The sequence below is a fragment of the Ferrimonas sp. genome (assembly GCF_048263965.1).
Taxonomy (GTDB): Bacteria; Pseudomonadota; Gammaproteobacteria; order Enterobacterales; family Shewanellaceae; genus Ferrimonas.
In genome coordinates this window covers 1-55,481 of record NZ_JBLXDO010000021.1, presented here as the reverse complement: position 1 = coordinate 55,481, position 55,481 = coordinate 1, and the positions used below count along the sequence as shown (strand labels likewise).

At 57.1% G+C, this 55,481-nt stretch carries 56 protein-coding genes (1 of these 56 running past the window's edge); 18 read left to right on the top strand and 38 right to left on the bottom strand.

Translation table 11 applies throughout. The features are described from left to right. Together hisF and hisIE are read left to right on the top strand one after the other, a co-directional pair. On the top strand, positions 1 to 730 hold the 3' portion of the coding sequence (gene hisF, locus ACN0RV_RS15975) for an imidazole glycerol phosphate synthase subunit HisF (protein WP_417349120.1). It extends 44 nt beyond the left edge of the window; 730 of the gene's 774 nt are visible here — the last part of the coding sequence; the start codon falls outside the window, past its left edge; it ends in the stop codon at positions 728 to 730. Next, a complete protein-coding gene (hisIE, locus tag ACN0RV_RS15970) occupies positions 727 to 1,323 on the top strand; it encodes a bifunctional phosphoribosyl-AMP cyclohydrolase/phosphoribosyl-ATP diphosphatase HisIE (protein WP_417349118.1) in 597 nt (198 codons plus the stop codon). Before hisF ends, hisIE begins: the two co-directional genes overlap by 4 nt. Before the next feature lie 78 nt (positions 1,324 to 1,401). Here the strand turns inward: hisIE and ACN0RV_RS15965 are convergent, their stop codons facing one another. The 5 genes from ACN0RV_RS15965 to ACN0RV_RS15945 form a co-directional block, all read right to left on the bottom strand. Then, positions 1,402 to 2,205 carry an SAM-dependent methyltransferase gene (locus ACN0RV_RS15965; protein WP_417349116.1) on the bottom strand — a complete coding sequence of 268 codons (804 nt, stop codon included), beginning with the start codon at positions 2,203 to 2,205 and terminating at the stop codon, positions 1,402 to 1,404. A 71-nt stretch (positions 2,206 to 2,276) separates the two neighbouring features. Continuing rightward, positions 2,277 to 4,076 (bottom strand): diguanylate cyclase, encoded by a 1,800-nt coding sequence (locus tag ACN0RV_RS15960; RefSeq protein WP_417349114.1) that lies wholly within the window; start codon positions 4,074 to 4,076, stop codon positions 2,277 to 2,279. A 42-nt stretch (positions 4,077 to 4,118) separates the two neighbouring features. Continuing rightward, complete coding sequence (locus ACN0RV_RS15955; protein ID WP_417349112.1) at positions 4,119 to 4,334, bottom strand: hypothetical protein; 216 nt, start codon at positions 4,332 to 4,334, stop codon at positions 4,119 to 4,121. A gap of 381 nt (positions 4,335 to 4,715) precedes the next feature. Then, a complete protein-coding gene (locus tag ACN0RV_RS15950; protein WP_417349110.1) occupies positions 4,716 to 5,690 on the bottom strand; it encodes a transposase in 975 nt (324 codons plus the stop codon). Positions 5,691 to 6,026: 336 nt separating this feature from the next. Then, positions 6,027 to 6,293, bottom strand: coding sequence for a hypothetical protein (locus tag ACN0RV_RS15945; RefSeq protein ID WP_028109539.1), 267 nt, complete (start codon positions 6,291 to 6,293; stop codon positions 6,027 to 6,029). A gap of 600 nt (positions 6,294 to 6,893) precedes the next feature. On the opposite strand from ACN0RV_RS15945, the gene ACN0RV_RS15940 reads away from it, so the two are divergent. Beyond that, positions 6,894 to 7,145 carry a hypothetical protein gene (locus ACN0RV_RS15940; RefSeq protein ID WP_417349108.1) on the top strand — a complete coding sequence of 84 codons (252 nt, stop codon included), beginning with the start codon at positions 6,894 to 6,896 and terminating at the stop codon, positions 7,143 to 7,145. Between the two features lie 94 nt (positions 7,146 to 7,239). Here the strand turns inward: ACN0RV_RS15940 and lpxM are convergent, their stop codons facing one another. From lpxM to ACN0RV_RS15925, 3 genes are all read right to left on the bottom strand, one after another. Next, positions 7,240 to 8,190, bottom strand: a complete 951-nt coding sequence (gene lpxM / locus ACN0RV_RS15935) for a lauroyl-Kdo(2)-lipid IV(A) myristoyltransferase (protein WP_417349106.1) — start codon at positions 8,188 to 8,190, stop codon at positions 7,240 to 7,242. Between the two features lie 129 nt (positions 8,191 to 8,319). Further along, positions 8,320 to 9,270, bottom strand: a complete 951-nt coding sequence (locus ACN0RV_RS15930) for a lipid A biosynthesis (KDO)2-(lauroyl)-lipid IVA acyltransferase (protein WP_417349104.1) — start codon at positions 9,268 to 9,270, stop codon at positions 8,320 to 8,322. Between the two features lie 169 nt (positions 9,271 to 9,439). Next, complete coding sequence (locus ACN0RV_RS15925) at positions 9,440 to 9,865, bottom strand: OsmC family protein (RefSeq protein ID WP_417349102.1); 426 nt, start codon at positions 9,863 to 9,865, stop codon at positions 9,440 to 9,442. 130 nt (positions 9,866 to 9,995) lie between these two features. Here ACN0RV_RS15925 and ACN0RV_RS15920 point away from each other — a divergent pair, with 130 nt between their 5' ends. Continuing rightward, positions 9,996 to 10,424 carry a nucleotide triphosphate diphosphatase NUDT15 gene (locus ACN0RV_RS15920; protein WP_417349100.1) on the top strand — a complete coding sequence of 143 codons (429 nt, stop codon included), beginning with the start codon at positions 9,996 to 9,998 and terminating at the stop codon, positions 10,422 to 10,424. Between the two features lie 4 nt (positions 10,425 to 10,428). Here the strand turns inward: ACN0RV_RS15920 and ACN0RV_RS15915 are convergent, their stop codons facing one another. Next, positions 10,429 to 10,905 carry a GNAT family N-acetyltransferase gene (locus tag ACN0RV_RS15915; RefSeq protein ID WP_417349099.1) on the bottom strand — a complete coding sequence of 159 codons (477 nt, stop codon included), beginning with the start codon at positions 10,903 to 10,905 and terminating at the stop codon, positions 10,429 to 10,431. Positions 10,906 to 11,083: 178 nt separating this feature from the next. Here ACN0RV_RS15915 and ACN0RV_RS15910 point away from each other — a divergent pair, with 178 nt between their 5' ends. Beyond that, positions 11,084 to 12,853, top strand: coding sequence for a diguanylate cyclase domain-containing protein (locus ACN0RV_RS15910; protein WP_417349097.1), 1,770 nt, complete (start codon positions 11,084 to 11,086; stop codon positions 12,851 to 12,853). On the opposite strand, the gene ACN0RV_RS15905 is transcribed toward ACN0RV_RS15910, so the two are convergent. From ACN0RV_RS15905 to ACN0RV_RS15875, 7 genes are all read right to left on the bottom strand, one after another. After that, on the bottom strand, positions 12,854 to 13,198 hold the full coding sequence (locus ACN0RV_RS15905) for a hypothetical protein (protein ID WP_417349095.1): 345 nt from the start codon (positions 13,196 to 13,198) through the stop codon (positions 12,854 to 12,856). Positions 13,199 to 13,320: 122 nt separating this feature from the next. Continuing rightward, positions 13,321 to 13,680, bottom strand: coding sequence for a VOC family protein (locus ACN0RV_RS15900; protein WP_417349093.1), 360 nt, complete (start codon positions 13,678 to 13,680; stop codon positions 13,321 to 13,323). Then, positions 13,677 to 14,405 carry an SGNH/GDSL hydrolase family protein gene (locus ACN0RV_RS15895; RefSeq protein WP_417349091.1) on the bottom strand — a complete coding sequence of 243 codons (729 nt, stop codon included), beginning with the start codon at positions 14,403 to 14,405 and terminating at the stop codon, positions 13,677 to 13,679. The genes ACN0RV_RS15900 and ACN0RV_RS15895 overlap by 4 nt, the downstream gene beginning before the upstream one ends. A 252-nt stretch (positions 14,406 to 14,657) precedes the next feature. Next, entirely contained in the window at positions 14,658 to 14,963 is a 306-nt protein-coding gene (gene ihfA, locus ACN0RV_RS15890; protein WP_028109550.1) for an integration host factor subunit alpha, read from the bottom strand. 4 nt (positions 14,964 to 14,967) lie between these two features. Then, complete coding sequence (gene pheT, locus ACN0RV_RS15885; protein WP_417349089.1) at positions 14,968 to 17,355, bottom strand: phenylalanine--tRNA ligase subunit beta; 2,388 nt, start codon at positions 17,353 to 17,355, stop codon at positions 14,968 to 14,970. 10 nt (positions 17,356 to 17,365) lie between these two features. Beyond that, positions 17,366 to 18,349 (bottom strand): phenylalanine--tRNA ligase subunit alpha, encoded by a 984-nt coding sequence (pheS, locus tag ACN0RV_RS15880; protein WP_417349088.1) that lies wholly within the window; start codon positions 18,347 to 18,349, stop codon positions 17,366 to 17,368. 108 nt (positions 18,350 to 18,457) lie between these two features. After that, positions 18,458 to 19,408 (bottom strand): NAD(P)H-quinone oxidoreductase, encoded by a 951-nt coding sequence (locus tag ACN0RV_RS15875; RefSeq protein WP_417349086.1) that lies wholly within the window; start codon positions 19,406 to 19,408, stop codon positions 18,458 to 18,460. 144 nt (positions 19,409 to 19,552) lie between these two features. On the opposite strand from ACN0RV_RS15875, the gene ACN0RV_RS15870 reads away from it, so the two are divergent. Next, entirely contained in the window at positions 19,553 to 21,034 is a 1,482-nt protein-coding gene (locus ACN0RV_RS15870; RefSeq protein WP_417349084.1) for a methyl-accepting chemotaxis protein, read from the top strand. 217 nt (positions 21,035 to 21,251) lie between these two features. Then, complete coding sequence (locus ACN0RV_RS15865) at positions 21,252 to 21,863, top strand: GNAT family N-acetyltransferase (protein ID WP_417349082.1); 612 nt, start codon at positions 21,252 to 21,254, stop codon at positions 21,861 to 21,863. 41 nt (positions 21,864 to 21,904) lie between these two features. Here ACN0RV_RS15865 and ACN0RV_RS15860 read toward each other — a convergent pair whose 3' ends face one another. From ACN0RV_RS15860 to ACN0RV_RS15850, 3 genes are all read right to left on the bottom strand, one after another. After that, positions 21,905 to 22,510 carry an AAA family ATPase gene (locus ACN0RV_RS15860; RefSeq protein ID WP_417349080.1) on the bottom strand — a complete coding sequence of 202 codons (606 nt, stop codon included), beginning with the start codon at positions 22,508 to 22,510 and terminating at the stop codon, positions 21,905 to 21,907. A gap of 162 nt (positions 22,511 to 22,672) precedes the next feature. After that, positions 22,673 to 23,923 carry a peptidoglycan DD-metalloendopeptidase family protein gene (locus ACN0RV_RS15855; protein WP_417349078.1) on the bottom strand — a complete coding sequence of 417 codons (1,251 nt, stop codon included), beginning with the start codon at positions 23,921 to 23,923 and terminating at the stop codon, positions 22,673 to 22,675. Positions 23,924 to 24,016: 93 nt separating this feature from the next. Beyond that, positions 24,017 to 24,790 (bottom strand): methyltransferase, encoded by a 774-nt coding sequence (locus tag ACN0RV_RS15850; protein WP_417349076.1) that lies wholly within the window; start codon positions 24,788 to 24,790, stop codon positions 24,017 to 24,019. Between the two features lie 187 nt (positions 24,791 to 24,977). Here ACN0RV_RS15850 and dmeF point away from each other — a divergent pair, with 187 nt between their 5' ends. The 3 genes from dmeF (at position 24,978) to ACN0RV_RS15835 (ending at position 28,786) form a co-directional block, all read left to right on the top strand. Further along, complete coding sequence (dmeF, locus tag ACN0RV_RS15845) at positions 24,978 to 25,979, top strand: CDF family Co(II)/Ni(II) efflux transporter DmeF (RefSeq protein WP_417349074.1); 1,002 nt, start codon at positions 24,978 to 24,980, stop codon at positions 25,977 to 25,979. A gap of 140 nt (positions 25,980 to 26,119) precedes the next feature. Continuing rightward, positions 26,120 to 27,310: a class I SAM-dependent methyltransferase gene (locus tag ACN0RV_RS15840; RefSeq protein ID WP_417349073.1), complete on the top strand. Its 1,191-nt coding sequence runs from the start codon at positions 26,120 to 26,122 to the stop codon at positions 27,308 to 27,310. A gap of 555 nt (positions 27,311 to 27,865) precedes the next feature. After that, a complete protein-coding gene (locus tag ACN0RV_RS15835; protein WP_417349072.1) occupies positions 27,866 to 28,786 on the top strand; it encodes a hypothetical protein in 921 nt (306 codons plus the stop codon). A gap of 165 nt (positions 28,787 to 28,951) precedes the next feature. Here ACN0RV_RS15835 and ACN0RV_RS15830 read toward each other — a convergent pair whose 3' ends face one another. Continuing rightward, positions 28,952 to 29,344 carry a DUF3224 domain-containing protein gene (locus tag ACN0RV_RS15830; protein WP_417349070.1) on the bottom strand — a complete coding sequence of 131 codons (393 nt, stop codon included), beginning with the start codon at positions 29,342 to 29,344 and terminating at the stop codon, positions 28,952 to 28,954. A 164-nt stretch (positions 29,345 to 29,508) separates the two neighbouring features. Here ACN0RV_RS15830 and ACN0RV_RS15825 point away from each other — a divergent pair, with 164 nt between their 5' ends. After that, on the top strand, positions 29,509 to 29,745 hold the full coding sequence (locus ACN0RV_RS15825; protein WP_417349068.1) for a helix-turn-helix domain-containing protein: 237 nt from the start codon (positions 29,509 to 29,511) through the stop codon (positions 29,743 to 29,745). Here the strand turns inward: ACN0RV_RS15825 and ACN0RV_RS15820 are convergent. The 5 genes from ACN0RV_RS15820 to ACN0RV_RS15800 form a co-directional block, all read right to left on the bottom strand. After that, on the bottom strand, positions 29,742 to 32,066 hold the full coding sequence (locus ACN0RV_RS15820) for a M48 family metallopeptidase (RefSeq protein ID WP_417349066.1): 2,325 nt from the start codon (positions 32,064 to 32,066) through the stop codon (positions 29,742 to 29,744). The genes ACN0RV_RS15825 and ACN0RV_RS15820 overlap by 4 nt on opposite strands. 131 nt (positions 32,067 to 32,197) lie before the next feature. Beyond that, entirely contained in the window at positions 32,198 to 33,076 is an 879-nt protein-coding gene (locus tag ACN0RV_RS15815) for a carboxylate/amino acid/amine transporter (protein ID WP_417349064.1), read from the bottom strand. Between the two features lie 3 nt (positions 33,077 to 33,079). After that, on the bottom strand, positions 33,080 to 33,538 hold the full coding sequence (locus ACN0RV_RS15810; RefSeq protein ID WP_417349063.1) for an ATP-dependent zinc protease: 459 nt from the start codon (positions 33,536 to 33,538) through the stop codon (positions 33,080 to 33,082). A 47-nt stretch (positions 33,539 to 33,585) separates the two neighbouring features. After that, the gene (locus ACN0RV_RS15805) at positions 33,586 to 34,038 is read right to left on the bottom strand and encodes a hypothetical protein (RefSeq protein WP_417349061.1); all 453 of its coding nucleotides are present in this window, start codon (positions 34,036 to 34,038) and stop codon (positions 33,586 to 33,588) included. An 87-nt stretch (positions 34,039 to 34,125) separates the two neighbouring features. Next, positions 34,126 to 34,476, bottom strand: coding sequence for a hypothetical protein (locus ACN0RV_RS15800; protein WP_286339484.1), 351 nt, complete (start codon positions 34,474 to 34,476; stop codon positions 34,126 to 34,128). 173 nt (positions 34,477 to 34,649) lie between these two features. Between ACN0RV_RS15800 and yfcE the strand changes: the two genes are divergently transcribed. After that, positions 34,650 to 35,225: a phosphodiesterase gene (yfcE, locus tag ACN0RV_RS15795; RefSeq protein WP_417349060.1), complete on the top strand. Its 576-nt coding sequence runs from the start codon at positions 34,650 to 34,652 to the stop codon at positions 35,223 to 35,225. Further along, a complete protein-coding gene (locus ACN0RV_RS15790) occupies positions 35,215 to 35,787 on the top strand; it encodes a VOC family protein (protein WP_417349058.1) in 573 nt (190 codons plus the stop codon). Before yfcE ends, ACN0RV_RS15790 begins: the two co-directional genes overlap by 11 nt. On the opposite strand, the gene ACN0RV_RS15785 is transcribed toward ACN0RV_RS15790, so the two are convergent. Then, positions 35,778 to 36,917 (bottom strand): MalY/PatB family protein, encoded by a 1,140-nt coding sequence (locus ACN0RV_RS15785; protein WP_417349056.1) that lies wholly within the window; start codon positions 36,915 to 36,917, stop codon positions 35,778 to 35,780. The genes ACN0RV_RS15790 and ACN0RV_RS15785 overlap by 10 nt on opposite strands. 84 nt (positions 36,918 to 37,001) lie before the next feature. On the opposite strand from ACN0RV_RS15785, the gene ACN0RV_RS15780 reads away from it, so the two are divergent. Then, positions 37,002 to 37,922 (top strand): DUF368 domain-containing protein, encoded by a 921-nt coding sequence (locus tag ACN0RV_RS15780; RefSeq protein ID WP_417349055.1) that lies wholly within the window; start codon positions 37,002 to 37,004, stop codon positions 37,920 to 37,922. 72 nt (positions 37,923 to 37,994) lie between these two features. Here the strand turns inward: ACN0RV_RS15780 and ACN0RV_RS15775 are convergent, their stop codons facing one another. The 4 genes from ACN0RV_RS15775 to ACN0RV_RS15760 all read right to left on the bottom strand — a co-directional run bounded on the left by ACN0RV_RS15775 (position 37,995) and on the right by ACN0RV_RS15760 (position 41,825). After that, positions 37,995 to 38,774: an SAM-dependent methyltransferase gene (locus ACN0RV_RS15775; protein WP_417349053.1), complete on the bottom strand. Its 780-nt coding sequence runs from the start codon at positions 38,772 to 38,774 to the stop codon at positions 37,995 to 37,997. 3 nt (positions 38,775 to 38,777) lie between these two features. Next, a complete protein-coding gene (locus tag ACN0RV_RS15770) occupies positions 38,778 to 40,424 on the bottom strand; it encodes a diguanylate cyclase domain-containing protein (RefSeq protein ID WP_417349052.1) in 1,647 nt (548 codons plus the stop codon). A gap of 166 nt (positions 40,425 to 40,590) precedes the next feature. Next, positions 40,591 to 40,824: a hypothetical protein gene (locus ACN0RV_RS15765; RefSeq protein ID WP_417349050.1), complete on the bottom strand. Its 234-nt coding sequence runs from the start codon at positions 40,822 to 40,824 to the stop codon at positions 40,591 to 40,593. Between the two features lie 185 nt (positions 40,825 to 41,009). Further along, positions 41,010 to 41,825, bottom strand: coding sequence for a M23 family metallopeptidase (locus ACN0RV_RS15760; protein ID WP_417349048.1), 816 nt, complete (start codon positions 41,823 to 41,825; stop codon positions 41,010 to 41,012). A gap of 82 nt (positions 41,826 to 41,907) precedes the next feature. Here ACN0RV_RS15760 and ACN0RV_RS15755 point away from each other — a divergent pair, with 82 nt between their 5' ends. Beyond that, positions 41,908 to 43,254, top strand: a complete 1,347-nt coding sequence (locus ACN0RV_RS15755; RefSeq protein WP_417349046.1) for a dihydroorotase — start codon at positions 41,908 to 41,910, stop codon at positions 43,252 to 43,254. 71 nt (positions 43,255 to 43,325) lie between these two features. Here ACN0RV_RS15755 and ACN0RV_RS15750 read toward each other — a convergent pair whose 3' ends face one another. From ACN0RV_RS15750 to yejK, 4 genes are all read right to left on the bottom strand, one after another. Continuing rightward, a complete protein-coding gene (locus ACN0RV_RS15750; RefSeq protein WP_417349044.1) occupies positions 43,326 to 43,799 on the bottom strand; it encodes a hypothetical protein in 474 nt (157 codons plus the stop codon). 12 nt (positions 43,800 to 43,811) lie between these two features. Next, positions 43,812 to 44,519, bottom strand: a complete 708-nt coding sequence (locus ACN0RV_RS15745) for an SIMPL domain-containing protein (protein ID WP_417349043.1) — start codon at positions 44,517 to 44,519, stop codon at positions 43,812 to 43,814. 225 nt (positions 44,520 to 44,744) lie between these two features. Further along, a complete protein-coding gene (locus tag ACN0RV_RS15740) occupies positions 44,745 to 46,115 on the bottom strand; it encodes a YjiH family protein (protein ID WP_417349042.1) in 1,371 nt (456 codons plus the stop codon). Positions 46,116 to 46,403: 288 nt separating this feature from the next. Then, positions 46,404 to 47,426: a nucleoid-associated protein YejK gene (yejK, locus tag ACN0RV_RS15735; RefSeq protein ID WP_417349040.1), complete on the bottom strand. Its 1,023-nt coding sequence runs from the start codon at positions 47,424 to 47,426 to the stop codon at positions 46,404 to 46,406. A gap of 77 nt (positions 47,427 to 47,503) precedes the next feature. On the opposite strand from yejK, the gene ACN0RV_RS15730 reads away from it, so the two are divergent. Further along, positions 47,504 to 47,731, top strand: a complete 228-nt coding sequence (locus ACN0RV_RS15730) for a DUF1414 domain-containing protein (protein ID WP_028109579.1) — start codon at positions 47,504 to 47,506, stop codon at positions 47,729 to 47,731. Between the two features lie 147 nt (positions 47,732 to 47,878). Further along, positions 47,879 to 49,669, top strand: coding sequence for a DUF3413 domain-containing protein (locus ACN0RV_RS15725; RefSeq protein WP_417349039.1), 1,791 nt, complete (start codon positions 47,879 to 47,881; stop codon positions 49,667 to 49,669). 398 nt (positions 49,670 to 50,067) lie between these two features. Here the strand turns inward: ACN0RV_RS15725 and ACN0RV_RS15720 are convergent, their stop codons facing one another. Genes ACN0RV_RS15720 through ACN0RV_RS15705 form a run of 4 tightly spaced genes read right to left on the bottom strand, consistent with a single transcriptional unit; the run spans position 50,068 to position 54,243 of the window. After that, positions 50,068 to 51,864, bottom strand: coding sequence for a hypothetical protein (locus tag ACN0RV_RS15720; protein ID WP_417349037.1), 1,797 nt, complete (start codon positions 51,862 to 51,864; stop codon positions 50,068 to 50,070). Between the two features lie 14 nt (positions 51,865 to 51,878). After that, the gene (locus ACN0RV_RS15715) at positions 51,879 to 52,772 is read right to left on the bottom strand and encodes a DNA repair protein (protein ID WP_417349036.1); all 894 of its coding nucleotides are present in this window, start codon (positions 52,770 to 52,772) and stop codon (positions 51,879 to 51,881) included. Positions 52,773 to 52,774: 2 nt separating this feature from the next. After that, positions 52,775 to 53,179 carry a TerB family tellurite resistance protein gene (locus tag ACN0RV_RS15710; protein WP_417349034.1) on the bottom strand — a complete coding sequence of 135 codons (405 nt, stop codon included), beginning with the start codon at positions 53,177 to 53,179 and terminating at the stop codon, positions 52,775 to 52,777. Between the two features lie 32 nt (positions 53,180 to 53,211). After that, complete coding sequence (locus ACN0RV_RS15705) at positions 53,212 to 54,243, bottom strand: hypothetical protein (RefSeq protein WP_417349032.1); 1,032 nt, start codon at positions 54,241 to 54,243, stop codon at positions 53,212 to 53,214. A gap of 225 nt (positions 54,244 to 54,468) precedes the next feature. Here ACN0RV_RS15705 and ACN0RV_RS15700 point away from each other — a divergent pair, with 225 nt between their 5' ends. After that, entirely contained in the window at positions 54,469 to 55,320 is an 852-nt protein-coding gene (locus ACN0RV_RS15700) for a WYL domain-containing protein (RefSeq protein WP_417349030.1), read from the top strand. Positions 55,321 to 55,481: the final 161 nt, after the last annotated feature.

The following is a 55,481-nucleotide window of genomic DNA, read 5'->3' as shown; positions in this document are numbered from 1 at the left end:
CCAGGTGGTCAAGGGCGTGCAGTTTCGCAACCACGAGGTGGTGGGCGACATCCTCAACCTGGCCCAACGCTACGCCGACGAGGGCGCCGATGAACTGGTGTTCTACGACATCACCGCCAGCAGCGACGGCCGCACCGTGGACAAGAGCTGGGTCAGCGCCGTGGCCGAGCGCCTGGACATCCCCTTCTGCGTCGCCGGCGGCATTCGCACCATCGAAGACGCCCGCCAGATCCTGGCGGATGGCGCAGATAAGATCTCGGTGAACTCCCCCGCCCTGGCGGACCCCAGCCTGATCACCCGCCTCAACGACACCTTCGGCCGCCAGTGCGTAGTGGTGGGCATCGACTCCTGGTTCGACAGGGAGAGCGGCAGCTACAAGGTGTACCAGTTCACCGGCGACGAGTCTGCCACCCGTCAGACCCAGTGGTACACCCAGGACTGGGCCCAAGAGGTGGAGAAGCGCGGCGCCGGCGAGATTGTCCTCAACGTGATGAACCAGGACGGCGTGCGCAAGGGCTACGACATCGACCAGCTCAGCGCCATCCGTCAGGTCAGTGGCCTGCCGCTGATCGCCTCCGGCGGTGCCGGAGCCATGGAGCACTTCGCCGAAGTGTTCAAACAGGCCCGGGTGGACGGCGCCCTGGCCGCCTCGGTGTTCCACAAACAGATCATCGATATCATGGAGCTCAAGGGCTATCTGAAACAGCAAGGCATCGAGGTACGGCTATGACCACTCTCTCAATCGATTGGAACAAGATGAACAACCTGGTCCCCGCCGTGGTTCAGGACCACCACAGCGGTCAGGTGCTGATGCTGGGTTACATGAACCCGGAGGCCCTGGCGGTCACCCTGGAGAGCGGCAAGGTCACCTTCTACAGCCGCTCCAAGGACAGGCTGTGGACCAAGGGGGAGAGCTCCGGCAATGTGCTTACCCTGGTGAGCATTGGCACCGACTGCGACAACGACGCCATCTTGGTGCAGGCCACCCCTGCCGGCCCCACCTGCCACCTGGGCAACACCAGCTGCTTTAACGACTTGGACAATCAGCCCTTCCTGAGCAAACTGGCCCAGGTGGTGGCCGCTCGCCGAAACGCCGACCCAGACAGCAGCTACACCGCCAAGCTATTGGCGGGCAACCCCAGACGGGTGGCCCAGAAAGTCGGTGAAGAGGGGGTGGAAGTGGCCCTGGCCGCCGCCACCAACGACAGGGAAAACCTGCTGGATGAGACCGCCGACCTGCTCTACCACCTCACCGTACTGCTGGAGCAGCAGCAGGTGCCCTTGCCCGAGGTGATCGCCAGACTGGCGGAGCGACATAAGTAGCGGTTTAACAGAACTGCATAGAACAAAGGGCAGCCATTGGGCTGCCCTTTCTATTGTCATTCCGTTCTAAAGCCGACACTACCACACGGTTTCAGCCAAGGTTTTCAGCTTATCCAACATGGCATTATCCGGAGCCATCTCCCGACAGGGTGGCACCACCAAAGTGGTGATCTGATTCAAGGTGGCCTGGGGCAACTCGGCCAGAGGCAGCCGCTCGATGCGGGTGGACTCCAGCGGTGAGGTGGCCGCCTCGTACAGGGTCACCTCATGGTCCAGCGGATAATCCCGGGACAGCTTCTCCACCAGCAGCTTGATATACGCCTGATGGGTCTCAAACCGCTTCATGGAGAGATCTCCGGCGACGCCAGGCTGCCACAGGATCAGCAGCGCACTGGGGTCGATGCGCCGCTCATAAATCATAAACTGGGTGCACTCCATCGCCTGCTCGCCGGCACTGGCCGGGTCGATCTCCAGATCCGCATACAAGCAGTCCGCCGCCGAAATCCCCGGTTCCATATAGGCAGGAAACTCCTCAGCCCTGGCGAGATCAATCGCCTTCTTGGAGATGCAGGAGAACACCGAGGGGTGGCCGTAGAACACCGCACACACCCTGCGCCCCTTGCGGACCTCCTCCATGATGCGCTCGGCCATCTCGTCGTAGGTCTGGCCCCGGGGTTTGCCTTCGCCGCCGCCCTCTCCATAGAGATCCAGCAGGCAGCGATACTCCTTACTCATCTCCTTGATCCACTGACGGCTCAGGTGGTTGGCCATGGCCGCCAGCACCACGTCCGCCTGCTCAATGCAGCTCTTGGCCTTCGGGGTCAGCTGACCCGCCAGCCGCATCCCGGAGCCCACACAAACCAAACTGCCCTGTTTGCTCATCGCTCGATCTCTTCTTACAACAAAAAAGCATACCCGGCGACAGCCACAAGCCGCCGCCGGGTATGCCCTCTCTACTTCAGTGGTGTCCGGCCATGCTCAGCTTGCAGAGAACACAGACCCATCGACGGCTTATAGGCTTCGGTACAACCATCATCCAGTACCGTCGCTACCCGGTTGCGTCCCAGATGCTTGGCCTGATACAGGCACTTATCGGCGGTCACCAGAAGCTTATCCAGACTGTCCACGGTCTCGTCCAGCTTGGCCACCCCGAAACTGGCACTGATATCCAGTTTGTTGTTGGCCACTGGCGCAATGATCCGCTCCAAACCCTCACGACAGCGTTCCGACAACTGCCTGGCCTGCTCGATATCCGTATTGGGCAGGCAGATAACGAACTCCTCACCACCCAGTCGACCCAGTATATCCTTGTCACGGATGCTGTTGCGCACCACACGAGACACCGTCTTCAGCACCCAGTCTCCCACCGCATGACCGAAGGTATCGTTAATCTTCTTGAAGTGGTCCAAATCAAACACCACCAGAGACAAAGGCTGCTCCCGCCGCTTCGCCTCAGTCACCGCCTTGGTACAAGACTCCATCAAACTCACCCGGGACAGCACTTTGGTCAGGGTATCGGTCTCCAGAGAGATCTTAATCTTGGCCTTCTGCCTTTGAACAAAAACCACCAAAGCAAACAGCGCCAAGCAGCCAATGGATGCCCAGGCAAACAGAATACGGATATGCTTAAAACGAGTTTCGGCCAGCTGATTTTGCAGCTGCAACTCTCGGTTTTTTGCCTCGATGATCTTCAACTGCCCCTCTATATCCTCAGCATTAATTTTTGCCAGGTGAAAATAGACCGACTTGTCATAAAGATCCTGCTCGTAGGCTTTGTGGGCATCGATGGTCAAATTGATGAACGCGGCGTACTCATCCCAGCGCTGCTGGCGCCACTTCACCTTAGCCACCGCTTCCGCAAGCTTGGGCTTTAGTCGCAGCAGATCCAACTCATCGGCCCGATTAAATGCTCGAAGATAAAACTCGCCCGCTTTTTCAATATGCCCCTGATAGAAATAATGAGCCCCAAGAGCATGCTCAAGGAATATTGTGTACTCTTGCTGATTCTCTTTTAATTGAGCATACAGGGCTTCAGCCTGCTCCTCGTACAACGCCCCGCCATACACCTGCATGGATGCAACAAGTTGGTAAACCCTAATAAGATCTGCTGAAAGCTGGTCCTGGCTTGAAAGACATAGCGCTATGGCATCGTCGGCCTCCAGTAGCACTCGCTCAAACTGCCCATCAAGAAACAGGGCATCCAACCGATTAGTCATGCCATAACATTGAATTCGCTTAGAGTTACCCTCTCTCCCAAGGGCTGTAATTCGGTCGGCAAATTTGAGTGCCTGATCATATCGATACAGGGTTGAAAAAACGGTGTATGCAGAATGGAGGATCAGCATCTTGGCCATGTCCTCCTGCAACAAAGGCAGCAGGTGAATGGCTAAATCAAGGTTATCTAAAGCGTGATCGAACTGATTGAGATTAACGTGAGCTTCTACAATCTGTTGATATGCCCTGGCCTGATATTTAGGTTGGGAACCACTCCAGTCATATGAAAGAAGTAACTCAAGACGTTTTTGCTGTTTTTGGCTCACTCCATAAAAGTAAGCCTCAAAGAGAAAGAAGCGCTCTTTAGACTCCTGAGTCAGCAGATCCAGGCTCCTTCTCACGCGCTTGATGATCGCGTCCGCCTCAGCTGGCGACTCATAGGCAAGCTGAGGGATGCGCTCTATCTCCTGACTGAGATCCGAAACCGACGCGCCATTAGCAAATGCGACGCCTGCGTACAGCAATACGGTACTCAGCAACAGTGATGTTAGACCCCTGTGCCAAATCCGCATCAGGGACAGTTAATTCTGTTGAACTTGCGGCGCACGAACAATCATCTCAGGATCGTCCACCCCTGCCGCTTCGGCGATTTGAGTGCTGTCTCCTGAGAGCACTGCGGCAACCTCATTGTCACTGAGTCCAAAGCTGCGCATCGCCGCTTCCGCATCCTCTACGTGAGCAGACTGCAGCTCTGCGTTAGAATCCAACTCATTGAGGTAATTGATAAGTTTCGACATCTCTCTATTCCCTTAGTGTTCTAAAGCTTTTACTTTTGATAGTTATAAGCTGAATTGATATGAATTTTTCCAAAAGAAATCATAACAATAGGAATGTCACAAGGTAAAGGTAATCCTCCTTACCTAGACATCCATCATTATTCCCCCGCCCTCCTTACCATGACACCCAACCTTACACCCTACCCCCACCTCCATTCCCAAATCCCCGTTTCCACGCTCAGTTGCCACCGGCAGCGCCCCTCTTCTGTCAGCTCAGCCCCTTAAAAAGACAGCTGCACTGCCTCCAAGCAGCTGCAGCAGGCCTAATAACCAAACAAGAGGCACACTTATCCCTTCACCCCACTCAACGGGTGAATTCAATGCCAAAAGGAAAAAAGGAAACTAGCCGAGCAGCCGTTTCGCTGCTGTTGTGCCCCGCACTCGTTGCATCTGATTGGCGCCACCACAGCGCCTTAAACTGTCTACCCGTCCTGCGTAGTGACAAAACTGGTGCTCAAACCCTTGAGTCAATTCCAACCAACAATCGACATCCACATTCAGGCGCTGTAGCAAAGGAGGTGTACATTCGTCCATATGGCCTCTCCCTTCCACCATCGCCCTGGCTGTAGCCTCCACCAGTTCCAGGTAATCATTGAGATGGCACGGCAAGCCTTCATTCTTCCTATTCTTGGAGTCAAAGCGTCTCAAGGCCCCAGGCTGCTTCCCCGCCATTGCAGCGCGAACTCGCCGCCTGATACTGGTGTACATTGAATCTTCGGGCGTCTTTGCCATGCCTGAGCGTACTGGATTGAGATCGACATAAGCCATGCACGCTAGAAGGGCTTGCTCATCCAATAAGGCCTGGGAACGAAACCGCCCCTCCCAAAACCTGCCGGTGCACTCGTCCTCCTTATTGGCTTTACGAGCGATGTATTCATTAAGAGTCCGCATAAACCAGCTGATGTCCATCAAGCGTGTTCGATAGAGGTCAGCCTGCATTTTGACGAGGTCCAGTTCCCAAGGCTCCATGGAGTCTCGCTGTTCTTCGTCAGCAAAGCGTTTAGTGAGAGAATTTCCAGAGAAGAGTTGATGCCATCGAGAGACGACTTCGGCATCATCCCATCCCATTGCAACCTCCACATTCACGTAGAGCACAAGGTGGGTGTGGTTGCTCATCACCGCATAGGCTTCGACCTCAATGGCAAACACCCTGGCAAGGGACAACAGCCTGTCCTCTACCCATTGACGACGGTGTTCGTAGCTTTTACCACTGTACTGGTCTCTACCACACAGAAATGAGCGCCGTACACATCGGCTGATGCAATGGTAGTGGCGCGTGTCATCCAAACTGACTTGTTGCTTCCTGGCCTTTGGCATGGTTCCCTCCTTTCCAAAAGCGAATGCTAAGTGTAGTGCAACCCCGCCCCATAAAAACCGCGACAAAGAGACATAACCATGGGTGTCTTAGTAAGAAAGATGGGTGTCTTGATAAGAAGAGGCGAAACTGTGGGTGTCTTGGTAAGAGAGGGGGAAGAAAAACGGCCCCGCGTGTGCAGGGCCGGGAGGACTGATCTGTCTCACCCTCTTAAGGGGCATCATCTCAGTACGGCTTTATCAATTGATTGTATTGCCGTTGTTTTTATCTAACGTCCTGTTAATACAGCAACGCCAACAGGTGGCGTGACATATCCCCCTAAGTCCCACTTGGAGTGGTTAGTTGAATAACTCAAACTCGCCGGATTCGATCTCGGCCTTAAGATCCAGGTAGTCGCTCAACCGCAGACCGGTCAGTTCGAAACCCAGAAATTGCTTGTTCTGCTGTTCATTCACGTCATCCAGACGCTGGCACATCTGTGCCTCGGCCTGCTCCAGCGCACCCTCTGCGCTGTCAGCCTGCACATCAAATTGCTCAAAATGGAAACCAATGAAGTTCTCTTCGGCATCGGTCTCATTGGCTCGCCCAAAAACCACGTAGTCCATTTTTGTTATCCTTCAAGTTCGATTCGATGATTAAGTTATACTGGTCGGACATAAATTAAAAGACCTTAAAAATATATTTTTTATTAGCCCCACTTTACAGCCACTTATAAATATTTGATTAAAGTGATAACGTTAACTGGATCACATTGACGCTAAAGTCGAAATCAAAAACATTTTCATCTTTAGCGACCCAACTCTGACGCAAAATAACCAAGATGGGATTAAAGTCATTATGATTCAATCAGTTATACATCAAGAGGCAAGGGCGAGAAGATGATATAAATGGCGGACCATGTAATTTTACTAATTAAATGAGTGGGATGGGCCAATCTTTTACAAATAGTTACACCCATTACCTAAATGATTGAAAATATAAACTTGAGTTATAAAGTTAAATAGCTTCAAACATTTATAACCAAACTCTAAGACCATTATTGCACTCAACGAGTCAACCCACTGAATTACAGCAATAATTCAATTTTCCCAGGTCTAGCCTCCCTTCTCCTTTGAAGAAATTTCACAAAAATCAGCTGTATTCTCCCTTGACAGCCAAATGAGAACAGTTATCATTTGCAGCAACGATATGAAAGGAGACCTACCATGCTGTTTACCATTGATGCCCGTTTAGACCAGCGCCCCAGCAGCCTGACCGTGTACCACTCTCTGAGTGGACGCCCTGTTATGCGCCTTCAGGAGGAGGAACTGAATGAGATGCTGGAATCCGGTGATATCTGTCTACAGGAACTGACCAGCAACGACAGCCAGACGCTGCACAATCTGGCCTGGGAGCTGCTGCTGTTTCAAAGCGCTGCACACACCAGACACAGCTCTCTAAGCAGCTTTGAGGCCTAAAACCATGACACGAGCCATGCCACCGGATGACCCCTCGGAGCTTTGCAGTGACACAGAAAAGATAACGCCCGGCAAGTGCCGGGCGTTTTTGTCTTTATCGGTAGAGTAGCTTGGCCCCCTCGGGCCGGGTGTGCAGTACCTTGAGAAACCACATGTACTGCTCTGGGTGGGCACCTATCAGCCGCTCCAGCTGATGGTTCAGCAGTGACGCCTCCGTCTCCTTAGAGAGTTTTGTGTCCAGCTCCAAAGCCTCAAACACCTCCATGGTCATATGCCCCCTCCCCTTGTCGATGCCGATGGTCAACGGCAACACCGTGGCGCCTCCACAGTTGGCCAGACGGCCAATCACTGGCAGGGTCGCCTTCTGAGTGGCAAAGAAGTCGGCAAAGATGCTTTTCTCCGGACCATGGTCCTGGTCTGGCAGATAGAAGAAGCTCTCGCCCCGGCGCAGCCCCTGTACCAGGGTGCGCAAACCTGCGTCTCTATGATAAACGGTGCCGCCAAAGCGGCAGCGCTGACGTACGCTAAGCCAGTTGAACACCGGGTTCTTATGGTGTTTGACCATGCCCATCATCGGCAGTCCCCAGGAAGAGAGCCTGGCACCAGCATACTCAATACCCCACAGGTGCGGCACCAGGAAGACAATGGGTTTCCCCTGCTCTCGGGCCCGTTCGATGTGCTCCAGCCCCTTGATGGAGATGTGCTTCTCCAGGTGCTTACGAGACTTAACCGCCAGCACTCCCATGCTCAACCCCACCAGGGAGAAGTTGAACATCATGTTCTTCAGGATCGCCTCGGTCTCCGCCTCACTCATGTTAGGGAAACAGGCGCCCAGGTTGGCCCTGGCGATGCGGAAAGGTTTCTTGCAGAAGGGGCGAATGACCCGCGCCAAGCCCCTGGCCATCCAGTAGCGAACCCTGTGAGGCAGATACGCCAACAGCAGCATCACGCCCACAGCCAGCCAGGAGGGCCAGTACTTGGGCGACAGCATGCGATAGCAGAATTCCACCCTGTAGGGTTGGCTCGGTGAGATCGGCAGGGACATAATATTGTTCTAATGGTTGTGCTTCTGAATCCGGATCACACCTTACCTGAACCCTGGCTGACTCACAACGATCACCCGTTAAACTCGCGCGTCAGATTGGTTTCGACATGATAACTGAATAGGATTTCATCAGCGGCTGTAGGGATCGGACCGCCCCGCAGGCTGACTCTTGAAGAACTTCAGAATCCACATGTACTGAGCCGGCTCGGGCCCAATCAGCACTTCAATCTCCTCGTTCAGTCGACGGGCATCCTGCTCAGCGTCCTCAACCACTGTTGTCACCGGCGGACGTATGACCCCACGAAACACCCCCCGCTGACGATCATAGAGCGCGGCCATGGGGAAGATCACCCCATCGGTGGCCTGAAGCATCTTGCTCATACAGGGCAGCGTTGCCTTGTGGGTGGCGAACAGCGGCACGAAGGCGCTGCGTGACAGGCCATGGTCCTGATCCGGCAGGTAGTAAGCGCTGTAGCCCTCCTTAATCGCCCCAAGCAGTGAGTGTATGCCCGCGCCCCGACCGAAGATCTTGCCGCCAAACCGACTGCGAGCCTTCTGCATCAGGTAGTCGGTGGCTTCATTTTTCTGAGGATTGACCATGGTGGTCATGGGGTAGCCCCTGGAGGCCAGCAGCAAACCGGGAAAGTCCACGAACCAGGTGTGAGGCACGATAAAGATCAGCGGTTTATCACCACCCAGGTAAGGGGTCAGATGCTCCTCACCCTCCAGTTTGATGTGGCGCTCCAGCCAGCGCCGGCTGCGCACCAGCAAGGTGGTGCCGGAGAACAACGAGATCGCCGCCAGCTCAAACATCTCATCCAGCACCTGCTGACGCTTATCTGAGCTCCAATCGGGAAAACACAGCTTCAGATTGATCTCCGCCCGCCGGCGGCTGCGTTGGGCCCGTCGGCCAACGCTGCGCCCCAACCAGGCGCCCAACCCATCACGCCAACGAAAAGGCAGGAAAGCGATAAGGATGAATAGTGGCATCAACAGCCACACCCCCAGATACTTGGGGTGCAACAGGCCGAGGCGGAAACCGGGACGATGCTCCGGTACAGTGGAATCTTTGACAGTCACGTTCACTTACTTTCTACGTTATTGAACACGCAGGATCGACAAGGGGCCGACTCTCGCCCTGTAGATGGCTAAGATGTCCGGCCCCCTGGGGACACTGAACAGTGTCAAGATTATAACAGCAGAGAGTAGATAAACTGTAGAACCCTACAAAGCCCTGCTTAAATCATATTCAGCCCACCTGGTGAGTCGCCACCGTGGCTCTGAGGATGTTATCGTGAATTGGGCAACGGTGGCAGGTCTTGTCCAGAAACGCCTGCTTCTGTTCATCGGTCATGTCGGCATCAATATCGGCGACAATTTCGAAGGATTTGAAACCAATGGGATCATCAGTCTCTTTGCCCACCAGGCCTGCTGGGTTCAGAACCGCTTTTACGTCTACTTCGATGCCGCGCAGATCAATCTTGTCCTCACGAGCCACCATCTTGCCTATGGTTGAGATACAGGCAGCCAGAGAGAACAGGAAAGTTTCCAGGGGATTAGCCCCTTCATCGCCACCGCTGGGCTGGTCAATGACCAGAGTGTGCTTGCGCACCTGAGCAGTAACTTTCCAGCCCTCTGTCATGGAGGAGCGAACGTGATAGATCTTATCGGCCATAGTAAAAAGTCTCTTACATTAGAAATTGCTAAAGCATGCTAGGGAATTGCTGCCCACCGTGCAAGCATCTCTTTGACATTAACACTGCTCTGGGTAATCCTTTGTGGCCCGGATCACCCGAATTCAGATTATGACTCACCCTAAGGTCGGTATCGGCGTCATTATTCGCCGAAGCGACGGCAAGATTCTCATTGGAAAACGCAAAGGCAGTCACGCCCCCTACTTCTCCATTCCCGGCGGACACCTGGAGCTGGGAGAGAGTTTCGAGCAGACCGCCATCCGCGAAGCCTGGGAGGAGACCGGCCTGGTCATCGACACCCCTCAGGTTCTGGCAATCACCAATAACCTGCGCACCTATCGCGAAGAGGGTAAACACTACGTCTCGGTGGTCCTGCTGGCAGACCATCAGGGGGAGGAGCCCATCAACCGCGAACCGGATAAGTGCGAAGGCTGGCTATGGGTGGACCCCAGAGATCTGCCTCAACCTCATTTCGACGCCAGCGAACAGAGTATCGCCTGCTATCTGGCCGGCACTCACTACCTTCCACCCAAAGGCTAACACCTCACAGGGCCTTCATCATCCAGCAGTCACAGGCACTGTGACCGCTGTTGCCCCAGGGTGCAGGTAACCGTTCAAAGCCTCTGGACTCATACAACCGCCTCGCCTGAACCATGGGCTCGAAGGTTTCCAGATAGCAGTGATGGTACCCCTGCCCCTCGGCATACCTCAGCGCCGTTTCCAGCAATGCCTGCCCTACACCTTTGCCTCGGCAGTCTGAACTGAGATACATCTTCTGCAACTCACAGGTCGATGGCCAATGACAGTTGAACGGGGCAATGCCCGTTCCACCGACGATGCGCCCATCCAGTTCCGCTACCCAGTACCGATACCCCTCTTCCTGATAGGCCTGGCTCAGCGCATCCAATTCCGGGTCCTGCCAGGCAAAGCCGGGCCGATCGGCCCCAAATTCTGCTAATACTTCCCTAATGATTTCAGCCAACTGGGAATCATCTTTCGCACAGATCTCACGAATCTTCATCATCATGCCCCTGAGTATTTCAAGCTCACAAAACCGCGGCCCGGCGGCCATTCTTTACTTACCATCCATTCTATTCTGATGGCAAATTTGTAAGAATGACCCTGAGATCTGCAGCAGGCGATTTACATTCACTTGTCACACGATCACTGTTTTAACATCGGATTGGCCGGACTCACGGATGAAACAGCTCTCCTTCACGCTTGAAGACAACAACAATCTCTCCCAGTTCCTGGAGGATCCTGAACTGACGCGCCTGGCCCCAAGTGCCAGCGCCATGCTGGTTCAGCTGTACAGTGCCCATCAGGATCCGCAGCGACTCGAGCAGATCGCCTCAGAAACCCTGAAACGCTTCCCCCAGGCCCAGGTGGTCGGTGCCACTACCGTCGGCGAGATTCATCAGGGCCACACCCTGACCGGGACCACGGTAATCGGCGTGACTCTGTTTGAGTCGAGCGGTGTGGAGTCACTCTATCTCCCCTGTGCCCGTGGTGAAGAGAACCAGACCGGCCGCGAACTGCGCAAGTTACTGGAGCAGCGCCTGGAGGTTGCCGGGATGCTGCTGCTGACCACCTCCACCGCCTTTAACACCAATACCCTGATCTCCGAGTTGGGTCGCCAGTCCCTGCCCTTCCCTGTGTTTGGCGGCGGAGCCGCGGACTATGGCAAGGTAAAGCGCTCCCTGGTGGTGCATCAGAACAGGTGCCACAACAGTGGGGTGGTGGCGGTGATCTTCAAGGGCGCCGATCTGAAGATCGACTGCCACAGTTACCTGGGCTGGCGCGCCCTAAGCAAACCCATGGTCGCCACCGAAGTGAAGGATCTGAGCCTGAAACTGCTGGACAACCGTCCCGCCTTCGAGGTGCTCTCCCGCTACCTGAACATCACCAATGACGACAGCTTCCACCTGAGTGCCCTGGAGTTCCCGCTGATGGTGACCCGGGGCAAACACACCCTGGCGCGCACCCCCATCTCTGTGGGACGGGGGCGGAGCATCGAGTTCTTTGCCGACATCAAACAGGGTGAGCAGGTACAACTGGGCTATGGCGATCCGCGGATGATCATCCGCGATGCCCGACAGGTCCACGATAAGATGGCTGCTTTTGCCCCGGAAGCGGTGTTCCTCTACAGCTGCGGTTGCCGCCGGTTCCTGATGCAGGAACAGGTGGAGATGGAAACCCAGCCGTTCCAACAGTTGGCGCCCACAACGGGTTTCTACACCTATGGTGAGTTTTACGGTAACGGCGAAGAGCTGTTATTGCTTAACTCCACCATGGTGGCCGTGGGAATGCGGGAAGGGGAAGCCGATGCCGAGCGGATGCAGGCTCAACAATCCCTGGAAGATGCCGCTCAGGATCGCGTCGACGACCCTTACGCCAATCAGCATATCCGCATCATGGAGCGGCTGATGCACTTTATCGATGCGGTCACCGACGAGTTGCAGCAAGCCAGTCACGAGCTCGAGGAGAAGGCCACGGTCGACAAACTGACCCAACTGCCTAACCGGGTACAACTGGAGGAGCTGCTCACCCAGGAGATCCTGCATGAGGAGCGTTACGGCCGCCCCTTCTCACTGATTCTTCTGGATATCGACAACCTGTCGGAGATCAACGACCGTCACGGCCGATTGATTGGGGATGAGGTACTGTCCGAAACCGCCCAACTGCTGAATGCCCACACCCGGCGCACCGATCTGGTGGGGCGTTGGGAGGGCGGCACCTTTATGGTGATCCTGCCGGACACCCAACTTGCGGAAGCCAAGGTCGCCGCCATCAAGCTGTACGCCATGTTTGGCCAGACCCACTTTACCCATGGTGAGCACTGCACCGCCAGCCTGGGGGTGGCTCAATACCCACCAGGTTATGCCATAGAACAGATGGTCAGCCGGGTCCGGCAAGCCCTGACCCGGGCCAAACAGGGCGGTGGCGACCAGGTGAATACCCTGAACTGATCAGCGAGCCAGCTGTTTCAGCTCACCCTCCTCCAGGGCAAAGCGCATCCGATTGAGCCGGGTGGGCGGCGCCGCCATGGGCTCGCTCGCATCCCGGTCACGGAAGGTCACCGACAACCGCTGGCCGCTCACCTCCAAGGCATCCAGGGCAATGCGATCCCCAAGGAAGACCGCAGGCAATGGTTTAAAGCCACAACTCAGCCCCTGGTTAACCGACAGATAGTAGAAACTGCCGCTGCCGCCGGGCTGATGCACCACCACATCCACGACCTCGTCTATGCCGTCCCCATCCAGATCACCCTTGGTCGCCAACATCAGGGTTAACCGAGGATGATCAAAAGCCATGGCTTGCCCCTCGAGCAGATGGCTCTCAGGGGCCTTCTGGGTGCATACTTGTGGCTCTTTAGTGTCAGGTGCCGTCTGGCAGCCCACCAGCAACCACACAGCCGTTACGCAGAACGCCAGCCTCATACCAACGGCTCCTTATCGCTCCAGATCGCCAGTTCATTGCCGCCAGGCTCCACGAAGTGAAAGCGGCGTCCTCCGGGGAAAGCAAAGACCGGACGGCAGATCTGCGCTCCAAGGGCGGAGACCTTCTCCAGGCTGGCTTCCAGGTTGTCGCTATAGAGCACCACCAGGGCGCCCCCCTGATCGACCCGGCTGCCCCGCTCACCGCGATACAGTCCGCCCTGCAAGCCGGCACCGTCAAAGGCGGTGTAGTCTGCGCCATAGTCGGTAAAGCGCCAGCCAAAGGCCGACTCAAAAAAACTCCGGCTGGCAGCCAGATGATTACTGCCAAACTCGATGTAATTGATGGTTTCGCTCATGTGATGTTCCCTGATGTCGATTCTGCCCAGCGACGCTCTATGCACCCCGCCACCTCCTGGGCCCACAGTCGGTAGATCTCGGGACCAGGATGAAACCCGTCTGAGGCCATCAGCGCCGGATCATCCAGAGGGCCAAACTCCACCCGATCACAATCGGGCTGTTGTGCCATCCACTGACGCACTCGGCCATCCAGCACAGACGCGTGGCGCCCCAGAGTCCAGCGCAAGGGTTGAGGCAACACCGGAAACTGGCCTATGGGCGGAATGGCAGCCGCCACTATGTGTCGACAGCCAAACTTGTCCCGCAGCAGGGTCACCAGCTGTTGCTGTTGCCCAAGCCACTTCCTGGCCCCCACGCCACGGGTCACGTCGTTGACCCCCAAAGAGATTACCACCACGTCAAAGGTCTCTGCTTTGCGTTTGCTCAGGTATCTCAGCATCTTGGCCGTAGTCAGCCCACTTCGGGCCACCAGTCGCCAGTGCAAATTGAAATTGGGCTGAAGGGCCTCGGCCAGTCGACCGGACAGCGCCTGGTGTTGATGATCCACCCCGACACCGGCGGCGGCAGAATCGCCCAACACCAGCACCCGCAAATCGGGGCCCTGCCCCACCTGGCCATGGCGACGGCCCGATGCCTGGGGCAAGCGCACCGCGGTGCGGCGTACCCTGACCCCCTGATAGAGCAGCAGCGGCCACAACACCGCACTGGTCAGCAGATAATCCATTTATCCTCTCCATGGGGTCACATTACCCCGGCATACTCCTAAACCAACGTCATGCAGCCGGCGGCCGGCCTGGTGCGGCGGAGACATTGTTCCAATCCAGGCGAGCGGCGCAGCCAACAGTCAGTCTCACAACCAGTATGGGCCGTTCAAGCCGGCATTGGCGGTCGCACATTGTGTAACGTGGGTATTAAACAGCTTACACAAAAAAACCCAGCCGCTAGGGGCTGGGTTTTCGAAAGACTCAAAGCCGAATCAGGCTTCTTCCCTGTCCAGTTCCAGATCCTCTACTCTGGCTTTTAACTTTTGACCGGGACGGAATGTCACCACACGACGGGCGGAGATTGGAATATCTTCACCGGTCTTGGGGTTGCGTCCAGGACGCTGATTCTTATCCCGAAGTTCAAAATTACCAAAACCCGACAGCTTCACTTGTTCGCCCAACTCCAGGGCCAGACGAATCTCTTCGAAATACGCCTCTACCAGATCCTTGGCATCTTTCTTGTGAATGCCGAGAGTTTCGGTCAGGTGCTCTGCCATATCGGCTTTGGTTAAGGCCATGATATCAGTCCCTCAACTGTGCGTTGAACTCTTGAGCAAGAGTGGCAACGATGGTATCGACAGCGTCGGCGATGTCTTGATCTTCTAACGTACGCTCGACATCCTGCAAGGTCAGGGCAATCGCCAGGCTCTTGTGGCCAGGTTCAATTCCCTTTCCTTGGTATACATCGAATAAGTTTACGCCAACCAGCTGTTTTAAGCCAATTTTCTTGATCAATCCGATAACATCACCTGCTCCAACCTCCTCCTTCACTACAACAGCAATGTCACGACGGCTGGCAGTGTACTTGGAAACAGGCTGGGCGTCGGGTACCTGACGGTCAGCAACTGCGGCCATCTCGAGCTCGAACACCAGGGTGCGACCGTTCAGGCCCAGCTTCTTCTCGTGCTGAGGGTGAACGGCGCCCATCAGGCCAACAACCTTGCCATCCTTGAGGATCTCGGCGCTCTGGCCGGGGTGCAGGGCTGGGTGGCTGGCAGGACGGAAGCTGAAGGCATCGGCATCGTTGGTCAGGGCCAGCATCGCTTCCACGTCCCCTTTCAGGTCGAAGAAGTCAACGGCGCGGCTCTCCATCTGCCAGTGCTCATCGGCCACTGGACCGGCGATCACACCGGCGATCATCGGCTCCTGGCGAATGCCGTTTTCGGCGCTCTCGTCAGGAATGAACCGCAAACCTGTTTCGAACAGGCGCACGCGGGACTGCTGACGGGCCTGGTTGTAGGCCACGGAGCCCAGCAGGCCGGTCCACAGAGACAGACGCATGGCGGACATCTCCGAGGAGATGGGGTTGGGCAGCACCAGAGGCTCGACGCCGGGATGCAGCAGGGCCTGCAGCTTAGGATCCACGAAACTGTAGGTGATCGCTTCCTGGAAGCCACGGTCCACAAACAGCGAACGCAGGCGCTTGCCGTGCAGATCCGCTTCGCGGTGTTCCACCATCTCCAGCGTGGCCACAGGTGCCAGATTGGGGATGTTGTTGTAACCGTAGATGCGAGCCACCTCTTCGATCAGGTCCTGCTCGATGGCCATATCGAAACGCCAGCTGGGCGCCTTGGCCTGCCAACCGCCGTCGATGGTGGCAACGTCGCAACCCAGACGGGTGAGGATCTCTTCTACCTGCTCATCGGCAATGTGGTGACCCAGCAGGCTGTCCAGTTTCTCGCGACGCAGGGTGATGGTGGCGGCCTTGGGCAGGTGCGCCTCGGAGGCGGCTTCGACAACCGGACCGGCTTCACCGCCGCAGATCTCAATAAGCAGCGCAGTGGCGCGCTCCATGGCGCGGGCTTGCAGCTGAGGATCCACACCACGCTCGAAGCGGTGGGAGGCGTCGGTGTGCAGGCCGTAGGCACGGGCGCGACCCAGGATCGCCAGCGGAGCAAAGAAGGCACACTCCAGCAGCACGTCGGTGGTGTCACCGTTGACGCCGCTGTGCTCGCCACCGAAGATACCGGCCAGAGCCAGAGGCCCCTTGTCGTCGGCAATCAGCAGGGTGTCGGTGTTGGGCTTGCACTCGCTGCCGTCCAGCAGAGTCAGCTCATCACCCTCTTTGGCCATGCGCACCTGGATGTCGCCATTGATGCAAGCCAAATCGAAGGCGTGCATAGGCTGACCCAGCTCCAACATCACAAAGGCGGTGATGTCGACGATGGCGTCGATGGAACGGATACCGGAGCGGCGCAGCTTCTCCTGCATCCACAGGGGAGAGGCAGCCTTAACGTTAACGTTCTTAACCACACGGCCCAGGTAGCGGGGACACTGCTCTGGGGCGTCCACCTTGATGCCAACCACATCGTCGATCACCGGGGCAACGGCGTCGATGGCAGGCTGGGTCACCGGCAGGCTGTTGAGTACGCCCACTTCACGGGCCAGACCGGCCAGGCCGAGACAGTCGGCACGGTTGGCGGTCAGATCCACCTCGATGATGGAGTCATCCAGACCCAGGAACTCACGGAAATCGGTGCCGATAGGGGCATCGACGGGCAGCTCCATGATGCCATCGCTCTCTACGTCGATACCCAGCTCGGAGAAGGAGCAGAGCATGCCGTGAGAAGGCTGGCCGCGCAGTTTGGCTTTCTTGATCTTGAAGTTGCCGGGCAGTACCGCACCTACGGTGGCCACGGCCACTTTCAGGCCCAGACGGCAGTTCGGCGCGCCACAGACGATGTCCAGCAGCTCTTCGCCGCCTACATTCACCTTGGTCACGCGCAGCTTGTCGGCGTCGGGGTGCTGGCCACACTCGACCACTTCACCCACTACCACGCCGGAGAACTCACCGGCAACAGGATCGACACCGTCCACTTCCAGGCCGGCCATGGAGATCTGTTCGGACAATTCGTCAGTGGAGATGGCAGGGCTTACCCACTCACGCAGCCAGGATTCGCTGAATTTCATTGACGGCCTCTTACTGGAACTGTTTCAGGAAACGCAGGTCGTTCTCGAAGAACGCACGCAGGTCGTTAACGCCGTAGCGCAGCATGGTCAGGCGCTCAACGCCCATACCGAAGGCAAACCCGGAGTACTTCTCAGGGTCAATGTTGACCGCTTTGAGTACGTTGGGGTGAACCATGCCGCAGCCCAGTACCTCGAGCCACTTGCCGTTTTTACCCATCACGTCCACCTCGGCAGAGGGCTCGGTGAAGGGGAAGTAGGAGGGACGGAAGCGCACCTGCAGATCTTCCTCGAAGAAGTTACGCAGGAACTGGTGCAGCACACCCTTGAGCTCGGTGAAGCTCACCTTCTCAGCCACAACCAGGCCTTCTACCTGGTGGAACATGGGAGTGTGGGTCATGTCGTAGTCGTTACGATACACACGCCCAGGGCAGATGATGCGGATGGGCGGCTGCTGCTTCTCCATGGTGCGGATCTGCACACCACTGGTGTGGGTACGCAGCATCAGCTCAGGGTTGAAGAAGAAGGTATCGTGGTCGGCACGAGCCGGGTGATGCGCCGGAATGTTCAGGGCATCAAAGTTGTGGAAGTTGTCTTCCACCTCGGGACCGGTGCTCACGGAGAAACCGATCTCAGCAAAAAACTGTTCGATACGCTCGATGGTGCGGGTCACCGGGTGCAGGCCACCGGCGGCCAGCTTGCGGCCAGGGGCGGTCACGTCGATGGCCTCGGCGGCCAGCTTGGCGTTCAGGGCCTCGGTCTGCAGGGCCTGAATGCGCTCGTTCAGAGCACGCTGAACCTGCTGTTTGCCTTCGTTGATGGCCTGGCCCGCTTTGGGCTTCTCCTCAGGAGAGAGAGAACCCAGGGATTTCATCAGGGCGGTGATTTCACCCTTCTTACCCAGGTACTGAACCCGGATATCGTCAAGCGCCTTCAGATCGGCGGCGGCTTCTACCGCAGCCAGACCTTTAGCGACAATTTCTGCTAATTGCTGCATGATCGTTATTTTCTCTGTACCAACCGCAAATTATGGGGGAAGAGTTTCCGTGAAAACGACAAATTGTACTCCATTGTGGACCCAAGCAAAACCGCAATTTGGCCCGGTTCAGCTGGATTCAAGGGATAATATCAATTTTCCTTGGTTTTCATTGGCAGCCATACGCTGGTGCGCCTGCGCCACCTGTTGCCAGGGGTAACTGCTGTCCACCACGGGTTTCAGTTCTCCGGACAGAAAACTCTCAGAAAAGCGCCGTAAAAAGCCTTGAACCAATCGAGCTTTGTAGTGGCTGCTGCGATTTCTCAAAGTCGAGCCGGTCAAGGTCGCCCTTTTCGCCAGTAAGCGGGCGTAATCCAGCGTGCCATGGCGCCCTCCCTGCATCGCCAGGGTAATGATGCGACCGTCGAGGGCCAGGCAGCGCAAATTGGGCTCCAGATAATGCCCGCCCACCATATCCAGAATCAGATCCTGCTCCGGCAACCCTTCCCACCAGTCGCCCTGGCGGTAGTTGATGGCACGCTCCGCCCCGAGGGAGTGGCAGAACGCCACTTTCGACTCGCTGCCGCAGGTCACCGTCACTTCGGCGCCCAGGGCGTTGCCCAGCTGAATGGCGGCACTGCCCACCCCGGAGGCACCGGCGTGGATCAGCAGACGCTCTCCCGGGCCCAGGTCACCAATCATCACCAACGCCTGATAGGCGGTCAGAAACGCTTCGGGTATGGCCGCACCCTCAATGAAACTCAAGTTGTCCGGCAGGGGCATCAACTGGCCTCGTGGCACCCACACCCGCTCGGCATAGCCGCCACCATCGAGCAGGGCCATCACCCTCTGACCCTGCTTCCAGGGACCCTGGTCACGGACGACCACACCGGCGACTTCCAAACCGAGCAGCTCGCTGGCCCCGGGCGGCGGTGGGTAATGCCCCGCCATCTGCAACAGGTCAGCCCGGTTGACGCCGGCGGCCTTCACCTTGAGCTCGACCCAGTCTGCGGGTGCGGCCATCTCGCCCACCCGACCCAGAACCAGTTTTCCCTCTGCGTTCACTAACAATGCCTGCATGATGATTCCTTTTTCGCCACTCAATTGAGGAAACGAGCCCCGTTTGTGACACCTGTCACCTTTGGTGTCAAATCCACTAAAGGCTATGCCTCATGGTTCGATATCTTGTCTAAATGGTCGTAGTTATTCCAAAAAAGAGAACATATGTCTGACACCTACAAACCCGGCTGGCTGGAGCGCCTGCTTATCTCACTGTCTCTTAGGGAGAAGTTCGCTCTTCTGGCCGTCTTTCCTCTGCTGGGGTTCATCATCGTGGCCGGTGCCGTGTTCACCAAGGTACAAGATGAGCTGGTTCACGCCCACCAGGTGGAACAACAAACCCAGGTCAGTCAGCTAAAACAGGTCCTGACTCCCCTGCCCTCCGAGCAGCGCCAGGAGCTGGTAAAAAATATCGATGGCGTTTCCCTGATTGCCCTGTCCAGTGATCGCCAGTTGGCCCAGGCGGCTCGCCAAGGCGAGTCTCTGGTGCTGGGGAATGAGGTACGTACCGCCACTCAGCTGGGCGACCAGCTGCTGGTGGTCAGCGAGCACTATGTGGTCAACGACGAGTTGATACGCATCTTCCAGACGCCAATTTACCTGATTATCTTTGTGGCCCTGTTCTGCACCTTCTGGGCAGTGGTGGTGCGCCGCTTCGTCATGGGTTCCATGGACTACATGCGCGAGGTGATGGCCAAGGCCTGTGCCAACGATCTGACCGTACGTCTGAACTTCGTCCCCGGCCGGGATGATTTCCGTCCGCTGGCCAACTCTATTGACGCCCTAATCGACACCCGCCGCAACGTAGTCCTGAGCCTGCGGGTGATCTCCGACTCCATCAACCAGTCTTCTCATCAGGTACTGAGCCAGATGGAGACCTCCAGCCAGATGGCGGTAGGTCAGCGGGAGCACCTGGACACTCTGGCTTCCGCCATGGAGGAGATGAGTGCCACGGTGAAGGAGGTGGCCAGCCACGCCGAGAGCACCGCCGATGAGACCCGTCAGGCCAACGAGCAGTCCCAGCACGGTCACCAGAACCTGCAACAGACCATCACCGCCATCGAATCCCTGGTGTCCGACGTTCACAACGCCTCTGCTGCGGTGAACCAGGTGCACACCAATGCCGCCAAGATTGACGAGGTGATCACCACCATCAACGCCATCAGCGAACAGACCAACCTGCTGGCACTGAACGCCGCCATCGAAGCGGCCCGAGCCGGTGAGCAGGGCCGTGGCTTCGCCGTGGTGGCGGACGAGGTACGCAACCTGGCCGGCCGCACTCAGGAAGCCACCGTAGAGATCCAGACCATGATTGAGGAGCTGCAGACCGGCACTCAGGCCTTGGAACAGGTGATGACCAACACCGTTGAGCGGGCCGAAGAGGGCCGTGAGCTGGTGAGCCAGGCGGGCGACGATCTGGACAGGATCACCCAGCACTCGGAGCGGGTAAACAGCATGAGTGCTCAGATCGCCACCGCTGCTGAGCAGCAGACCGCGGTAGCCAACGAGATTGCCGCCAGCCTGACCCAGGTGCGCAACCAGTCTCACGAGGTGGAAGTGGCCGCCAACGAATCCCGTCAGGGCTGTAACTCTCTGACTCACACCGCCGATGACCTGAAGGGTAAGCTGGCCAACCTGCGAACCTGATCAACAATTTGAGCGGCTGAATCCAGCTCGCGTCATATCACGCGCCTCGCACTTTTGCGAGGCGCGTTCATATTTCCTTACAGCACTCCCTTCTGTCTGAAATCTGCCCTATTCTTATCCAGAACAAAACTGGTAAACTGTGCGCAATTTCGACAAAGGTCTGACCCTTTGACGAGCCCAGCCCTCTTCCGCCAGCTGATGTAGGAATGCCAACCCTATGGTGACAGACGAGATACTGACTGCCGACGATGCCAGCCGCTACTACAAGCGGGTGCACACCCATAAAGGAGTCGAAGTTGCTATCCGAGCCATACGCCCTGACGACAAATACGAGATTCTGGACATCTTCCCCACCCTGTCCCAACGAACTCTGTATATGCGTTTCTTCCGGGTGATCGAGGCCCCCAGTCTGGAATCCCTGACCCGCTACACCACGGTCGACTTTGCCACCACCCTGGCCTTTGTGGTCACCAAGGGGCCCAACCAGAACATCGTCGCAGCTGGCAGGCTGATCCGGGCCACAGAGCACTCCAAAGTCGCTGAGCTCTCCTGCCTGGTGGTCGACCACTACCAGCATCAGGGCGTCGGCAACTCCCTGGTGGCCGACCTGTTCCAGGCGGGCAAAGCCTGGGGCGTCGAACAGGTGATCGCCCTGGTACACAGCGAGAACCACCCCATGCTTCGGCTGCTGAAAAACCAGGGTTACCCCTGCGAGATGCTGTTCGATGAGGGCGAGTTCACTGTCACCCTGGACATCAGCCAGCCCCCCAGCGACGAGAACCGCACCAGCTACCGCACCACCATGGCGGCCATGCACCAGGCGGTGTAACCCCCATCGTTCAAACTGCCCTACTCTGAGGGAAAAACCGTTTATCGGCTCTGATCGCTATCGCGCCTGTGGTGCTGATTGATCACATTTTCGATGGTCATGATGCCGAACAGGATCTTCCTCAGGAAGGATTCGGAGTTGGGGACGAAGTGATAATTGGGGTGTTTTGACCAGACGGCCTGAAGCCGATTGTCCAGCGCGGCGGCCTGCTCGGTGGACTCATTACGGGTGGGGTTGTTGCTGCTGATATCCTGCCCGGTGGTGGCCGCAGACTCGAAGAAGATCACCGCATCGTATTGGCCAAACTCCTGCTCCAGGGAGGAACCTACGGCCTGAAAGAACTCGCTTTCCTCCTCTGGCCAGTAGGCCAGGCCATCAAGGCTGCCCCGATCGCACACCAATAACCTGTCCGGGTGCGCCCGCTGCTGAATCGCCTCCAAGTTCTTCTGCAGGGCAAAGATGGTTTTCTGAATCTCTTTAAGCACCGGTGGCTCATTGCTTCGGCTGACACCGCTGGAGAAAAGCAGGGTGGCCGCTTCCGGCACGATGGCGATTTGATGACTGAGTTCCCGACGAAACAGATCCAGCGCCGTGGTCTTGCCTCCGCCGGGGCCGCCGGTCACCACCACCTTGAGTTGCCTGGTCATCTCGCCTCTCCTTTTCCCTGGGACCTGATTAAAGAATACGCCAGCAACTGGGATAAACCCATTGAGATAAGGCAATAAAAATCAGGTTATTCCGGAAGAGAGCAAGTGAAGCGTCCGCGGGGAAAAGTCACCGGCCTGGATGCCCAGGCCGGTGACGAGGCGTCAACCTTCGATGCCCATCATGGTGCGGTATTCGTGGGACTTGGCAAAGAACGCCTGGCGATGTTTCTTTGGCACAGAGGATGCCATGGGGATATCGGCCTTCAGGGCATTCACCGGGCGGCCATTGATGTGGAACTCGTAGTGCAGGTGCGCACCGGTCACCCTTCCGGTGGCGCCGGAGAGGCCGATACGCTGACCTCGGCTGACCCGCTGGCCTTTGCGTACCTTAATCTTCGACATGTGCAGGTAGCGGGTGCGGTAACGGCCACCATGGTCGATCACCACATAGCGGCCCGCATAGGGGTGATTCTCCACACGGGTCACTACCCCGTCACCGGCCGCCAGCAGTGGCGTACCGCTGGGCAGAGCCCAGTCTGTGCCGTTGTGGGGTTTCACCCGACCCGTGACCGGGTGTTTGCGTCTGGGGTTAAAGTGGTCGCTGATGCGATACCTGCCATTGAAGGGTTTGGCCAAAAAGGCACGCTGCAGGCTGTTGCCATCCTGATCGTAGAACTGACCGTCACTGTGGCGGAAGGCGCTCACTTCGCGCCCGCGCATCACAAAACTGACCGCCAGTACTTCGTGTTCGCCCGTGGCTTGGTCATCCACAAACTGGGAGCTGCGCACCACACCGAAACGATCGCCGGCTCTCAGGTCACGACGGAAGTTGACCTTATCCTCAAACAGGTTTTCGATATTGGCCACGTCATTGGCGCTGAGGCCTGCCTGGGTGGCGACCCGGGCAAAACTGCCGTGCACCTCACCTTCAAAGGCTTTGGACCTCCACTGCCCCTCGATAAGGATATCGTCCACCTCGAAACTGCCGGGGGCCACCAGGGTAAAACGCACCTTGTGGGCGGGGCTCAACACCAGCTCAAGTTTTTGCAGGCTGTTGTCCGCCTCATCCAGCCAGAAGTTCAACCTGTGGCCGGGGCGCAAGGTGTCCAGGGCCAGAACCGAGTAGTCCGCTTCCAGCACCTGCACCATCTGCTGCTGGCTGACGCCAATCAGGGAAAAGATGCCGCTGAGGTTGTCACCGCTGGCCACCACATAGCTCAGGGTTTCCGGGATCTCGAACTTGGCGGGGCTGGTCAGCTCTGGTGCCGGGGTCGACACCAACTCAGGGAAATGTATTCGATTGGGTTGGGAACTGGGGAGCATGGCGTACACTGCGATGCTCAGGGCGCCTGCCATTAGCCACTTGGGCTGCAGGGCTCTCAGGTCCAGTGCCTGTAGTCTCTCTTTCACCACCCACTCCGATGAGAACTGTTCACATTTAGCGATACAAATTGCACTCTCAGCCCTCTTTTGTCAAAAAAGAAGAAAGAAGTTCCGATCCAGCCCTCATCCGGGGCGCCTCAGGATTAGGTGGGTGTAACGCCCCATATCCCGGTAAACAGGCAACGCAGCGTACTCCAGCTCCAGGGCCAGCAACTGCTCATATTTGCCCTCTTGCATCGATTTATCCCTCAGGTAGTCATGGATAACCCGAACCCCCACCTGACGTTCGAGCACCAGGCCCGCCTGTTCCAGCCAGCCGATCACCTGCTGATTGTCAAAGCCATGCTTGGGGGCCAGCTTCACCTTCTTCTTACCATGGACCATGGTGTGGCCCAGATTATCGAAGTTACCTGAGATCAGGTTGTGGATCTCCATGCCCCGGTAATTGAAGAACATCAGCGACAGGCAGCCTCCGGGGGCCAGGTGCTCCACCAGCCTCAGCAGAGTCTCCTTGGGTTCGGCCAGCCACTCCATCACCGCATGACACAAAATGATGGGTACCTGCGACGTCAGGTGCTCGCCCAGGTTCTGAATGGGCGTATGGATCAGCTCAAGTTGCTCGGCCAGCCCCTGAGTTTGGGCACTCTCACGGGCCAATTCCAACATGTCAGTGGAGAGGTCACACAGGGTAATAGGGTGGCCCAACGCCGCCAGCTTCAGGGCTATCTGCCCCTGGCCACCGCCGGCATCGAGCACCGGGGTTCCCTGGGGAAAGCCAGGCAGCATGAATTCGGTCAGCTCGCGCATCAGCACCGCTTCTCGGATGCGTCCTTTGCTGCTGTTATAGATGTTTCGGGCAAATTTGGATGCCCGGGTGTCAAAATTGATGTCGGTCACTCAGTTGTCATTCCCTACCGGCAGAGGCCCTTATTGTCCCCAAGCATCCTCCGCTGTAAAGCGCTACGGAGAGCTTCTGATGAGATCCCGTAAAAATTACAAGGTTAATAACATGATTGAGCGCATGTTTTTTCCGTTGGATAACTTCTAAAATTGCGAAACCATAACAATACTGATTCTTACTACCATGCACAGTCACTCTCTGGAGCGCTGGCAACACCAGCACAGCTTCGCCCTTGAGCAGAAAAAGAACGAACGCCGTACTCTGTACGCGGTACTGATCACCGCCGCCATGATGGTGATAGAGATTGTCACCGGCTACGTCACCGGCTCCATGGCCCTGCTGGCCGACGGTTGGCATATGGCCACCCACGTCGCCGCCTTCGGTCTGACCCTGTTTGCCTATAGCTTTGCCCGCAAGGCCGCCAAAGACCCGAGATACAGCTTCGGCTCCGGCAAGGTGAACATCCTGGCCGGTTTCACCAGTGCCGTAGCCCTGGTACTGGTGGCGATGCTGATGGCCATCGAGTCCATCTGGCGCCTGATTGAGCCTGTGGCCATCGATTACAACAACGCCCTGGTGGTCGCCGTAGTCGGCCTGGTTATCAACGTAGTATGCGCTTACCTGCTGCATCAGGGGGACGATCATCACCATCACCACGGCCACAGCCATGGGCACAGCCACGGTCATCATCATGACCATGACCACTCCCATGGTCATCATCACGGCCACTCCCACGGTCATAGCCACGATCACAACCTCTATGCGGCCTACCTGCATGTGATTGCCGACGCCCTGACCTCGCTCACCGCCATCTTCGCCCTGCTGGCCGCACGTTACTTCGACATGCCCGGCCTGGACCCCATCATGGGAGTCGTCGGTGCAGTGATCATCACCCGCTGGGGCTGGGGCCTGATCAAGGATACCTACCCCACCCTGCTGGACCGCTGCCCTAACGACCAACTGGCTGAGCAGGTAAAGACGCGCATCGAAGCCGACTGCGATAACCGGGTTGCCGATCTGCACCTGTGGCGCCTCTCTGGCCACCACAGCGCCGCCATTGTCAGCCTGGTAACTCACCACCCCAAGGATCCCACCTACTACAAGGATCTGCTGGCCGATGTGCCTCAACTGGCCCACGTAACCGTCGAGGTGCACCACTGCACCGATACCCCCTGCCTGGGCTAACATAGGCCCCGCACTCTCAGGTTACGCCTGAGAGAAACAGGACTTACCCATCAAGGCCGAAGGTTTCCCAACCTTCGGCCTTGCCGTAACGGCCCCAAGCTCCTACAATCCGCGCCAATTGCGAATAGTTGGACAAAGTGATGCAAAACAGCGTTGTTCTGGTAAAAGGCCGGGAAAAATCCCTGCTACGCCGCCACCCCTGGGTGTTCTCCAAGGGGATTAAGAGAGTCGACGGAAAGCCCGGTCTGGGTGACACCGTAGAGGTCTTCGCCCACGACGGTCGCTGGTTGGGCCGCGGCGCCTACTCTCCCCAGTCCCAGATCCGGGTTCGGGTATGGACCTTCAACCAGGATGAAGCCGTTGACGCCGACCTGCTGCGTCGCCGCATTCAGCGTGCCCAGGCGGGCCGTGATGCCCTGCCCAATGCCGGTTCCTACACAGGCTACCGCCTGGTGGCCGCCGAGTCCGATGGCCTGCCCGGCATCACCATCGACCGATTCAACGACGTCCTGGTGTGCCAGTTGCTCTCCGCCGGCGCCGATGCCTGGCGTGACACCCTGGTCGAGGTACTGTCCGAGCTCTATCCCCAGTGCGCCATCTACGAACGCTCCGATGTGGACGTGCGTAAGAAGGAGGGCCTCAAGCCCACCTCAGGCCTGCTCAAGGGCGAACTGCCAGAACAGCCAATGACCATCGAAGAGAACGGCCTGAAGCTGCTGGTGAACGTAATCACCGGCCACAAAACCGGCTACTACCTGGATCAGCGCGACAACCGCCTGGCCTCCAGCCGCTACGCCAAGGACCAGGAAGTACTGAACTGCTTCAGCTACACCGGTGGCTTTGGCACCTACGCCCTGAAAGCCGGTGCCGCCAAGGTGGTGAACGCCGACGTTTCCGCCCCGGCGCTGGCCCTGGCCAAGCAGAACGCCGAGATCAACAACCTGGATCTGAGCCGCGCCGAGTTCGTGGAAGCGGATGTGTTCAAGCTGCTGCGGGAATACCGCGAGCAGGGGCGCACCTTCGATGTGATCATCCTGGACCCGCCCAAGTTTGCCGACAACAAGGCACAACTGCCTGGCGCTTGCCGCGGCTACAAAGACATCAACATGGTGGCGATGCAGATCCTCAAGCCAGGCGGCACTCTGCTGACTTACTCCTGCTCCGGCCTGATGGACGCCAGCCTGTTCCAGAAGATCGTGGCCGACGCCGCCGTTGATGCCGGCCGTGACGCCCAGATCCTGGAGCGCCTCAGCCAGTCTCCCGATCACCCCATCGGCAGCGGCTTCCCCGAAGGCTTCTACCTGAAGGGCCTAGCCCTGCGCATCTGGTAAGCAGACTGAGTTGTGAAATGACAAAGGGGCCGAATGGCCCCTTTTTGCTGCCCAAAGATTTTTTAGGGTCACGACTCAGCGAAAGGCACAAAGGAGATTGGTAAGGCCCTAAACCATAACCAAAGATGAACTCAACATCGGGCCGTGCATAAATCCAACCCTCGCCGAAAACGATACCTGGCTAAACAAACGCACGTTACGCGTAAAGATAGCTACGGCGATAAGTGGCTTAAAAAAACAACCACAAACAGCAATGCGACAGTTCGGTCACAATGCAAAATTACAAACGCGAACGCCCCATTCCTTGACGCTCTTAGAAGCCCTAAGTAATCTCGAATTCGATTCTCAGTCTGAAAGGAAGCAGACAATTTCATGCAATAGGGACTTTTTTATATGAGAACTCTACTATTAACATTGCTAATTTCTTTTGCCTCTATGGCTAGCACTATAGAGGTCTATTCTTGTGATACCTGCGATTACTCGAAAGCACTAGAGATTGCAAAGAAATACCCACCCCCACCCCAGTGTCGCTGGGAAGGAGACCCCAGCTCTCCCATGGAGTTTGGTAGTGCGAGCCTTGTTTGTGACTCCACCCAAAAACCAATCATCGTTGCCAACCCCATCACTCGCACAGCTTACAAATTTCATGTGAGAACCTCTGGCGACTCTACAGACATCAAGGTTGACATCTCCAATGCCAATGTGTCATCGAAAGAGCAAGCATTATTGGAGGATTTTTACTCCCTTGACTCTGACTTTAGAGAGGCTGTTGACTCTCTTTCATACAACAAACTCAATACGTCATCCATTCTGAGAAAGCCATACTCAGCCACATCTACTGATGCAGGCGGCTGTGATAACCACCCCGTGAGCTACTTCAAAGACCAGAGAAGTCAATCTCAGATTCACCAAGGTTTTACGCGTGCTCTGCAAGATCAACTGGGTAACAGCAGTTGGAAAGACTATTTCACAGACACAAATTTTATTGGCGGTGGAGTGACCATCCAAAAAGATGGTGTCGGGATTCAAATTAGTCTCGAACACAACAATGAGCGCACCTACGTCAGCCAGGTATATGGCAACAGTATGGATAATGTTCTTGTATTTGAAGCACGTTATGGCGGTACAGTTAGCACAACCTCCCCATCCCAACTGAGAGTATCCTACGACTTGCTTGAAGGCGTTTCCTTTATTGACGGAATCCAGGTAAACCTTCTGTTCACCGGAGGTACTGTAAACCTGACAAATACTCTCATCTCGGGCTGCTTACAGGATTTTATCGATTCTCTGGCTGCCACAAATGAAATGGGTTCTGGTTCAGCCGGTGGTGGCGACGGTAGTGACAGTAGCAGCGGCACTGGCGCCGGTATCATTGGAGGTGGTGGTGTGTGTCTAGAGGTTAAAACCGCATATTCTTGCTCAACTGCACATCACGAGACTAAATGCACAGAGACCAATTTTATCGTTCGCTGCTAGTCAATTTTAAGTTAGGCTCTCCTCGGAGAGCTCTTCTTTTATCTCTAACTTATCGTCTCTTGCTGAGGCTTCACATAAAAAGCTCACCCCCTTTAGCCCCTACATAGCGCGCAAACACTATCGAGACACCCATCTTTTGAAGGGCGATAAGTTAAGATCGGATATCTAGGGCAACACAAACTCAAAGTCGTAGAAGTGTTGCCCCTCATCGATGCGGATGGCCATCTTTCCTGACAACCCCGCCAATTCACCGGTGGCCGAGTTGGGCACCACCTCCAGAATCAGACGGTCACTGCCATCGGCCATCACCCCAAAGTGCTGCAACACAAAGCTGCCGTGCTTATCGGAGAGCGATCCCACCACCTGTTCGATGGCCACGTAACCGGCCGAGCCCTTCACCGGGGTCATCACGCTGAGCATCTCACCCCGGCTGACCGCCGACAGCTCGCCATGAAACACCTTGTCGATGGACATGCGCCCGAGCACCGCTCCGGCCGTACCCTCGGCATAGCTGTCCATGGGGTCGAGTGTCACATCAAACTGTCCAGAAACTTTCATGGGCTCTCCACGGTTATTGGCGGCACATTAGGCGCAGGTAATCCTGCCAGCTCATCTCAATAGGTATACAGGGAAAAACGGTCAATGAACAAGCCAGCCTGGCTAAGCGTTTGTTTTAAAGAGCCTTAAAGATGGGTGTATTGTTTAGCTCTAAGATGGGTGTCTTGTTTAGCTCTTTTACATTTGGAGAGTGGCTGCTGGCTCAACGACTGAAACTGAGCCAGCAGTATCTGGAGAAGGATGAGCGTTCCATCGCTCAAGTGGCGGAACTGTCCGGTTTCGGCTCTGAAAGTGTCTATAGAAAGCACTTCAAGGCCACCTTTGACGTCTCCCCCTCTCAGTGGCGCGCCACCTTTGGGGGAGATAGGCAACCATCAGCGCCGCTCAATGACCATGGTTAAAGGTTACTGCCCAACAATCCCCACCAGATGGTGCCTCCCACCACTGTCAGGGAAACCGCCAGCCGCATCAAAGTGGGGCCAATTCCATGGGCCAACTGGAAACGGTTCCACAGGTCCAACTTGCGCTGCAGCACATGCTCGTCGCCTGGCAGCAGAACGGGGTAACTCTCCGGGCAGGTGCCTGGCATGGGCGCCTTGGGCAGTTGGGTGCCATTGATGTAGTGCTGTTTCACCAGCGCTTCCGCCTCGAGCAAGCCATCGATGGAAGCAGAGTAGATCAGTCCCATGGCCTGCTGATAGGCCTCAATGGCTTCCGAGGCGCTCTGGCACCAGTCCGGCCAGTTGTGCTTGTCCACATCGCTCAGGGTAAAGCTGGGAAACTGGGATTCCCAATCGGTAACGCCAACCCCCTCTGCGATGCCCGGCGGCAGCTCGATGGCCAGTGCCGCCCGGGAGATCTCTCGCATCTTCCCCTGAACCTTCTCGCACACCTTGAGGACACGCCGCTTCTCGAAGTAACCAATCTGGCCATCGGCGGTGATCACCTGCCAGGTATTGGCCAGCAGCGCCAACTCGTTGTGGGCAGCGGCCCTCAAATGATCCGTGCAATGCAGCAGATGACAGAGGCTCTTCAGGTAGTCATGCCAGGCGGGGTCCAGCTGCTGCGCCGCCAACAGGTGTGCCTGGCGACAGTTGGCATCGTGACGTTTGAGGGAGGCCTCCACCTCATTGCGCTCCTTGGCAATCTGCATCATCACCTTGGGGATCGCGTCGCTGCTTATCTCTTTACCTCGATGACGAATGATGCCACCCGAGGGCTCCAGGTTGCCCGATGCCAGAGCCTGCAGGGTATGGCGCTCGACATCCAGCTTTCGGGCGCGCTCGAGTTGCTGGGCAATGGCATCGGTGTAGAGTTGGCCAAACGCCTGGTTGTCCATTTGGGTCAGTGAGCCGCTCTGAAGCAATTCATCCAGGCTGGAGAAACTTCTGAATGGCGTGCGTGCCAGGTAGGTGCCGCGGTATTCGGGCGAAAATGAGGGGCGGTCATAACGCTGAGCCAACACCTGTTCGGCAACCACCTCCTCCATCTCACCAACCTTGTCCGCCACATAGAGACCATCACTGATGCGTTCACGCAAGGCTTCGGCATCGGCAAACACGGTCCAGGCAGAGCGAGCGTCGATCTGGGCCGCAATGTACTGAGACTTGGCGTTGTCCTCGCGATCGCGGTTGGCCGGGTGTGTGGACCACATCTGCGGCGGCAGCGCCACCTCGTGTGAGAAGACCCGGTGCTGGCTGGCATCCTCCTGCTTCGGCAAAGGCACTCTGCCGTAGGCGTCGTTATTCAGGACCCGGCCTATGGCTTCAACCGCCTGACTCTGCAGGTCAAAGAGATCATCGATGCGTTTGCCACTGCGCGCCTGACTGGACACCAGATCCACCGTCTCCTGCCAGGCCTCATCGGCCGCCTGCAGCTTATACAGGGCGTTCACCAGGGCATCACTGCCGGTCACCGACACCGCCACCAGATCCGCATTGAACTCCATCTCCCGGCTCAGCGCCCTCTCGGCGAGGATCACCACCCGGAATAAGGTGTCCATCAGAGAGCGAATGGACCAGATAACCAGAGAGAGAATCCAGCCGATCCAGGCAACCCGAAGATCCACCCTGGAGATGAATCTCACCACCTTATCCAACCAATCCCGCACCGCCACCATGTGGGAGATCACCTGCTGGGCCACATACACCCAACGGCCGACCGCCATGGAGCCCTGGGCAAAGTGGCCAAACTCGTGGGCCAGTACCGCCTTCAGTTCGCCCAGGTTCAGCACATTCACCAGTCCCAGGCCAATCACCAGGTTCTTCTTGGTGGGGAAGATAAGGTTTACCAACGACAGGTCGTAGAATACGGCAGCATTCACGTCCGGGGTGATGAACACCCTGTGGGGCCGCGGTGCCCCAATCTCATCCGCCAGGGTATGCAGAAACTTGAACAGCACCGGCTCATCCTCTGCGGTCACCTCCTCGCCGCCAACGCAACCGGAACGCCGGACGGTAAACAGCGATTTGACCATGAACAGGGTGATCAATGCCGCCATGGCGGAGATCAGGACAGCAAAAAGGCCGCCGCCCGACAAGAATGAAACGGCGTTGCCATAGGCGATGTATCCAAAGCAGAACGCCATGGCGAAGTAGACCAGGATAAAAGCCAATAAGCCGGTCATCGCCAGCCAGGCCTGCACCCTGTATTTGGCGTTGGCCTCGGTCAGCCCATCAGGGACATTGGCCGGGCTCTGCGGATAGTGAAAACTCTGCGGCATGAAGTGCGCTCCCTAACATCAGAGCAGTTACTCTATGCAAAATCATAGGGAAAGTAACCCGAGGCAAATCAGGTTTTTAACCAAAGAAAAATCAACTGATTACATAACGAGCTAAGTTGAGGGTTACCCGTTTATGCCCCTGTTGAAGAGGCCTCCACTCTGGGCTTCACCCAGGACTCGTTGAACCACAGGGAGAACAGAATCACCGCACCGCCAGCCAGCAACCTGGGCCAGTCCGGACTCTGCTCCCAGATAAGCAGATTAACCAAGAGCCCGGCAGGCACCAGCAGGTTGTTCATGGCCGCCAGGGCGCCGGCGTCGACCCTGGTTGCGCCCTTGTTCCACAGGAAGTATCCGGCACCAGAAGCCACCGCCCCCAACCAGATGAGCACCCCCCACTGAACCTGGGTAACCGGCAGCTTGTCGGCGTTGCCGAAGATCAGCAGGGCCGGGGTGGCCACCATAAAAGCCCCCAGATAGAACAGGGCAAACACCTGGTGCTGGGGCAGAGCCTGGGACTCTCTCTCCATCAGCCATTTGTAGCTGGCCTGACCGATGGCAAAGCAGAGGTTGGCCCCCTGCACAATCATAAAGCCCAGCAGGAAGTCGCCCTCGACGCCGGTGTACTTGATCACCACCGCGCCCGCCACCGCCAGCACCGCCGTCAACAGATACCAGGGAGAGAAACGCCCACTGAGCCAGTCGTACCACAGAGTGACGTACACCGGGGTGAGTACGGTAAACAGCAGCACTTCGGCCACAGAGAGGTATTCGAAGGCGTGGTAGTAAAACCCGTACATGGCCCCCAACTGACAGGCACCGATGGCCAGCAGCTTAGCGGTTAATGCAGGCTTAAGGTGGCGCAACTTCAGCCAGGGCAGCATCACCAACAACGCCAGCAACACCCGGAACCACACGGAAAACCAGGGATCCACCTGGCCTGCGAGAAACTGGCCAATCAGGCTAAAGGAAAAGGCCCACAGCAGGGTGACGAAAATCAGATAAGACAAGGGTTACTCCGGGGAGGTGGGCCGATCGACATCCACCAGATAGTGGCCACTGAGCCAGTTGCGGCCCAGCAGCAGGCGATAGGTCATGTGGCCTCGGTCCTTGAGGTTGACCTTGATGGTTCTCTGAGTGCCGCGAAAGCTCACCGGCAACAGCACCACATAACGCCTTTCACTGCCCTGGGCTGAACGCACCCTCATGGTGTCCACCACAGGCAGCGTCAGGGTCAGCTTCTCACCGAGACGGTTCTCAGTAGAGAAACGTACCTGTTGGCTGTTACCGCTTTGCAGCAGGTGAATCTCTGTGGCGTGGAGGGAGGAGATGGCGGCGCCGGTATCCACCCTGGCCACAAAGTCTGTGGCCCCAGGGCCGAGGTGTACCCGCTCAGCGGCGGCCACCAGCTCTTTTGCCATGACGTGACTCCCCCACAGGCTCAGCAACAGCACACAGACAGCGAAACGCATCAGTATCCTTCCGTTGGAGAATAATCCGTAACTTACACTATACCCTGTCAGGGGCGGGGGATCTGCTCCAGAGCCCCGGTCAGGGCGTCGACTTCCGTAAAGCCTGCCTGCTCCTCGATGCTCAGGTTGTCGAGGCCGATAAGCAGCACCTGCCCCTCTTGCGGCGACAGCGCCTGGGTCATCACCCCCAGTTCATCCAGGCACAATGGCGTGTTGTGTCTGCGCAGTTTGGGAAGCATAAACCAGCTCATCACCCAGCCCGGCACATCCCGGGTGTCCACCACCAGTTGCATGGGGGCATCCCCTTCGGGCCACAGACGCTCAATGACCTCCATGGCCAGGTGGGAACCCGCTTTGTCATGGGAAAACAGCAGCAGGCGGGTGTCACCGCTCAGTGCACAAGGCTGACCGAACTGGTCTTCACCGGCTAGGGGAGGCAGGGTATAAGCCGCCAGCGCCAGTGGACAAAACAGGAGAGTAATCAGAAATCTGCGTAACATCAGTGCACCGCGCAAGCCAGGGGATCACAGCGTAGCGCCGCCACTGGATTATGGCCAGTGGCGCGCGCTCAAGGGGTGATCCAGGCATCAATGCAACTGAGAGCCACCTCGCCGTTGCCGACTGGCACTGACTGCCAACCTGGGGGCCAACTCATCACAGTCCAGAGAGAGTGCCAGCTTGTCGTTGTAGAACGCCAGCACCTCCCCCATCACCGAGGCCACCGGCTGACACTCGCGCTCGGCCACCCGAACCGCCAGTTCCAAGTCAAAGGCCAGGGCCATGTTGCACTCCCCCAGGGCATTCACCTCATGCTGCTCCAGGTTGGTCAGCAGACAGAGCCACATATCGGCCACGGCGCCACTGGTCACCTCCTGGTCCACCTGGGCGCGACCCTCCAGTGGTCCCGCATCCAATGGGTGCTTCTCGGTACTGCTCATAGGCTCCCTCCTCGACCATCTTTCTTCGGGTTGTTCTTTGACGTTACCCTAGCTTATGAGGAATGAAAACGCAGAAAATCCGCAGTTTTGAGCGAAATTGTTCGAAGAGTTCACAGCCTGAAACCCTTAAGCCGCTCTTGACTGGTCATGTGAACAGGGGGCAGTTACACTCGATGAACCCTACCAAGAATGAAGTTTCACTGATGCTGTTTATCTCTGACATTCACGGTTGCCTGCCGGCCCTTGAGAAGGCCCTAGAATGGGCGGACAAACTGAATTGCCAACACCTGGTGCTGCTGGGTGACATCCTCAACCATGGCCCAAGAAACCCGGTGCCAGAAGGCTACAACCCTCCCAAGGTCGCCGACCTGCTGAACCAGCATGCGGAGCGGATCCTGGCGGTTCGGGGCAACTGCGACAGCGAAGTGGACCAGATGTTGTGCAGCTTCCCGCTGTTGGCGGACTACTCCAATATGCTGCTGGGCAACAAGCGTGCCTTCATTACCCACGGCCACCTGTGGAACGACAGCAAGCTGCCGCCTCTGGCTCAGGGAGACATCATCTGCTTCGGCCACACCCATATTCCCATGGCCCGCTGGCAGAATGAACGGCTGATGTTCAACCCTGGCTCCATTACCCTTCCCAAAGGGGGCTTTGCGCCGAGCCTGGGCCATTTTGATGGTACACTTCTCACTGTCATGGACTTGGACGGCAACACCATAGAGCAGGCGGCCATCGATGAATATTGAACAACTGCTAGCCAAACTTCCCGAGTTTGGCCACAACATCACCATGTTCGCCAACCGCCTTGGGCTGGTTAAGGCAGCCCTGGAGGTGGACCATATCGCCTTGAGGGTGACCGAAAAGTCGGACGCAGACCATCTGCTGAACCACCTGCGCAAGCGTGGCAAGGTGATCTCCGATAAGGTGATCAACGGCAGACCCATCTACCTGATTGAGCTGAACGAACCCCTGAAGGTGGGCGAGTGGGATGTGGAGGTGATCGAACTGCCCTTCCCCGATGGGCGCAAACGTCCGGATGGCTGGGAACACATCGAGTTTGTACTGCCCTGCGGCGCTCAGACCGCGGAACAGATGCTGACTGAGGTACGCAAGCTGCCCGTCATCACCGCCAAGTGGCCAGTGATCGCCGACCGAACCCTGGACATCGAGGTGAAAACCAGTGACTCCAAAGCGGATGACGAACCTCTGGCCAACCCCACGGTGTCATTCAAGCAGGGGCCGCTGACCATCAAGCTGCACCCCTATGACATCCGTGAAGTGATAGGTCACCGCACTCCTCAGGCGTGAGCCTTATGCTCTGACAAGGCCCTGACCATACGGTCCAGGGCCTGCTCCAGGGTCTGCGCCGGACAGGCAAAGTTAAGCCTGACAAACCCCGGCGCCCCAAACTCGCTGCCACAGGACAACCCCACCCCAAACTGGGTAAACACCTTGGACGGCTCCTCCTCCCATCCCAGACCCCGGCAATCGATCCAGGCCAGGTAGGTGGCTTCCGGGCGCATCAGGCTGACCCCCTCGATGTTGGCCAGACGGGACTCGATGCGCGCCCAGTTCTCTCCCAGATAGGTGGTCAGCTCCTCCAGCCAGGGGGCGCAGCGATCAAACGCCGCTTCCATGGCCACGGCCGCCAATACGTTGTGGGTGGCACACCGGCCGGCCAGGGTACCCTTGAGACGACGGCGAAGCTCACCCTGCTTCACCAGGGCAAACGCGATGGGCAGCCCCGCCAGGTTAAAGCTCTTGCCGGCGGAGATCAGGGTGATCACCGCGTCCTCTTCGGAGGCCAGCTCAGACAGAGAGTGGTGGCGGTGACCGGGCAGAATCAGGTCGCCATGGATCTCGTCGCTCACCAGCAACAGCCGGTGACGTCGGGCAAGCGCCAGCAGCGCCTTCAGCTCAGACCGACGCCAAATGGTGCCGCCCGGGTTATGGGGGTTACACAGGATCAGAGCCTGCATCCCCTCCTTAGCCGCCTGCTCAATCTGATCCAGAGGCATCTGGTAACGCCCCCCATCCACCGCCATCTCGAAGGCCCGCCCGGTGATCCCCAGGTTCTGGGCCACCTGACGGATGGGGGGATAGATGGGAGAGAAGAAGCCGATATCGGAGCATTCCATCGCTTCGATGGCAAAGTTGAGACCAGGCACCACCGCAGGCAGGGTCACCAGCTGGGACGGGGTCGCCGCCACCTGCCAGCGCTCATCCAGCCAGCGACACAGGGTCTGCTTGGTGCTCTGGGACAGCACCCCATAGCCGAAGATGTCGTGCTCCAGTCTCTGCTTCAGCGCCTGGGTCACCTCACTGGGAATGGCGAAGTCCATGTCCGCCACCCACAGGGGCAGCACATCCGCATCCTGATACTTTTGCCACTTGAGGCTGTCGCTTCGACGCCTGTCGATCAATCTTTCGAAACTCATGGGCCTCTTTGCTCTCCCGATACACGACTTTTCCACATACTCGCCCTATAATGCCGACAAACTCAATCAGATACAGCGTTCTTAATGAGATTGAACTTCAAAACCTTCCTGAAAGGGATGGCCATGGGCGCCGCCGATGTGGTGCCTGGCGTCTCCGGCGGCACCATCGCCTTTATCACCGGCATCTATGATCTGCTGCTGGAGAGCATTCGCCGCATCAACCCCAAGCTGATCGGGATGATTCGCCGTGACGGCTTCAAGGCGGCCTGGACTCACGTCAATGCCCCCTTTCTGATCACCCTGATGGCGGGCATAGGCCTCTCCATTGCCAGCCTGGCCAAGGTGATCTCCTATCTGCTCACCGACCACCCCATCGCCATCTGGAGCTTCTTCTTTGGACTGATTCTGGTGTCGATTCTCCATATCGGCAAGCAGATCGGCCGCTGGGGCCCCACCCAGGTGATCTCCCTGGCGGTGGGCATTGGCCTGGCCTGGTTTATCTCCGTGGCTAGCCCACTGGCCCTGGACCCCACGCCGGTAAACATCCTGCTCGGTGGCATGATTGCCATCTGCGCCATGATCCTGCCTGGTATCTCCGGCAGCTTTATCCTGCTGTTGCTTGGACTCTACGGCCCGGTACTGGGCGCGGTGAACGAACGCGACCTGGTGATCATCGCCATCTTCCTGAGCGGCACCGTCTTGGGGATCCTGAGCTTCTCCCATGTGCTCTCCTTCCTGCTGCGCAAGTTCCATACCCAGACACTGGCGTTTCTCACCGGCCTGCTGATCGGCACCCTGGGCAAGATCTGGCCCTGGAAGCAGACCCTCACCTGGCGCACCAACTCCAAGGGTGATCAGGTGCCGCTGCTGCAGGAGAATCTGCTGCCCAGCCAGTTTGAACAGATCACCGGGGAATCCAACCAACTGCTGATGGCCCTGGCCTGTGCCGTAATCGGTTTTGTCCTGGTGCTGGTGCTGGAGAAGATGGGCGAACACAGAGCCTGACACAGCACAGTTCAGACAAAAAAGCCCGGGTTCCTCCCGGGCTTTTTTAATACGCCATAACAACCGCAGAGATCAGCTCTGCAGCGTAGCTGGATCAAGAAACTCCTCATCCACCTCCAGTCCTTTGCAGGGGCGAAGCACGGCGGTGGTCCAAGGGTTGAGATGAGCCTCGGCTAGATCCTTAAGCTCAATCCACTCCTGGCGGCCCTTGTGGAGGGCGGTAATGCCCGCTTCATAGAGGCACACCGGGTGATCCGCCGGATACCAACGCCTGAGTTTGTCCACCAGCCTCTGACGCTCCTCTTTCTGGCTGCGCTGGATGGTGGTGAAGGTGGTGTCACCGGCAATGGAGACCTGCCACAGCACCAGATGGCACTGCAACATGGGCTCGAGCTTGTAGAACAGAAACTGACTGGCCTCCACATGGCAGATCCCCGGCTCAGCGGGGTCCAGGTTCAGGTCGGCATAGATGCAGGCATCGGCGCCGATGCCCGGATGCATGGTGACCGGCAGGGCCAGCTCCTGCAGCTGCTCAATGCAGAACTTGGGTACCACGGCAAACACGCGGGGATGCCCATAGAGGGCCATCACCACCCTCTCACCGGCAGCCACGGCGCTGACCACTTCATCGGCCATGGCATGGTACGCCCTTGGCCTGTCTTCCTGCTCGGTATAGTGGCGGTGCAGTGAGTGGTTGTTGGGGTTGAGCTGATCCATGTACTCCTGTGCCACCGGGTGAGTGACATGATGGAATACCCTGTCGGCACTGCGGATCAGGCTCTCTGTGAACATGGTGGTGTGGCGGGGAATGCTGATCCCCAGCCCCACAATTTCTAAACGTCCCTGTTTCATCTTTTAGCTTCCTTCAAATACAAACACTTGGTTGCCGCCTCCTTGACGGCCCTCATCCAAGGCCTTATCGGCCTTGAGAACCAGCTCATTCAGATCGCGCTGGCGACTGTAGCCGCACACCCCCAGGGTGGCGGTGATGCCCCGACTGAGATCCATCTCATCGGTCGGCAATGATTCAATAAGGGAGCGAATCTGCTCTGCCAGCGTCACCGCGGCAGGGCGCGACATATCAGGCAGAAGCAGGGCAATCTGATTACCTCCGGTACGCCCCAGTATGGCGGACTCCGGCTTTATCGCCTTGAGTTCGGCGGACACCCGTTGCAACACCCCATCCCCCACGCTGTAGCCATGCTCCAGGTTGAGGGATCTGAGCTCATCAATTCTCAGCAGAATGACTGACGCCGGAGTGGCCGGGTCGAGACCGGCGCTGCGGCGCTCGGCGCTCTGCAGCCAGAACCAGCGGCTGAACAGCCCGGTAAGGCCATCAAAATGGGCAAGATCCTTATACAACTTGCGGCTGCGGCCCATGCGACGATTCACCAGGGCCATGCCCACAATGCCAAAGGCGATGGCGGCGCTGACGGCAATAAACCCCTTGCTGCGGGCCCGCTCCTGCTCCAGCTCTGCCTCATGGGCCTTCTGCAACGCCTGGGCCTCTTTCACCTGGGCCTGGTGCTGCAATGAATCCATCTGAATCTTCTGAACCGCCAGAGTGATGTTATTGTTCTTCTCAGCCGCTTCCTGCTGCGCCTTCAGCGCCTTGCTGTAGTGCTTGGCCGCCTGCTCGAACCGTCCCAGAGCCAGATCCACCTCCGCCTGCAGAGACTCGAAATTCTCCTGCATCGCCGGGGTCTGGGTGCCGCTGAAGCGCCCGAAGAACTCCTCAATCACCTGTTGTGCCTCCTGGTAGCGCTCCAGGGTCACCAGTACCTTACCCTTGTTGTAAAACAGGGCACCCAGGTTGAGCTCGATATTGCCCTTGATCTGCATCTCCCAGGCTCGATTCAAAAGAGTCAGCGCCCGCTCATTATTGCCGATCTCCATATCGGCCTGGGCCTGCTGAATCAGGGCGGCAATCACCATGTAAATGTTATCGAGATTCAGGCAAACCTCATTGGCCTGGGCGTGGGCCCGCTCAATCTCCTCCCGATTTCCCCGCATCTGATGAATGTTGAGTACCACCATGGTGTTCAGACAATCGAAAGAGGGATCCCCCTGATAGGTTGCCTTGGCCCGCTCCGCATAAAACAGCGCCTGCTCAGGATCGCCAATGCTGATGTAGACATTGGCCACGGACATAAGGATGTCGGCCTTGCGCTGATCGTTCTCTACCTTATCCAAGTATTTCAGCGCTTTAAGATAGAGCCCAAAGGCCTCCACCTCCTCCATCAGGTGATGGGAAGCGATGGCCTGCAGCTTGAGGTTATACACCAGCTCACCATAGAGCCCCAGCTCTTCGGCACACTCTGCGGCACGCTTGGCGCGGCGAAGCCCGTTGTGATTCTCACCCAAGCCAAGATGGCTTAAAGCCGCCAACTGCAGGGTTTTGCACAATTGATGTGGTTTCAGATAGTTGAAGCGTTCGAGCAGTTTTTCCGCCTGCTTCAGCGCCAGGGTTGGCTGCTGGCGGGACATCTGTTCCAGCTCCACTATTTTCGCCTCGGTGGAGCCGGGCACGGGGGGTGCTACTGCCTCTTCAGCAATAGCCAGGGTTGACAGGAAAAGGGTCAGAACAAGAGAAATAAGCTGCAATGGCATGGTCCACTCACTGGAACAGAATATTGGGGGAGCAACTCCCCCAATAAAATCGCTTAGGTCAGCCCTGTTTACCGGCACCCATGGAGGGCAGAGTAATCCAGGTTACCCAGGTGGTAGAGAAAGGAATGGTCTTGTCGTCATCCCCGTCTTCGCTCAGCTGAAGAATCTGGTCACGGCTCTCCTGGTCGAGCTTCAGCTCGTCGCATACCAGTCCAGGAGAAACAGAAAAACGCTCGGCCAGATCCGCGTCCAGCCCCAGCTTAATCAGTAGCTTCTGTGCTTCATTAGTCATCACACTCTCCTTGTGCAATCAGGATAAGGGTAGGTTTATCGGAATCACTTCATCGAATTTATTGAAATAAATCAATCCGATTTGCCACCGAACCCAGATAGATTCACTAGCCACTCCGAATCTTGGATGCTAGCAGGAGAGTACAGGTGCCACAACCGCTAAGTTGTAACATCTGTCAAAAAAAATCAGGGTTTTTCAGCCATTTCTGGAACCAGCAACTGAGGGTCCAGACGCTGACCAAACCAATTGATGCGCCAGTCCAGGTGCGGGCCGGTGACACGCCCGGTGGCACCCACTTCAGCCACCTCCTGCCCCTGACGAACCTCATCCCCAGGCTTCACCAAAAGGCGGGACAGATGCAGGAAGGAGGAGGAGACACCATAGCCATGATCGATGATCAGGGTGCCGCCGGAGTAGAACATGTCTGGCACTGCCAGGGTGATGACGCCATCCGCCGGCGCTACCACCCGGGTTCCGGTGGGCGCCGCCACGTCCACGCCAAAATGGGGGCGCTTGGGCACTCCGTTGTAGACCCGCTGGCTGCCATAAACGCCGGTGATGGGACCGGAGAGCGGCCAGATAAAGGTCTGTTGCCAATCCACTCGGTCGGAGTCTACCGCCCTGGCCTTCTTCACCTGGGCACTGTCCTGACGGGCGCGGGCAATATCCTCCGGCTTAGGCTCCATGATGCGCTTGGCGATCCCTTCGATTCGCTGAATACGATAGGTGCGCTCAGTCAGGGTGAGGGGATACTCGGTGGCTTCGCCACTGGCTGACGTCACCACCACCTGGTGCTCCAGTTCGGCATCCCGACCGAAGCCAAACACCAGGTTACCCTCGGCATCGGCTCGAACAGGCTGACCATTCAAGGTGACCTGGCTGCCCGGCTCCACCTTGGCCCGAACCAGAGAGCCCTGGGTCAGGGGATCCCTCAATTCCAGGGCTGACGCATAAGAAAGAGTAAAAAGAGAAAAGAAAACAAGGCTCAAACTGCGGAACATGTCACATCCTTATAGGCGAAGGTAGATCCAATCCGCTATTATAGGCGGCGTCTGTACCCAAACAAGAGCATAAGAGCGGCCCATGAGTATCACACTGATTAAACGCGCCACCCTGCTGAACGAAGGGATCCGTCAACAGGGCGATCTGCTGATCGCCGACGGTCGCATCCAGAAAATTGCCCCGGAGATCGACGCGCCAGAAGGTGCACAGATCGTCGACGCGGAAGGCAAACTGCTTATCCCCGGCATGATTGATGACCAGGTTCATTTCCGTGAGCCGGGTCTGACCCATAAGGGCAATATCCTCTCGGAGTCCCGTGCTGCGGTGGCCGGTGGCATCACCAGCTTCATGGAGATGCCCAATGTAAACCCCCAGACCACCAATGCCGACGCCCTGGAAGCCAAGTACACCCGCGCTGCGGAGGTTTCCGTGGCCAACTACGCCTTCTACCTGGGCGCCACCAACGACAACCTGGAAGACATTCGCAACCTGGATCCCCAGGCGGCCTGCGGCATCAAGATCTTCATGGGTGCCTCCACCGGCAACATGCTGGTGGACAATCGCGACACCCTGGAAGCGATCTTCGCCAGTGCCAAGGTGCCCGTGGTCACCCACTGCGAAGACACACCGATGATCGACGCAAATGAGGACGCCGCCCGGGCCAAGTATGGGGAAGCGGTGCCCATGAAGCTTCACGGCGAGATTCGCTCCCGAGAAGCCTGCATCAAGTCCACCAAGATGGCCATTGAACTGGCTAAGGCCCACGGCACCCGCCTGCACGTGCTGCATATCACCACCGCAGACGAGTTGGCCCTGTTTGAAGCCCATAAGAGCCTGGACAGCCTGGCAACGGCCAACATCACCGCCGAGGCCTGTGTCCATCACCTGTTCTTCAGCGACAAGGATTACGACACCCTGGGTGCCCAGATTAAGTGCAACCCCTCGGTGAAGACCGAGCGTGACCGCCAGGCACTGCTGGATGCGGTCAAACGGGACGTCATCGATGTCATCGCCACCGACCACGCCCCTCACACCTGGGAAGAGAAGCAGAACACCTATTTCAAGGCGCCATCCGGCGTGCCCCTGGTGCAACATGCCCTGCTCTCCCTGCTGGAGCATGTCCATGATGGTGTGCTGAGTCTGGAGTCCGTGGTTCAAAAGACCAGTCACGCGGTGGCCGAGCGCTTCAACCTGAAGGAGCGAGGCTATCTACGTGAAGGCTACCACGCAGACTTGGTACTGATTGATCTTGAGAAACCCTATCCGGTAAGCAAGGACAACCTGCTCTACAAGTGCCAATGGAGTCCATTCGAGGGCTATACCTTCCGCTCCACCATTGCCGCCACCTGGGTCGGCGGCATCATGGCCTATGACGGACAGGAGGTGATCTCCGAGCCGGTAGGTCAGAGGCTGAGCTTCGACCGATAGTACCAATTGCAGTTGGTATGAATACAAAAACGCCGGGCAATGCCCGGCGTTTCTTCTGATGTCATCAGGGTTCAGAGCTTGAGTCCGGCTTCCATCCCCTTCTTATCCGCAACCGCCCGAGGCGCATCTTCGTGGTGCCACATACCGCTTTCTGGGTAGGGTTTGAGCTCAGCCCGACCCGCGGTGTGTCTCAGCTGCTGTTGCAGTTCGGTCCAAACCTGCTTGGAATGCGGGGTCAGGCGGAAGTGATACTCATACTCCGGATGACGGAACATCAGGATGCCTTTCAGGGCGGGGAGATAGCTCTTGGACGCGTACTCCATGGAGAGAACCACCTGTTGCTCCTCACCCATCTCATCGGTATAGGTCACCGTTGAGACCACAGGGCCCGCCAGATGTTTACCTACGGGTACCTTGAAGCAAAGCTCGAAATCATCGGCACTTACCCCTTCCACAACCCGATGGGCATCCAGAGTCTGCGGAACATAGGGCGCAGACGCGCAACCGGTCAGAGCCAGCACAAAGGCTAAAACAATTGTTCTCATGGCTCCCCTCCCTTAATCGACCAGATAGTATTCAACTGTGGACACCACTCTAACTTTTTTACGGTGTGGTGTAGTTGAATCCCGGTCACGAATTGAGAAAATCCCCTGCTGGGCACGGCGAATTTTGCCCAGTTTGCTTTGCGAGTCCTCTGCAAAGCGCTGGGCAACCTCGCGAGCATTACGGGTTGCCTGCTCAATCATGGCGGGTTTGAGATCGTTCAGACCGGTAAACAGGAACTCGGTGCGGGCGTTGTAGTCCTGGGATGAGAGGTTCACCCCCTGTTTGGCCAGAGTAAACAGTTGCTGACGCGCCCCCAGAACCAGGTCAACCTTGTCGGTGTAGATGGTCAGGGTCATGCTGCCGCTGTATCTCAGTGGCGAGCTCTCAGGGCCGTAACTCTGTGCCAGCTTGTCGGTGACATTGGGTGTGCTCAGGGTGAGCTCCTCGTCACTGAACCCCTGCAGTAACAGGAACGCCCTGACCTGCTCGGCCTGACGCTCCAAAGCGTCGTAGACCTCAGACAGATCATTGTCTGCGGCTGAAAACTTCACTGGCCAGATGGCAATGTTGGCCGGCACCTCCTGTTCCGCCAGCCCTTTCACCACCACGGTGCGATCCAATAACTTAAACTGTTGTATCCCTTGACTTAAAATGGCCGCTGCTAGGGCCATAGCTACCGCAAGAGAGATGCCTAGGATCAATGAGGATCGATTGGACATCCCTAGCCTCCAAAGTAAGTAGTATTAATAATTGTAATAAGTTTTGGTTTAATACGCCGACTTTCGCCTGACAGCGGGCAAGAAAGAACAGCTAAACCGGCACGCATTTTTCTGTGGTTTGTGTCATTCAACCTGCGCGTCCGTTACACACCTTACCAAAGCGACCCTTGGGTGCAAAAACAAAAAAAGCCGATGTTTCCACCGGCTTTTTCCTAAAGACTGCTGTTAAAACACCAGATGTGCCATGCCTGCAATCACCGGCAGAGACACCAGGGTACGGAGCAGGAAGATAACAAACAGCTCGAAGACGTTGATAGGAATGCGGCTACCCAACAGCAGGGCGCCAACCTCTGACATGTAGATAAGCTGAGTCACCGACATGGCTGCAATCACGAAGCGGGTCATCTCGTTGTCAATGCCGGCAGCGATGATGGAGGGGATAAACATATCCGCAAAACCGACCACCATGGTCTCAGACGCTTCCTGAGCAAAGGGGATCTGCAGCATCTCCAGCAGAGGGACAAAGGGCGCGCCCATCCAGGCAAACAGCGGGGTGTACTCCGCAATAACCAGGCCCAGGGTACCAACGGCCATCACCACAGGCAGGATACCAAACACCATGTCCACGGCGTTCTTGATCCCCTCTTTCACCACATTCAGAGGGTTTTCGATGCGATCGGCGGTCTTCAGCGCGTTCAGGTAGCCGTAGGAGAGGACACTGTGACCCTGAGGGATCATCTCGGCGTCAGCAGCACGGGTACTGCCATCGATCAGCAGATCCTTTTTGCGACTCAGTGGAGGCAAACGGGGCACGATGATGGCCACTACAATGCCCGCCACACAGATGGTGGCGTAGAAGGGCACGAACAGGTGCTCCAGTTTTACCTGAGCAATCACCACCAGAGAGAAACTGATGGACACCGCAGAGAAGGTGGTACCGATCACCGCCGCTTCCCGCTGGGTGTAGAACCGGTCTTCATACTGTTTGCTGGACATCAGAATGCCCACAGAACCATCCCCAAGCCAGGAGGCCAGACAGTCGATGGCTGAACGGCCAGGCAGATTGAATACCGGACGCATGATCTTGGTCAGCAGGGTACCGATGAGCTCCAGCAGGCCAAAGTGGGTCAGCAGAGGCAGCAGCAGGCCGGCGAAGATGAATACCGCAAACAGGGTAGGCAGCAGATCACCGAAGACGAAGCTGCCGGTATCACCGCTGATGATCATCTCAGGGCCGGTTTTGGTCACCACCATGGCCACGAAGATGGCGCCAGCCAGGCGAGTGATAAACCACAGTGGGCTGACATTGAGCAGGCTGTTGAGGAAACCGTTGCCGGTGACAAACTTGGGCTTGAACAGCTTCACCACAGTGGTGGCCAGGCCCATCAGGATCACCACGGCAGCGACCACGTTGGGCAGTGCATCGCCAATCACCGCTTTCAGGCCGTTAGCCAGAATAGCGATAGGAATGGTCAGTCCCTCTTCGTAGATCACCGGGGTCATAAAGAGCAGTACCCCCAACAGGGAGGGCAGCAAGAACAGCATCAGGTTTCTGCTGGTTTTCACCTGACTGTCGTCAGTTGCGTGCTTATGCATGTGTGTTGCCTTGTATTTTTTTTCTGATGTACACCGGCTGTCGTTCCCAACCGGCTCACCTGGAATTGAGGTTCGCCTATGCGATTGCTGCGCAGGTTAGCCGATGCCAACCACATTGTAAAATATAAATTCTGGCTTTATGCATAAATATGAGCACAAAAAGCCAATTAAGGGACGAATTGAATATAAATTCGCTTTTTGGGCAAACGGTTACCGATCTGAGTTTTTACATCCCAGAAACAAAAAGGGCCCCATCTTAACGACGAGGCCCTTTTTATGCGATCAGGCTCACGCTTTCAAGCGTCTTTGCAACTGGTCCAACAAATTTGGCGGTACGCCTTTGATGGTGATGGTGTCATTCACCTGGTCCCACACCACCCTTTCGCCCAGATGGTGGGCATCGAAGGAGACAGAAACGCCACCGCCGGTTCCTGAGAATTTCTTCAGCTGACGCAGAGTGCTCTGATCGCCGGGGAAGGTCTCCTCCAGATCGTACTCTCCGGCTGAGGTAAACTGGTAAAACTCCTCAGCCCCACGATCAGCAAACTCATCGGCGATGTCCTGAAGCTGAACTTCGCCTCCGGAGCTTATTTGGGTCTTGCAGTAATCGAACACGGCATCACGGCACTGCTGGCGCTCATCGGCGTCCAGGTCGGTGGTCGCTACATAGTCTTCCAGCGCCTGAACCAGTTCCTTGTTCTGATTCTTGGCGTTCACCCCTTCCACACATCCCATAAAGTCCAGGAAGAAGTCGGCGACTTTGCGCCCTGCCCGCCCCTTGATGAAGGAGATGTACTTCTTGGAGGATGGGTCGGCACGCCACTCGCTGAGATCGATGCGTGCCGCCAGCTGCAGATTGGAGAGATCCAGATGTTCACTGCCGTGTACCTCCATCTCCTGTGATACAGACACACTGGGCTTGGGCGACATCAGTGCCACGAACAGATAATCACAGGCGATGTGGTTGTAGGACGCCAGCAGCAGATAGCCCCCCTGGGCGAAATCGTACTTTCCCAGCTCCGCTTCAAGCAGCTTGCCCGCCTGGCCACTGAACTCCACGAAGCCCAGGTTGCCGGTATGCCACTGTGTCAGGGCCTCCGAAAACGCCTCATTGGCTTCGCCATCGCCTTCAGGTACGCCAAAGTAGCCATATCCTTTGCCCGCCTTAGCGGTGTAGAGACGATGCAACTCACCGAGCAGCTCGTCCAGGGCGTCGGACTGCTCCAGAGGCTGCGGACGCAGCTTACAACGCAGCTGGCCCTCACCGTCCCTCTGCACTGCATGCAGAATCGCCTGATCAATCTTAATCATCTTGTTCCTGGTGTTAGTGGTTCACGCACAGATCGGCTATTATACTGCGCCTTTGAATCAACATAACAGGAAAAGCCATGGCTATTCTGTCCAAATACAGCAATGACCAAGTGGAAAAGTTGCTGAACGAGCTGCTGCTGGTACTGGAAAAAAACCAGACCCCTACCGATCTGGCCCTGATGGTGCTGGGCAACTGCGCCACCGACATCATCAACCGTGATGTGGCTCCCGGCGCACGCAAGCGTCTGGCCGAGCAGTTTGGTCAGGCTCTGCTGGCGTCCGTAGACAGCCGCCACGACGCCTGATGCCTAAGAGGTGTCCCACCCAGTGGGCCACCTCTCTCCCTTTAGGGGTCTATCCTCCAAAACAGGCAGGATTTACACCACTTTACTGGTATAGCGTCTTGTTTCCGCTTAGGATATGAGCTCCTAATAAGGAATACTGCCACATCCATGCACGCAACCGATCTGCAAAGGGACAAAGTCTCCCGTCTGGTAACCTGGGGTCACTGGTTTGCCTTTATTAATGGCCTGCTGGCCGCCATCATCGCAGTTCGCTATGTGAAGCTGCTCGGCTGGCCGGATACCCTGCTTGCCCAATTCTATTCAGTGATCACCCTGGTGGGTCACTTCTCGTTTGTCAGCTTCCTGCTCTACCTGCTGTTTCTGTTTCCCATCAGCCTGATACTGCCCTACTCAAAAATATTGAGGGGCTATGCGGCGATCATGGCCACCCTGGCCCATATGGTGCTGGTGTACGACATCCTGGTGTTCGACCACTACCGGTTGCACCTCAACCCCTTTGTGTTCGATATCTCCTTCGCCGATCTGCCGAAGCTGATCAGTAACCCCTGGCTGCTGGTGGCCCCGGCGGCCATGCTGGCGCTGCAACTGTTGCTGGCCAATGGACTGTGGAAGCGAATCGAACGACTGGCGCGACGCTCCTGGGGCGGCAAGATTGCCACAGTGATGATCAGCCTGTTCCTGGGCAGCCACCTGCTGCACATCTGGGCCGACGCCAATGTCTACCAACCCATAGTCCAGCAGGATGAGATGCTGCCGCTTCACTACCCGGCGACCGCACGCAGCTTTATGGCCAGCCGCGGTATCGTGGATGAGGAAACTCTGGCGGAGCGGGAAACCTCGGCTCAACCCACCAAGCAGCTGACCTACCCCACCAAGCCGATGCAGTGTGTCGCCACCCCAGCCCAGCCCGTGTTGCTGGTCACCGTCGACGCCCTGCGCCGGGATATGATCACGCCCGAGACCATGCCCTTCCTCAGCGAGTGGGCTCAAGGCACCCATGTTTTCAAGAACCACTACAGTGGTTCCAACGAGGCTGGCCAGGGACTCAGGAGCCTGTTGTACGGCCTGTTGCCCGCCTATGAGGCCTCACTGCTGGCCGACCAGAAGTCTCCGGTCCTGACCACAGAGCTGGCCGCCAAGGGTTACAGTCTGGTGGCAGTGGGTGTGGCCGGGTCCCAGCTGGAACCCTCCACCCAGCTGGCCCTGCAAAGCTTTACCCTGAAGCAGGAGCAGCCGTTTGACTCTGCGGCACAGCGCGATGTTCAGACAACGGATCAGGCCCTGAAGCTGCTCCAGCCCGACGACAACAAGCTGGCATTGCTGGTCCAGTACCACGCGCCATCGGTGTACAGCACCCCTGTGGGCTACGTAGGCCTGCCTACGGTGAAACCAGAGCTGGACATCAACGAAGCTCAGGCGGTGCTGTTCAATCAATACCGCAGCTCGCTGAAGTTCTTGGACGGTCAGCTGGCGCGACTGCTGAGCAAGGTGAACAGCAACACCCTGGTGGTGGTGACGGGCAACAACGGCCAGGAGTTTACCAGCCTGCACAACACGCTCAGCCGCAACTTCTCCGATGCCACCACGGGCGTTCCACTGATGATCCGCTGGCCCGGGGATGTGGGCAAGCAAATCAGCTACCCCACCAGCCACTACGCGCTGGCGCCGACCCTGCTGACCAACCTGCTGGGCTGTGGCAACAACCCCGGAGAGTACAGCCTGGGCGACTCCCTGTACGCCCCCTCCACCCTCGACTTCCTGGTGGCGGGCAATCGACGCTATGTGGCCATCAAGACCAAGGACTCCACCACGGTGATCGACAAGCACGGCGACTACCGGGTGTACGACAATGGTCACCACCGCATCCGCGATGCCAAGCTGGACGCTCCCACTCTGCTTAAGGTGATGGGAGAGAATCGCCGACTGTTTGCCAACTGATCCCCAAAAACAGAAAGCCCCGCAAAAGCGGGGCTTTTTTATGTCCGGTCGTCGCAACGCAGCCGAGTTTATACCAATGAATAACCGAATGCTCACCGGGGAATTGCTCGGCTAATATAGCGGTGCGATTTGACGCAGATACTAAGGCTTGTGGAACAGGAATGAGCGCGCCATTGCGTGTTCCATGCCCCCTACTCCCCGATTGGGGTTTGTTGTTGTTGTTCCGGGAGTCACTATGTCCAAGAGAGATAACCAGTCCTTCGTAGACTGGGCCGCCGTGGCCTTTGCCGCTATTGCCCCTGCCGCCGTTTTAAGCCTGCTGGCCGCGGTAAACTGAATATCCCCCGGCCATGGAAGGCCAGCAGCGAAGCGGTCCACAGACCGCTTCGCTGTTTCTTTTACACCACAAGGGCGTCACTGCTCTCCAGCAGATTGAGAAACTCATCGGTATCCTTAACCGACAGCTCAATGTTGAAGGCCTGTGCCAACGCCTCCACCGACGGGTTCACGTCCTCATCGGCGTCGATCAGCCCCCTCATCTGCTCACTGATGGCCATGAAGGCCAGCTTGTCCTGAGCCAGCTTGGTCACTGCGGTCGCTTCGAAGGCGTCGGTGTTGAGCTTGATCTGCGCCACCCTATGCTCAAAGATCTCCGCCACCCGCTTGGAGCGCAGCTCTGCCTTGGTGGAGAAGATGTCGGCCTGGTCCAGCAGATACACCACCAGCACCGAAGCCACCCCACTTAAAGTGCTCAGGGCGATGTCCTTGATGAAACCCTTGGGCAGCGCCGACAGAATGCTGGCCTCGAAGTAGTAGACAACAAAACCTGCCGCCGTGGCGGCAAACAGTTTGACGATGGCATCGGCCTTCTGGGCCCGGCTCATGGCCGAGTCGGGCTGCATCAGGATCTTGCCGGCCCCCACCAGGGCGGAGAAGCCCTCGGAGATCACCTTCATCACCGTCTTGAACATGCCGGTGACCAAGCCCAGCACCCCTTCAATCAGGATCTTGAAGAGGTTGCTGAGAAAATCTTTCGCCCCCTGCAGCAGGGTGGGCAGCACTTCCCGCTTCAGATACCGCATCAGCCTGGCCATACGCAGCTTCAGGCCCTCCAGAGCGGTGGCAGCCCCTACCCCTTCGGCAAAGCCATGTCGCACCGCATCCATCAGCTCATGGAGCAACGGCTTGATCATGGCGATGATGCCGTGGCCTATGGCCTGGTAAGCGCTTTGCTCACCGGCCTGCTTTGCCGCTTTTTGAGACACGGCCCACTTGTTGTCTTTCAGGTTCTCCATGGCCTTGTGTTGGGCCTTTTTATGGATCGCCTTCTCCGCCTGGTGCTGCTTTTTCACCGACGCGTCATAGGTCTCATCACTGTTAAGAGATAGCTTTTCTAAGCGCTCTCTCTCATCTGTGGTCAGACGCTTGCCCGACGCCTGCTTGGCTTCCAGAGCACGCTTTTGAGATTGCAGCTCAGAAAAGCTGCGCGCGCCTTTGGCACGGTTAAAGCGGTTGGAGATCTCCACCAGGTTAAAGTCACCGTCGGTGATGGCCACCAGATCCTTCTCGGTCAAAAAGGCGTTATTGGCATAGCGGTCATTGATCTGCTTCACCGGCACCACGTGATCGGTATCCACTGCCCGCCAGTAGTTGCCCTTCTCTTTGGCGGTATCCTGTTTGCGATAGACCCGCACCCTGCTGCCATCGTCGTTCACTTCCAAGTCGCTGTAGCCCTGAGCGGCCCCCCCAAAGTGATTTTCCTTATGCTGCTCCCGGTTCTTCTCCTTGGTCATGGAGGCACGCACCTTCTCGTCATAGTGTCGCGCCTCACGCATGGCATCCAGTTGCTGACGCGACTGCTGGGCGTCGTCGCTCAGGGTCGTCCCCTCGCCATAATCAAACTGCTGCACCTCATTCCATACCCGAGAGGCTGAAAGGCCGGTGCGGTTGAGCTTAAGATCCTTGTGGCTGATGATGCCGTCGAGCACACTCAGCGCCATGGGTTTGATCAGTTCATCCATCACCGAAGACCTGGACTCAAACTCCTGGTACACAGACTCCAGTACCTCGAGGGAATCCCGCTGCTCATAGAGCTCAAGATCGATGAGTACGCTGCTCGCCTGCAGGGGCGACACGCCATTAAGCTGGGCCAACACCGCCTCGCTGGTCAGTGTAGGCTGGGCATGCTGTTCCATTGTCGAGACTCCCATCAGGCGACTTTGAGCACGACGGCGCGCTCAAACAGGGAGGCGGCCTCTGTGGCTTCCCCATCGATGACGGCCCCTTCCCGGCTCAGGTAACTCATCTGGGCCATGCGCTTGAGCACCACAGAGAGATTAAACAGGGCCTGAAACTCCTTGATGTGCGCCACAGGCAGCAAACGGAAATCCAGCTTGGCGGCAAACATCTCCGGGTTCATCCCGACCTGCAAAATACGCTGAGAGTTGATGCCATACTCGAACCTGTCCAGCAGGGCACCATAGTTGGCGATCAACTGATCGAAGTAGAGTTCAACCTGACCGATGGACTGCTCCACCACCTCAATCTTGGTGAGCTGAGCTTCCATCTTGGCAATCTCCTCCTCCACACGAGCTGCCTCATCTTTGACCTGCTGCAACGACTCCTTGGCCTTCTTGCGGGAGTAGATCCCCAGGGTCAGCACCGACAAGGCCACCTCACGAAAACCCAGGTTGTCGAAATCGATCTCAAACAACTCGGCCTTGGAGCGAACCCCGGATGGGGAAGCGACTTCCATCAGCTTGTTGTCAAAAAACTCTTCGAAGTGGCTGCCGGCTACCCGGACGTTATGAAGCCGATTGGCCAGGGCGATGAACCGGGGAAACTGGCTGTCGAAGATCTGCTGCTTAAAGCCATTGATCGCCTTCAGCCGCCCCTCAATGGCCAGGCTCCGAGCCTCAACCTGCTCCTGGTACAGTTTCTGCTGCCGCTTATAGCGGGCCATCAACTCTTCGTGCAGCTTCTTCGCTTCCAGAAACTTGTCTTTGCCGGTCACCGCATTCCAAGCCTTGGAGCAGGCACTCTTAACCTTGCTGACCGCTCTGGACGCACAGCTGCGTATCGAGCTCCATACCCGTCCCAGCATACTCAGGCCTCCACCATCTGATAGCCCTCGGCCACCAGATCATTCATGGCCGCCACCCAACGCTCGATGCGGCGCACCTCGAAGTCCTCCAGGTCAAAAGCGTCAGACAGCCTTTGAATAAACGCCCGCTCATGGTCACAGATGGCACTGTCGGCCAGCATGATGCCGCACAATTCGATCATCACCGCCTTGCGGTGACCTGTGCTGCCCGAGGAGAGAGCCTCGATGGATTCGGTCACCTGCTTGTTGCCGGCTTTCGCCTGATAGCCATGCAGGTCACACTCATGCACAAAGGAGTTATAGATCTCCAGCTCTTCAGACTTGAATTCGCCATTGAGTCCCATGGCGTACCGGGCCAGGTTGAGGAAATGCTGACGCTCTTTTTTAGGAAGAAGGTTTAAAAACATCGGATATGCCTTTTGAATTCTGTGGTTGTTGATTACTGCACTGTGACTTCATGGTCCTGGCGGCTGCTGACTTCGCCCGCGAGATCGTAGTGGTATTCAAACGCCACCTCGCCATCGGAGCCGAACTCCTCTCCCTTCACGGCACGCCCGTGCTCATCGAACCGAATCTGGTATTTAAGCTGCCCATCCTCGAAAGTGCGACTGGCGACTTTGTGCCCCTCTTCATAAAGAATCTCTGTCACCTGACCACTGAGCTTGTCCTCCATGGCGGTGACCTTACATTCACCCAGGTGCTTCACAAACTCTTCGGTCTCTACCTTCAGGTCGCGCCCCTCCATCAGGGCGTTGGTGAGATCCACCGCATTACTGATCTTCAGGCTCTGCACCTGTTGAGTAAGCTGCTCCACCAGGGCCAGCCTTTCCTGATGAGACGCCAGTCGCTGCTGACCAGCCATCTTCTCCAGCTTGCTGCTCAGCAGTTTACCCTCGTTCATTTGTGTCTGACGGGCACCCGCAAAGCCGGCGTCCACTTTGGACTCCAGTGCCTCCAGGCGCTTATGTTGCACATCGCTGGTCTTAACCAGGCTGGCTTCAATCGATTCCCGCTCGGACTGCATCAGAGGCTGGATTTTTCCTGGCACGGCCACCACTTGGTCACACACCCGCTCCAACTCCGCTTTAGTACGCGCCCGGGCTTCCTCTATTGCCTCCAACAGGTGCTCCTGCAAGGCTTCATTGTGGCCACGGTGCTCACCGGAAACCGCAATGAGGGTCTGTGCCAACTTGTTGTGGTTCTCCTCTGCCGCCTTAGCATGACTCTTCAAGCTGGTGCGCAGTTCCTCCCACGCAGTGAAGTTACGCTCCTGTGCCTGAGTGGCGCATTTGGTGATCAGAGACGCGACTTCGGTAGCAGACTCTCCGATTCGGGTTTCCGTTTCCTGGGACAGCTGGTGCTGCATCGCTTTCATCGCGGACTGGCGAACCAGCAGATAGAGGATCAAGGCACTATTGATAGCCGTGAGGGCAAACAGGGCCAGGCCCAGGTCATTGAGGGAGAGTTCCATGGCGTTCTCTTTTTAACCAACTAGAGTATTGCGAAGTTCAGTGGACTATATTGATAGCAATATATTTCTAAAACAGTGATTTAAGTTAGAAACACAATCAACTGAACGAATATGCGGCAACAACCATATGAGTTAGCTGCTCGACACCAATACTAATGTAGCTTGAAACTACATGTCATTACTGGCTACATTAACATGTCGCCTTTTCAAGCAGATGGAAACTCTATGCGCGTTGACCAGAGATTGAGATATCGTCTCATTGAGATCATTGCCCTTTGGGAGGGGCGTCTGACCACTAATCACCTGTGTCAGGCCTTTGATATTGGTCGCCAGCAAGCCTCCAAGGACATCAACACCTACATCCGGGAATCCTCGGGCGCCAGCCTGGAGTATGACCGCAGCCTGAAAGGCTACAAGCCGGCAAAAGGGTTCATGCCCAGGTTCTGCAAGGGTCATGTTGATGAGTACCTGCAGTTGCTGGACCGCCATGATGATCTTGGCGACATGCTGTCACTGACCAGCCTGCAACCCGATGCCACCCATTATATGGATGCCCCCTCCAGGTATGTCTCCCCCCAAGTGGTGCGAACCCTGATCCAGGCTGCCCGCCAGGGTCTGACCGTAGAGGGGCACTATGAATCCCTGTCTGCCGCCCCTCCACAAGATGATCCTGGCCGACTGTTGGCCCCCCATACCCTGGTATACAACGGCTTTCGCTGGCACGTGCGCGCCTGGTGTGAGAAGAACCAGCAGTTCCGGGATTTTGTGATCAGTCGTTTTCGAGGAGAGCTGAGCCTTGAGCAGAGGCCATCAGGGCGAAGAAAAGAGGAGGACACAATTTGGAACCGACAGATTGATGTTGAGCTGATCCCCAACCCGAGGCTGGAGGAGAGACAAAGGCGCATCATTGCCCGGGACTATGGCATGGACCCAGACACCCTCAGTCGCAGTGAACAGGTCAGCGAAGCCCTGTTGCCCTACTACCTGAAGCGCTGGGATGTCTCCGAGCCCTACAACAACACCATGCCTGCTGAGCATCAACACCTGGTATTGGGCAGCATCTCAGAGTCCTCTTAATCCCTTGCTGAGATCCACCACACCACTTTTTACAGGCGGAGAAACGAAAAAAGCTCCAACCTTTCGGTTAGAGCTTTTTTCTTTAAAGTGGTCGGCCAGAGAGGATTTGAACCTCCGACCCCCGACACCCCATGACGGTGCGCTACCAGGCTGCGCTACTG

What these genes read in the sequence shown, in the direction of transcription:
- ACN0RV_RS15830 (WP_417349070.1), bottom strand. Translation starts at nt 29,344, where the DNA reads ATGAAAGTTTCTGGACAGTTTGATGTGACACTCGACCCCATGGACAGC.
- ACN0RV_RS15810 (WP_417349063.1), bottom strand. Translation starts at nt 33,538, where the DNA reads ATGCGTTTCGCTGTCTGTGTGCTGTTGCTGAGCCTGTGGGGGAGTCAC.
- ACN0RV_RS15835 (WP_417349072.1), top strand. Translation starts at nt 27,866, where the DNA reads ATGGAGTTTGGTAGTGCGAGCCTTGTTTGTGACTCCACCCAAAAACCA.
- yfcE (WP_417349060.1), top strand. Translation starts at nt 34,650, where the DNA reads ATGAACCCTACCAAGAATGAAGTTTCACTGATGCTGTTTATCTCTGAC.
- ACN0RV_RS15725 (WP_417349039.1), top strand. Translation starts at nt 47,879, where the DNA reads ATGCACGCAACCGATCTGCAAAGGGACAAAGTCTCCCGTCTGGTAACC.
- ACN0RV_RS15870 (WP_417349084.1), top strand. Translation starts at nt 19,553, where the DNA reads ATGTCTGACACCTACAAACCCGGCTGGCTGGAGCGCCTGCTTATCTCA.
- ihfA (WP_028109550.1), bottom strand. Translation starts at nt 14,963, where the DNA reads ATGGCCTTAACCAAAGCCGATATGGCAGAGCACCTGACCGAAACTCTC.
- ACN0RV_RS15950 (WP_417349110.1), bottom strand. Translation starts at nt 5,690, where the DNA reads ATGCCAAAGGCCAGGAAGCAACAAGTCAGTTTGGATGACACGCGCCAC.
- lpxM (WP_417349106.1), bottom strand. Translation starts at nt 8,190, where the DNA reads ATGTCCCTGCCGATCTCACCGAGCCAACCCTACAGGGTGGAATTCTGC.
- ACN0RV_RS15940 (WP_417349108.1), top strand. Translation starts at nt 6,894, where the DNA reads ATGCTGTTTACCATTGATGCCCGTTTAGACCAGCGCCCCAGCAGCCTG.
- ACN0RV_RS15860 (WP_417349080.1), bottom strand. Translation starts at nt 22,510, where the DNA reads ATGACCAGGCAACTCAAGGTGGTGGTGACCGGCGGCCCCGGCGGAGGC.
- ACN0RV_RS15760 (WP_417349048.1), bottom strand. Translation starts at nt 41,825, where the DNA reads ATGTTCCGCAGTTTGAGCCTTGTTTTCTTTTCTCTTTTTACTCTTTCT.
- ACN0RV_RS15780 (WP_417349055.1), top strand. Translation starts at nt 37,002, where the DNA reads ATGAGATTGAACTTCAAAACCTTCCTGAAAGGGATGGCCATGGGCGCC.
- ACN0RV_RS15865 (WP_417349082.1), top strand. Translation starts at nt 21,252, where the DNA reads ATGGTGACAGACGAGATACTGACTGCCGACGATGCCAGCCGCTACTAC.
- ACN0RV_RS15925 (WP_417349102.1), bottom strand. Translation starts at nt 9,865, where the DNA reads ATGGCCGATAAGATCTATCACGTTCGCTCCTCCATGACAGAGGGCTGG.
- ACN0RV_RS15800 (WP_286339484.1), bottom strand. Translation starts at nt 34,476, where the DNA reads ATGAGCAGTACCGAGAAGCACCCATTGGATGCGGGACCACTGGAGGGT.
- ACN0RV_RS15720 (WP_417349037.1), bottom strand. Translation starts at nt 51,864, where the DNA reads ATGGAACAGCATGCCCAGCCTACACTGACCAGCGAGGCGGTGTTGGCC.
- ACN0RV_RS15785 (WP_417349056.1), bottom strand. Translation starts at nt 36,917, where the DNA reads ATGAGTTTCGAAAGATTGATCGACAGGCGTCGAAGCGACAGCCTCAAG.
- ACN0RV_RS15765 (WP_417349050.1), bottom strand. Translation starts at nt 40,824, where the DNA reads ATGACTAATGAAGCACAGAAGCTACTGATTAAGCTGGGGCTGGACGCG.
- ACN0RV_RS15730 (WP_028109579.1), top strand. Translation starts at nt 47,504, where the DNA reads ATGGCTATTCTGTCCAAATACAGCAATGACCAAGTGGAAAAGTTGCTG.
- ACN0RV_RS15875 (WP_417349086.1), bottom strand. Translation starts at nt 19,408, where the DNA reads ATGCAGGCATTGTTAGTGAACGCAGAGGGAAAACTGGTTCTGGGTCGG.
- ACN0RV_RS15740 (WP_417349042.1), bottom strand. Translation starts at nt 46,115, where the DNA reads ATGCATAAGCACGCAACTGACGACAGTCAGGTGAAAACCAGCAGAAAC.
- ACN0RV_RS15790 (WP_417349058.1), top strand. Translation starts at nt 35,215, where the DNA reads ATGAATATTGAACAACTGCTAGCCAAACTTCCCGAGTTTGGCCACAAC.
- ACN0RV_RS15955 (WP_417349112.1), bottom strand. Translation starts at nt 4,334, where the DNA reads ATGTCGAAACTTATCAATTACCTCAATGAGTTGGATTCTAACGCAGAG.
- ACN0RV_RS15775 (WP_417349053.1), bottom strand. Translation starts at nt 38,774, where the DNA reads ATGAAACAGGGACGTTTAGAAATTGTGGGGCTGGGGATCAGCATTCCC.
- ACN0RV_RS15710 (WP_417349034.1), bottom strand. Translation starts at nt 53,179, where the DNA reads ATGTTTTTAAACCTTCTTCCTAAAAAAGAGCGTCAGCATTTCCTCAAC.
- ACN0RV_RS15920 (WP_417349100.1), top strand. Translation starts at nt 9,996, where the DNA reads ATGACTCACCCTAAGGTCGGTATCGGCGTCATTATTCGCCGAAGCGAC.
- ACN0RV_RS15820 (WP_417349066.1), bottom strand. Translation starts at nt 32,066, where the DNA reads ATGCCGCAGAGTTTTCACTATCCGCAGAGCCCGGCCAATGTCCCTGAT.
- ACN0RV_RS15915 (WP_417349099.1), bottom strand. Translation starts at nt 10,905, where the DNA reads ATGAAGATTCGTGAGATCTGTGCGAAAGATGATTCCCAGTTGGCTGAA.
- ACN0RV_RS15715 (WP_417349036.1), bottom strand. Translation starts at nt 52,772, where the DNA reads ATGCTGGGACGGGTATGGAGCTCGATACGCAGCTGTGCGTCCAGAGCG.
- ACN0RV_RS15840 (WP_417349073.1), top strand. Translation starts at nt 26,120, where the DNA reads ATGCAAAACAGCGTTGTTCTGGTAAAAGGCCGGGAAAAATCCCTGCTA.
- ACN0RV_RS15905 (WP_417349095.1), bottom strand. Translation starts at nt 13,198, where the DNA reads ATGGCTTTTGATCATCCTCGGTTAACCCTGATGTTGGCGACCAAGGGT.
- ACN0RV_RS15910 (WP_417349097.1), top strand. Translation starts at nt 11,084, where the DNA reads ATGAAACAGCTCTCCTTCACGCTTGAAGACAACAACAATCTCTCCCAG.
- ACN0RV_RS15900 (WP_417349093.1), bottom strand. Translation starts at nt 13,680, where the DNA reads ATGAGCGAAACCATCAATTACATCGAGTTTGGCAGTAATCATCTGGCT.
- ACN0RV_RS15755 (WP_417349046.1), top strand. Translation starts at nt 41,908, where the DNA reads ATGAGTATCACACTGATTAAACGCGCCACCCTGCTGAACGAAGGGATC.
- ACN0RV_RS15750 (WP_417349044.1), bottom strand. Translation starts at nt 43,799, where the DNA reads ATGAGAACAATTGTTTTAGCCTTTGTGCTGGCTCTGACCGGTTGCGCG.
- ACN0RV_RS15745 (WP_417349043.1), bottom strand. Translation starts at nt 44,519, where the DNA reads ATGTCCAATCGATCCTCATTGATCCTAGGCATCTCTCTTGCGGTAGCT.
- ACN0RV_RS15700 (WP_417349030.1), top strand. Translation starts at nt 54,469, where the DNA reads ATGCGCGTTGACCAGAGATTGAGATATCGTCTCATTGAGATCATTGCC.
- yejK (WP_417349040.1), bottom strand. Translation starts at nt 47,426, where the DNA reads ATGATTAAGATTGATCAGGCGATTCTGCATGCAGTGCAGAGGGACGGT.
- ACN0RV_RS15965 (WP_417349116.1), bottom strand. Translation starts at nt 2,205, where the DNA reads ATGAGCAAACAGGGCAGTTTGGTTTGTGTGGGCTCCGGGATGCGGCTG.
- ACN0RV_RS15945 (WP_028109539.1), bottom strand. Translation starts at nt 6,293, where the DNA reads ATGGACTACGTGGTTTTTGGGCGAGCCAATGAGACCGATGCCGAAGAG.
- ACN0RV_RS15705 (WP_417349032.1), bottom strand. Translation starts at nt 54,243, where the DNA reads ATGGAACTCTCCCTCAATGACCTGGGCCTGGCCCTGTTTGCCCTCACG.
- ACN0RV_RS15805 (WP_417349061.1), bottom strand. Translation starts at nt 34,038, where the DNA reads ATGTTACGCAGATTTCTGATTACTCTCCTGTTTTGTCCACTGGCGCTG.
- pheT (WP_417349089.1), bottom strand. Translation starts at nt 17,355, where the DNA reads ATGAAATTCAGCGAATCCTGGCTGCGTGAGTGGGTAAGCCCTGCCATC.
- hisIE (WP_417349118.1), top strand. Translation starts at nt 727, where the DNA reads ATGACCACTCTCTCAATCGATTGGAACAAGATGAACAACCTGGTCCCC.
- dmeF (WP_417349074.1), top strand. Translation starts at nt 24,978, where the DNA reads ATGCACAGTCACTCTCTGGAGCGCTGGCAACACCAGCACAGCTTCGCC.
- ACN0RV_RS15895 (WP_417349091.1), bottom strand. Translation starts at nt 14,405, where the DNA reads ATGGATTATCTGCTGACCAGTGCGGTGTTGTGGCCGCTGCTGCTCTAT.
- pheS (WP_417349088.1), bottom strand. Translation starts at nt 18,349, where the DNA reads ATGCAGCAATTAGCAGAAATTGTCGCTAAAGGTCTGGCTGCGGTAGAA.